Origin of the sequence: Nonomuraea ferruginea (assembly GCF_039540635.1) — a bacterium.
GTDB classification, from domain to species: Bacteria; Actinomycetota; Actinomycetes; order Streptosporangiales; family Streptosporangiaceae; genus Nonomuraea; species Nonomuraea ferruginea.
The window spans coordinates 1-54,599 of sequence record NZ_BAABFD010000028.1 but is presented as its reverse complement, the minus strand read 5'-3'; the positions used below and the strand labels follow the sequence as shown (position 1 = coordinate 54,599).

Below are 54,599 nucleotides of genomic sequence, written 5' to 3'. Positions count from 1 at the left end.
TGAGCACGCGTTCGAGCAGCGGCACCGCCTCGGTGTAGGCGAAGGCCTTGAACGACTTCCTGGCGGCGTTCCAGGCGGCCGTCAGCGCGTGCACGTCGTCGCGCGCCCCGTACCAGTGGTGGGCCAGCTCGACGTGGGCGCGGCCGGGCGGGACCAGCCGGTGGTTCTTGGAGATCTCCTCGGCGTAGCGGGCGTGCAGACGCTGGTGCTCGCCGGGCAGCAGTTCCTCGTGCACGGCCTCGCGGATCAGCGAGTGGCGGAAGACGTAGGCGCGGTTGTCGGAGATCTGCAGCACGTTGCCGGCGATGGCGGGCCGCAGCGCGGCCTCCAGTTCCAGCTCGGACAGGCCGCTCACGGCCGACAGCAGGGCGTGGCCGACGCGCGTACCGCCGGCGGCGGCGACGCGGAGCACCCGCTGGGTCTCCTCGGGCAGCCGCTCGACCGCGTTGAGTATCAGGTCCTGCATCGACTCGGGGAACGCGAGGTCCTCGCCGCTCTCCAGCATGGCCTCGACGAACAGCGGGATGCCCTCGCTGCGCTCGTAGACCTTCTCCACGTCGGTGTAGTCGGGGGCGCTGCCGAGGATGCCGGCCATCTGCTGGGCGACCTCCTCGCGCGACAGCCGGGGCAGGTCGAGCCTGAGCACGCCGTTGACCCGGCCCAGCTCGGCCAGCACGGGCCGGAGCGGATGCTGGCGGTGCAGGTCGTCGGAGCGGTACGTCATGACCAGCAGCACCTGCGGGACCCGCAGGTTGCGGCTGAGGAAGGCGATCAGGTCGCGGCTGGACCGGTCGGCCCAGTGGATGTCCTCGACGATCAGGACGGTGGGGGTGTCGTCGGCGAGTCGTTCCAGCAGCGTGAGGATCTGCTCGAACAGTCTGGCCCGGCCGGTCTCGGTCTCGCCGTCGCCGCTCGGCTCGCCGAACTCGGGGAGCAGCCGCGCCAGGTCGCGTTCGGCGCCGTCGGGAAGCAGGGCGGCGATCCCGCCGGTGCCGTGCTCCCGGACGAGCTGCCTGAGCACGGCGGTGAAGGGCGCGTACGCCAGGCCCTCGGTGGACAGCTCCACGCAGCCGCCGCCCAGCACCCGCGCGCCGTCGCGGGCCACCTGCTCGGCGAAGCACTGGACGAGCCTGGTCTTGCCGACCCCGGCCTCGCCGCCGAGCAGCACCGCTGTGGCGTTGCCCGCTCCGGCCTCGGCGAAGGCGTCGGCCAGGGCGGTCAGCTGCTCCTGCCGCCCGACGAAAACAGGGCTCACCGAGCGTCCAAGCATGTCATCCAGCATGTCACGCCATATCCGATGCAATCGACGCAATTAAGGGGGTTGAGAGGCCCGGCCGCGAGGGAGGGTGCGGCCGGGCTCTCGTGCGATGGTCATGACGAACGGCGCTTGCCGAAGACCGAGCGGCGCTCGGCCTTGTTCCCCTTCGTCGCCTCGCGCACCCGGCGGTGGCGGGCCGCGGCCTCGTGCAGCTCGTTCGCGTGGCTCTTCATCAGCTGGTACTCGATCTCGGGACTCATCACTCGTACTCCTTGAAGGCGCTTCTTCTCGACACCTTCAAGATTCGTCCTAAGGCCCGCCCCCGCACATCGGGTGGATGCCTTATCTCCGGCCGCCCGCGTATACCTAGGGCACGCCTCAACTCCGGTTTGGACGTAGGGACACCGGTCGGCGATGCTGTGAGGGTGTCAATTGTGACGACCTCGCTCGCGGACGTCGCCTCTTCCGGGGCCACCCTGCGAGCATTCCTGCACGGCCTGCCCGGCGTCGACCGGGTCGGCGCTGACCAGCGGGCGGCGATGCTCGGCACCCGTTCCATCAAGACCACGGCCAAGGCCCAGGCCATCGACCTGGCGATCTCCATGGTGGACCTCACCACCCTCGAAGGCGCCGACACCCCGGGCAAGGTGCGCGCGCTCTGCGCCAAGGCTCGACACCCCGGCGAGGGGGCGCCCCGGGTGGCCGCCGTCTGCGTCTACCCCGACCTGGTGCACGTCGCCGCCGGGGCGCTGGCCGGCTCGGGGGTGAAGGTGGCCTCGGTGGCCACCGCGTTCCCCAGCGGCCGCTCCTCGCTGGAGGTGAAGGTGAGCGAGACGAAGCTCGCCGTCGCCGCCGGCGCCGACGAGATCGACATGGTGATCGACCGCGGCGCGTTCCTCGCCGGCGACCACCTGAAGGTGTACGAGGAGATCGCCGCGGTGAAGGCCGCCTGCGGCGACGCCCACCTGAAGGTGATCCTGGAGACGGGCGAGCTGGCGACCTACGACAACGTACGCCGCGCCTCCTGGCTCGCGATGCTGGCCGGGGGCGACTTCATCAAGACGTCCACCGGCAAGGTGTCCCCTGCGGCGACGCTCCCCGTCACGCTGATCATGCTGGAGGCGGTGCGCGACTTCCGCGACGCCACCGGGCGGCAGGTCGGCGTCAAGCCCGCCGGCGGCATCCGCACCACCAAGGACGCGATCAAGAACCTCGTCCTGGTCAACGAGACCGCCGGCGACGACTGGCTGAGCCCCGACTGGTTCCGCCTGGGCGCGTCATCCCTGCTGAACGACCTGCTGATGCAGCGTCAGAAGCTCGCCACCGGCCGCTACGCGGGCCCCGACTACTTCACTCTGGACTGATGGCGATGTCGATGTTCGAGTACGCCCCCGCGCCCGAGTCACGCGACGTCGTCGACATCAAGCCGTCCTACGGCCTGTTCATCGGCGGCGAGTTCACCGACGGCTCCGGGCCGTCGTTCAAGACCGTCAACCCCGCCACCGAGGAGACGCTCGCCGAGGTCGCCACCGCGTCCTCCGACGACGTCGACCGCGCCGTCCAGGCCGCGCGCAAGGCGTTCGACGCCTGGAGCGGGCTGCCCGGCAGCGAGCGGGCCAAGTATCTGTTCAGGATCGCCCGCATCATCCAGGAGCGTGCCAGGGAGCTGGCCGTGCTGGAGTCGCTCGACAACGGCAAGCCGATCCGCGAGTCGCGCGACGTCGACGTTCCGCTGGTCGCCGCCCACTTCTTCTACTACGCGGGGTGGGCCGACAAGCTCTCCCACGCCGGGTTCGGGCCCGACCCGCGGCCGCTGGGCGTGGCCGGCCAGGTCATCCCGTGGAACTTCCCGCTGCTCATGCTCGCCTGGAAGATCGCGCCCGCGCTGGCGTGCGGCAACACGGTGGTGCTCAAGCCCGCCGAGACCACGCCGCTGACCGCGCTGCTGATCGCGGAGATCTGCCAGCAGGCCGAGCTGCCGCCGGGCGTGGTCAACATCGTCACCGGCGCGGGCGAGACCGGCGCGGCCGTGGTCGCGCACCCCGACGTGAACAAGGTGGCCTTCACCGGCTCCACCGACGTCGGCCGCCTCATCGCCCGCACGGTCGCAGGCTCCGGCAAGAAGCTCACGCTGGAGCTGGGCGGCAAGGCCGCCAACATCGTGTTCGAGGACGCCGCGCTCGACCAGGCGGTCGAGGGCATCGTCAACGGCATCTTCTTCAACCAGGGCCACGTGTGCTGCGCGGGCTCGCGGCTGCTGGTGCAGGAGTCGATCCAGGAGGAGCTGCTGGCGGCGCTCAAACGCAGGCTGGCCACGCTGCGGCTGGGCGATCCGCTCGACAAGAACACCGACATCGGCGCGATCAACTCGGCCGAGCAGCTCGCCAAGATCCGGCAGCTCTCGGAGGCCGGCGAGTCGGAGGGCGCCGAGCGCTGGTCGCCCGCCTGCGAGCTGCCCGGGCGCGGCTACTGGTTCCCGCCCACCCTGTTCACCGGGGTGGCGCAGTCCCACCGGATCGCCCGGGAGGAGATCTTCGGCCCGGTGCTGTCGATCCTCACCTTCCGCACCCCCGCCGAGGCCGTCGAGAAGGCCAACAACACCCCGTACGGCCTGTCGGCGGGCATCTGGACGGAGAAGGGCTCGCGCATCCTCTGGATGGCCGACAAGCTCAGGGCCGGCGTGGTGTGGGCCAACACGTTCAACCGGTTCGACCCGGCCTCGCCGTTCGGCGGCTACAAGGAGTCGGGGTACGGACGCGAGGGCGGGCTCCGCGGTCTGGAGGCCTACCTTGACGTGTGACCACCGCCGCGGCCGTCGGCGCCGGACGCGCGCCCAGGCCACCCGCGGCCACGCCTTCGCCCGCTCCGGCCGTCCCGTCCGCACCGGCTGGTACGCCCACCGCTGCGGCGTGAGCCGGTGCGGCCAGGTGTTCGTGCCGGTCGAGACAGCCCAGGAGATCACGTGGAGGGGACGCGGCGATGAGTAGGCTGGCCGTCAGGAAGACCTACAAGCTGTTCATCGGCGGGGCGTTCCCGCGCTCGGAGAGTGGGAGGTCCTATCCCGTGACCTCGCCGAAGGGTGACTTCCTCGCCAACGCGTCCAGGGCCTCGCGCAAGGACGCGCGCGACGCGGTGTCGGCCGCCCGCAAGGCGTTCCCCGGCTGGTCCGGCGCGACCGCCTACAACCGCGGCCAGATCCTCTACCGGATCGCCGAGATGCTGGAGGGCCGTCGCGCCCAGTTCGCCGACGAGCTCGGCCTGGGCAAGAAGGCCGCGCTGGAGTCGGTGGACGCGGCGATCGACCGGCTGGTCTGGTACGCGGGCTGGTCCGACAAGATCACGTCCGTGCACGGCACCGCCAACCCGGTGGCGGGTCCGTACTTCAACCTGTCCACGCCCGAGCCCACCGGGGTGGTCGCCGTGGTGGCGCCCGCCGACCCGCTGCTCGGGCTGGTCTCGGTGGTGGCCCCGGTGATCGTCACCGGCAACACGTGCGTGGTGGTCGCCGCCGAGCGGACCCCGCTCCCGGCGATCACTCTGGCCGAGGTCCTGGCCACGTCCGACCTGCCGGGCGGGGTGGTCAACATCCTCACCGGTCACCAGGCGGAGCTGGCCCCCTGGCTGGCCGCGCACATGGACGTCAACGCCCTCGACCTGACCGGGGTGACCGACGCCGACCTGGCGCTGCGGTGCGAGCAGGACGCGGCCGAGAACCTCAAGCGGGTGCTCGGCCCGGCCGGCGACGACTGGTCCGGCGACCCTGGCCTGGGACGCATGACCGCGTTCCTGGAGACCAAGACGGTCTGGCACCCGATGGGGGTCTGAGAGGACTAGGGTCTGTGCCGTGCCGAGACGGATGACGATCTGGCTGGCGCTGGGCCTCCTGCTCGCGGGATGCGGCGGCGAACCCCGCCCCGTGTCCCGCACGCCGGTCCCGTCGGCCACCGTGCCCTCCACCCCCGCGGCTTCCACCTCCGCGGCCTCGACCCCCACCGCGCTCCCGAGCGTCAAGCCCCGGGCCGGCAAGCGGGGCCGGGACGCCGACGACGTCGACGACGACGGCCGCGCCGACCTGGTCGTCGAGGCCCGCACCCGCGACGGCCTGCCGTTCCGCACGGTCGTCCACGGCTCGCCGCGCGGTCTGGACCCGGGAAGGCAGACCGGCGCCACGTCCAAGACGTCCTGCTTCATGCGGCTCGACCAGGCCAACTGGGCGGCCGACTTCGACGGCGACGGCTTCGGCGACATCCTCGGCACCGCGCGGGAGGGCGAGGACCGGAGCCGCCCGTGCGTCCTGTGGGGGCCGCACGGCCTCGCGCCGGGGAAGGAGCCGGTTCGGTTGCGGGCGGAGACGGACGTCGTGGCCGACGCCGCCGTCGCCGGTGACTTCGACGGCGACGGCGCCGCCGACCTGGCGATGCCGAGCACGCCCGAGGGCAGCTTCTTCCACTCCGACCTGGTCGTCCTGTACGGTCCCTTCCGCCGTGACGGGACACCGGCCCGTCAGACCGTCCAGGCGTCGCCGTCCGGCGAGGAGTTCCGGCGGCTGACCGTCGACAGGATCGAGGGCCGGCGCGCGACAGGGCTGATCGTGCACGAGCCCGACGACGGCGAGCAGACCGCCTCCTGGCTGCTCCGCGCCGGGCCCGGCGGCCTGGACAAGGCGGGACACAAGCTCAACGACGGGTCGTCCGCCGCGTTCGGCGACTTCGACGGCGACGGCACCAGGGACGTCGCCGTGGGCGACAACGGGAGCCGCAACAACGAGCCCGGCTACGAGACCGAGCCGCCCTCCGTCCACCACACGGTGACCGTCTACTACGGGAACGGCCGCACCTGGAACTTCACCGGCACCGCGGGCACGATGGCCGCCGGTGACTTCGACGGCGACGCCCGCGACGACCTCGCCTTCGGCGGCGGCCACGAGTACGGCCCGCGTCAGCCGGTCCTGGTCTTCCGCGGTGCCCCCGACGGCCTGCGCCCCGGCGGCGCACTCGACGGCGTGAGCCCGGCCTGGCCGCGGACCGCGGGCGACTTCGACGGCGACGGGGACGACGAGCTCGTCCTCTCCCACGGTCAGGACAGCGTGAAGATCATCGTGACGGACGGGACGAAGGTCCTGTCCCGCTTCGGCGTGCCGCCCGGTGGCGGCCGCTCAGCTGGAGAAACCCGGCGGCCGGATCGGCGGGTGGGCGGTCTGTAGCTGGGCCGCCAGGCCGAGCAGGTGGGGTTCGCCGCCCGGCGGGGCGATGAGCTGCACGGCGATCGGCAGCCCGCTGGAGTGGGTGGCGACGGGCACCGCCATCGCGGGCCAGCCGCACATGTTCCACGCGCCGGTCGCGGACGCGTACCTGACGTTGACCAGGGCGTTGCGGACGAAGCCGCGCTCGCCCCACCGCTCGGCCTTCGGCGGGATCGCGGCCAGCGCGGGCGTGACGAGCACGTCGGCGTCGCCGAACCACTGGTCGGCGCCGTAGCCGCGCCACCGGTCGCGGCCCCGGTCGCCGTTCGCGCCCAGGCGGTTGAGCACCCGCCCGGCCCTGGCCAGGGCGCGGCTGCGGCGCTCCAGCGCGTGCGGGTCGTGCGGGGCGGCGGACTCGGCGGCCCTGGCCAGCCAGGCGGCCATCGTGGCGGTGGCGAGCCAGGCGGGGAACCGGTTCGTCCGCTCGACCACCGTGTGGCCGGCCTGCCGCAGCGTCTCCGCGGCCCCGCGCACCGCCGACCGGAACTCGCCGTCCATCGGCGCCCCCACCGGTAACGGCTGCGGCGCGTACGCCACCCGCAGGTCGAACGGCTCCGGCCCGTTCTTCGGCGGCGGCGGCTCCCACACCGCCTCGTCGTCCGCCCACACCGAGCGGAGCGGCGGCCGGCTCGGCTCGGTGCGCCGGCCGGACCGCCACGCCTCGGCCAGCGACGGGTCCCCGGCCAGCACGGACAGCATCAGCGCCAGGTCGGGGATGTTCGCGGCGATCGGCCCGTTCTCCGACAGTCCCCGCCAGTCGTCCGTCGGGGCCGGGACCAGGCCGGTGCCCGGCTTGAGCGCCGGCACGCCACAGCACGCCGCCGGGATGCGCAGCGAGCCCATGCCGTCGTTGCCGAGCGCGAGCGGCACCATGCCCGCCGCCACGGCCGCGGCGCTGCCGGACGACGACCCGCCCGCCGTGCGCGCGGTGTCCCACGGGTTGCGTACGGTGCCGTACACGCTGTCGCCGAACCCCACCAGCGTCAGCTCGGGTACGTTCGTCAGCCCGATCACCACCGCGCCCGCCGCCCGCAGCCGCGCGACCGTCTCGTGGTCGGCCGTCTTCGGCTCGGCGGACGTGGCCGCCGAGCCGGCCCGCATCGGCTCGCCGGCGACCTCCAGGTTGTCCTTGACCGCGACGGGGACCCCGGCCAGCGGGAGCTCCGACAGGTCGCGCCGGTCCTGGACGTCCTCCGCCTCCTTGATCGCGCGCTCGCGCACCGCGCGGAACGCGCCCACCCGCGGGTCGCGCTCGGCGATGGCGCGCAGATGATCCTCGGCCACCGCCGCGGCCGCTACCTTGCCCTGACGTACGGCCGCCGCGATCTCCGTGGCGGACCTGCCTGCCCACGACATGCATAGAGTGTGCAGGTTTCTACTCTTCTGCGCGAGGCTCTTTTCGCGGCTTCTGCTCCCTGCCCGCCTGTTTGAGCGCGAGCCGCAACGCGTACTCGATCTGCGCGTTGACGCTGCGGAGGTCGTCGGCCGCCCATTTCGCGATCGCGTCGTAGACGGCCGGGTCGAGGCGCAGCAGGAGCTTCTTCCGCTCAGGCATACAAGCTGCCGGCGTTCACCACCGGCTGGGTCGCCCGGTCGCCGCACAGGACGACCAGGAGGTTGGACACCATCTGCGCCCGCCGCTCCTCGTCGAGGTCGACCACGCCCTCCGAGGAGAGCCGGTCGAGCGCGAGCTGGACCATGCCGACCGCGCCCTCGACGATCCGCGTGCGCGCCGCCACCACCTGGCCGGCCTGCTGGCGGACCAGCATGGCCTGGGCGATCTCGGGGGCGTAGGCGAGGTGGGTGATGCGGGCCTCCAGGATCTCGATCCCCGCAAGGTCGGTGCGGTCGCGCAGCTCGGCGGTCAGCTCGGTGGCCACCTCGGCGCCGTCGCGCAGGCTGGTGCGCGCGGGGTCGTGGGAGTCGTAGGGGTGCGTGGTCGCCAGGTGGCGGACCGCCGCCTCCGACTGGATCGCGACGTACTCCTCGTAGTCGTCGACCGAGAACACGGCCTTTGCGCTGTCGACCACCTTGTAGACCACGACCGCGGCGATCTCGACCGGGCTGCCGTCGGCGTCGTTCACCTTCAGCTTGGCCGTCTCGAAGTTGCGCACCCGCAGGGTGACCTTGCGCTTGGTGGTGAGCGGCAGCACCCACTGGAACCCGGCGTCGGACACCGAGCCGACGTAGCGGCCGAGGAACTGCACGACCTTGGCCTCGTTCGGGTTGACGATCGTGAAGCCGCTGGCGGTCACCAGCACCAGCACGCCCCAGATCGAGCCGAGCACGATCAGCAGCACCGGCGACCCCAGGCCGAACAGCACCGCGCCGCCCAGCACCAGCAGGACGAGCAGCACCACGAACCCGTTGATCCTGAACGCACGTCGTTCCATGGCGTCTCCTTGCTATCGAAGTGATATCACTATGCTATCTCACTAAGCTCATGCGCGTGCATCAGGATCACGTCTCGCTCGCCACCGGCCAGCGCTCGCTCGGAGACCCCGCGATCGCCTATCCGCTCCGGCCGCCGCTCACCCGCGGCTGCCCCCGCACCAGCACCGGCCGGATCGCCTATCCCGTCGAGGTCGACTACGCCTACGACCGGGTGCCCGCCGGCCTGTTCGACCAGCCGCCCGGCCCCGACATCGCGCGGTGGGCGCCGCTGCTGCCGCCGCTGTCCGCGCCCACGCTCGGCGAGGGCGGCACCCCGCTGCTGGAGGCGTGCGGCGTGCTCGTCAAGGACGAGTCACGCAACCCGACCTGGTCGCACAAGGACCGGCTGAACCGCGTCACCGTCAGCGCCGCGCTCGCCGAAGGCGCGCCCGGCGTCGTCGTCGCCTCCTCCGGCAACCACGGCGCCTCGGCCGCCGCCTACGCCGCCCGCGCCGGGCTGCCCGCGATCGTGCTCGCCTCCGCCGGCTCGCCGCCCGCCGTGCAGTCCTTCGTCCGCGCGTACGGGGCGGCGGTGTTCAGCGTGCCGGTCGAGCGGCGCTGGCCGCTGATGACGGAGATCGTGGACCGGCTCGGCTACCATCCGGTCAGCAACCAGACCGTCACCCACACCGGCCACCCGTACGGGCCCGAGGGCTACAAGACGATCGAGTACGAGCTCTTCGTCCAGCTCGGCCGGGCACCCGCGGCGGTCTTCGCGCCGACCGGTTACGCCGAGCTGCTGTACGGGGTGTGGAAGGGCTTCGCCGAGCTGCGACGGCTCGGGGTCGCGGGGACCGCGCCCCGGATGTTCTCCTGCGAGCCCGCCGCCGGAGGCCCGCACGCGCGGGCCGTCGCCACCGGCGCCCCGGCCGCGATCGTCGAGGTCGGTCCGACGGACGCGTACGGGATCGCCTGCCCCGCCGGCGGTCACCGGGGCGTGCGCGCGGTCACCGACAGCGGCGGCGGCACGGTCCTGGTCACCGACGAGGAACTGCGCGCGGCCCAGCGCGACCTCGGGCGGGAAGGGCTCTGGCAGGAGCTGTCCGGCGCGGCCGGACTGGCGGGCTACCGGAAGCTGGGTGCCGCGTTCGACGGGCCGGTGGTGTGCGTGGGCACGTCCAGCGGGTTCAAGGACGTCGGCGTGGGGTCGGCGGAGATCGCCGAGGCGACGACCTTCGACGAGGTGGTGGCGAACCTTCCCGCGGGTTCGTGAACCTGGCTCGGCGGGTTTCCCTACGCCGCAGGCGTGGTGGCGAATCTCCCGAGTTTCGGCGGGATGAACCAGGGTTCCCCACGCCGCGCAGGTGTGGTGGCGAACCTTCCCCCGGTGGCTCGCAGGCGGGGGTTTCCCCTACGCCGTGGGTGCCCCTCTAGTTTTTCAGCCACACCCGCAGTGGGCCGAGCGGGGTGAAGCCGTGCTCGGCGGCCGGTGCCGGGTCGATCTCGTAGCCGACCAGGTCGCGGCCGGGGAAGAGCGCGGCGGCCTGGGTCCTGACGTGCGGCCAGGCGTCGTCGCCGAACACGTTGGACACGCCCACGGTCCTGCCGCCCGGCGTCTCGTTGAGCACGAACCCGGACGCCGTCCCTTCCTCCGCCCACAGGAGCTTGACGGACGGGTCGCCGAGCAGGGCGGCGGTGAACAGGCCGCCTTGGCCGCCCCACGCCTCCTCCCAGGCGCGCAGCGTCTCCGCGTCCCGCACCACGCGCCATCGGTTGTCGTGTGCGGTTCCCTGACGAGCATCCGGCCCAGCGTGGAGCCAGGTGGCTTCGAAGAGCAGCTCGAAGCCGGGCAGGGTGAGGGCGGCGAAGCTGTCCTTGACGGAGGCGCCGGGGGTGTCGTCGATGAAGGGGAGGATGTCGGCGTCCGTCGCCTCCGGGGACAGGGTGACGGCGTCGGGATAGTAGGGCGGGGTGCGGCGCGGATTCGTCCAGGCCCGTGGCGTGAAGGCGCCGGGGAGGCCGTGCGCGCGACACAGGGCGTCGCACCAGGCGGCGTTGTTGAGCGCCGCCTCCTCGATCATCTGGCGCCCTGCGTGGCGGTCATCGGGTCCTCCTTGTGGGGGTGGCCGTCAGGGGGTCCTCCGGCCAGGGATGCTTCGGGTAGCGGCCGCGCATCTCGGCGCGTACGGACCGGTAGGCGTCACGCCAGAACGACGCCAGGTCCGCCGTGACCGCCACCGGGCGGCCCGCGGGCGAGAGCAGGTGGATCAGCAGCGGCACGCCCGCGATCCGGGGCGCCTCCTGCCAGCCGAACAACTCCTGCAGCTTCACCGCCAGCACCGGCTGCTCGCCCGAGTAGTCGATCCTGACCCGCGAACCGGTGGGCACCTCGACCCGCTCCGGCGCCACCGCCTCCAGCCGCTCGCTCCACGGCACCAGGCGGCGCAGCGCCGCGGCCACGTCGATCCGCTCCAGGTCGGCGCGGCGGCGGGCGCGGGACAGCTCAGGCTCCAGCCACCGGTCGGCCAGGGCGACCAAATCGCTCACGTCAAGCCACGGCTCGCCCGCCGCGCGGTGGCAGAACGCCAGCCGGCCCCTGACCGCACGTGCCTCCTTCGTCCAGGTCAGCACCTCTTCGGTACGGAGCCCGTACAGGAGCGCGTCGCGCACGTCGGCATCCGGCAGCGGCGTGGCGGACAGCTCGACGGCGCCCAGCCGCTCGACCAGCCGCGCCGTCACGTCACCCCGTTTCGACCCGGGCGGCGCTTTCCAGGCGACCTCTTCTTCGACCGTCACCGGGTACGCCTGCCTGGCGATCTCCTCGTCGATCACCACTGCCTGGCGGATCCTCGCCGACGCCGACCCGGTCGGGCGGTCGGCCACCGCGACGGCCAGCCACTGCGCCGACGCCAGTTTTGAGCCCTCCGCGAGCTGGGCTTCCGTGCCGGACGCCATGAGGTACCCGCCCCCTCGCCGCCGCGCCACCCTCTCGGGAAACGCCAGCGCCACGGCCAGCCCGGCCACCTCGTCCTGAGTTCTCGGGGCGGGCGCGTCGTTCTTGGTGGGTTCTGTGACCGTCCGTTCCTCCGTGCGGCCCCTTCCCCTGCCGTCCGGAGAGGACCGGTCAGGGGTGGCGTCCCTTTCCCGGGTCCGGTGGCCCGCAGTACGGGAGAGGCGCCGCGTCTCGGCGCGCCAGCGGGCGGTGAAGGCGTCACGCCCACGACGGGCCGCACGCCAGACCTCCACCAGATCGTCGCCCGCGTCGCGCGGAAGCTGCTCCGACAACAGAGCGATCACCTCGGCGGCCTCGGGACCCACGTCGAGCAGAGCCCGTGCCAGCCGGGGATGCACCCCCGCCAACGCCATCCGCCGCCCCCGCTCGGTCACCCGTACGGACATGACCGCCCCACCGGGGGAGGTCCTCTGCGCCACGTCCTTTCCAGGCGCGCCGTCTCCCTGGTGGACGGGGGACGTCGCCTGCGCCGCGTTCCTTCGAGATGTGCTGTCTCTCTGGGCGGTTCCTTGTGCCGGCGTGTCCGTTCGAGGCGCGTTGTCATCCTGGGTGGCGGGGGAGGTCCTCTGCGTCGACGCGTCCGTTGGAGGCGCGTCGTCTCCCTGGGGGACAGAGGGCGTCGCCCGCGTCGCGTCCCTTTGCGGCGCGTTGTCTCTCTGGGTGGCGGTTTTCTGCGCCCACGCGTCCCTTTGAGGTGCGTTGTTTCCCCCGGTTGGGGTGGTTGTACGGGCCGGGGTGGGTTGGACGGCGCCCAGGGTGTGCAGGGTGGTGAGTGCGGCGGCGAGGGCGGCGGGCGGGGGTGGGTCGAGAAGGGCCAGGCCGGAGCCGTCGGGGGAGCCCCAGCAGGCCGCCTGGAGGGCGAACGACGTCAGGTCGGCGAGGGCGATCTCCGGGCTCGGCTGGTCGGGCAGGCGGTCGTGGTCGGCGGCGGACCAGCAGCGGTAGACGGCGCCGGGCGCCTCACGCCCGGCGCGGCCCGCGCGCTGGCCGGCCGAGGACTTGGAGACCCGCACCGTGGTGAGGGAGCCGAGACCGCGGGCGTGGTCGGTGCGCGGCTCGCGGGCCAGACCGGAGTCGACCACGACCCGCACGCCGGGCACGGTCAGGCTGGACTCGGCGACCGAGGTGGCCAGCACCACGCGCCGGGACGCGCCGGGGGAGAGCACCGCGTCCTGGACCCGGGCCGGCGCCTGACCGTGCACCTGGAGCACCTCGACGCCGTCGAGCATCGCCGCCACCCGGGCGATCTCGCCGACGCCGGGCAGGAAGCAGAGCACGTCGCCGTCCCGTTCGGCGAGCGCCCGCCGGACGACCCCGGCGACGTGCGACAGCAGGGCGGGGTCGACGCGCAGTCCGTGCGGCGGGGCGACCGGGCGCGGCGGCGGCGCCCACACGACGTCGACCGGGTGCGTGACGGCGGACGCCGCCACCACCGGCCCGCCGAGCAGCCGGGCCCAGGGGGCGGCGTCGGCGGTGGCGGAGGCGGCGATCAGCCGCAGGCCGGGCCGGAGCGTCTCGCGCACGTCCAGCAGGAAGGCCAGCGCCGTGTCGGCGTCCAGGTGGCGTTCGTGGCATTCGTCCAGCATGACGGCGTCCACCCCCGCCAACTCCTGGTCCCGCTGGAGCCGTTGCAGCAGCACGCCGGTGGTGACGACCTCCACCATCGGGTTGGCGCCGGTGTGGCGCTCGCCCCGGATCGCGTAGCTGACGCCCATCCGCCGGGCCGCCGCGCGCACCGCCAGCCGCCTGGGCTCGGCCACCACCACCCGCATGCCCGCCTCCGCCAGGGCGAGCGGCACGACCGTCGTCTTGCCCGTACCGGGAGGAGCGGTCAGCACGGCACTGCCGTGCGCGTCCAGCGCGGCGAGCAGGTCCGGCAGCACACGCCGAATCGGCAACGTGTCAGACGGTGGCATGGGCGGCGGAGAGCACCGAGTCGAGCAGGCCGGGGAAGCGGGCGTCGAGGTCGTCGCGGCGCAGGCTCATGAGCTTCTGCCTGCCGTCCTGCTTGGTCATGACCACGCCGGCCTCGCGCAGCGCGCGGAAGTGGTGGGAGGCGGTGGACTTGTGCACGCCCAGGTTGCGGCCCACGTCGCCGCAGGTCATCTCGCCCTCCGCGGCCAGGCGGGCGACGGCCTCCAGGCGTACGGGGTCGGACAGCGCTCGCAGCACCTCGGTGAGCTCGATGTCATCGGTGGCCGGATGGGGCAGGGCGCGCATGCTCCCCAAGATACCGGGTTTTATTGTTTGACAACGATCTAACAGTGCGTCAGTTTGATGGGCATCCAATTGATCCATCGGAGGACCAGTGAATCGCCGGCTCTACCCCCTCGCCGCCGGGAACTTCGCCGTCGGCACCGGCATGTTCGTCACCGCGGGCCTGCTCACCCCGATCGCCGCCGACCTGGACGTGTCCGTGGCCGCCGCCGGCCAGCTGATGACCGTGTTCGCGCTGGCGTACGCCGTGTTGTCGCCCTTGCTGGCCGCCGTGACGGCGGCGATGCCGCGGCGGACGCTGCTGCTGCTCGGGCTGGGCGTGTTCGTGCTGGGCAACGTGCTGACCGCCGTGGTGCCCGGTTACCCGCTGGTGGTGGCCACGCGGGTGCTCGCCGCCGCGGGGGCCGCGATGTTCACGCCGACCGCGTCGGGGGTGGCGGCCGCGCTGGCCGGTCCCGAGCATCGGGGGCGGGCGCTGGCGCTGGTGATGGGCGGGCTGAGCGTGGCCACCGCCATCGGCGTGCCGCTCGGCACGTGGATGGGCGCGGCGTACGGGTGGCGGGCCACCATCTGGCTGGTGGCAGGGCTGGCGGTGCTCGGCTTCGCCGGGATCGCGGCGCTGGTGCCCGACGTGCGGATCGCGGTCTCCGGCAGGCTGGGCGAGCGGTTCGCGCCGCTGGTCGACCGGGGTGTGCTCGCGGTGCTGGCGACGCAGCTGCTGATGTTCGCCTCGGCCTTCGCCGCCTACACCTACATCGGCTCGCTCTTCGACCTGCCGCTGCCCGCCGTGCTGTGGGCGTGGGGCGTGGGCGCCATCGTGGGCAACCAGCTCGGCGGCCGGCTCACCGACGCGTACGGGCCGCGCCGCATGGTGCTGGGCGGGCTGGCGGCGTCCACGCTGCTCATGGCCCTGATCCCGGTCGCCAACCTGGCCCTGCCCGTCGCCCTGGTCTGGGCGTTCCTGTGGGGTGCGCTGGGCTGGCTGGTGGCGCCCGCGCAGCAGTATCGCGTGGTCGCGGCGCTGCCGGGCAACGTGCCGGTCGGGCTCGGCCTGCTGTCGTCGGCCCAGTACACGGGGCTCGTGCTGGCGGGCGTCGCCGGCGGGCTGGTGCTCGACGCGTACGGGCGAGCAGGCGTGATCGCCCTGGCCACCGGCCTCGGCCTGGCGACGGTGCTCTTCACCCTCGCGACCTACCGCCCCGCGGTGGGCGGTCAGCCCAGGGCGGGGATCCAGCCGAGTGTGACCGCGAGGATGACGAGGAAGCCCAGGGCGAGCCGGTAGACGACGAAGCCGGTGAAGCTGTGGGTGCTGATGTAGCGCAGGAACCAGGCCACGGCGGCGTAGCCGACGATGAAGGAGATCACCGTGGCCAGGATCGTGGGCCCCCAGGCCGGGGTCTCGGCGCCGCCGATCTCCGACAGCTCGTACAGGCCCGAGGCCAGGACGGCCGGGATGGCCAGCAGGAACGAGTAGCGGGCGGCCTCCTCGCGCCGGTAGTCGAGCAGGAGGCCCGCCGTGATGGTGCCGCCCGAGCGGGAGACGCCGGGGATGAGGGCCGCCGCCTGGGCGAACCCGTACACCACGGAGTGCGGCACGTTGAGGTGCTTGGCGAGCGTGAGCTTGTTGCGCGCGGTGCGGTCGGCGAACCACAGGATGAGACCGAACAGGATGAGCGTGGTGCCGACCAGCCGCAGGTCGCGGAAGACGCCCTCGATCTGGTCCTTGAGCAGCAGGCCGAGCAGGGCGATGGGGATGCTGCCGAGGATCACGTACCAGCCCATGCGGGCGGCGATGTGGGAGCGCAGGGCGGGGGTCCACAGGGAGCGGGTCCAGGTGGAGGTGATCTCCCAGATGTCCTTCCTGAAGTAGATCAGGACCGCCGCTTCCGTGCCGAGCTGGATGACCGCGGTGAACGCGGCACCGGGGTCCTTCCAGCCGAAGAACGCCGAGGCGACGCGGATGTGGGCGCTGGAGGAGATCGGCAGGAACTCCGTCAGCCCCTGCAGCAATCCCAGCACCACGGCTTCCATCCAGCCGATCACGCCTGCACCTTCCCCCGATAGGAGCGCACGATGTAACGAGGTGAGGCTAGCGGAATCGGCGGCCCGCCAAGGCCAGTCGCGGCTGGTCGCCGCGCGGAGTTCACTCGCTGGTCACCCAGGCTCCGGCGTTGTCGCGGGCGAAGTCCGCGAAGTCCCCGGCCGGCCGGCCCAGCGCGGCCCGCATGCCGTCGGTGACGTGGGCGTTGCGGCCGTCGAGTGTCTCCGTGAACAGCATGGTCAGCATCTCGATCTCGTCCTCCGGCACGCCGTGCTCGGCCGCGCCCGCCGCGTACTCCTCGGTGGTGATCGGCACGTACGTGATGTCGCGGCCGGTCGCCTTGGACAGTTCGGCCGCCACGTCGGCGAAGGTGAGCACTCGCGGCCCGGTCAGCTCGTACAGCCTGCCCGCGTGCCCGTCCTCGGTGAGCGCGGCCACCGCGACGTCGGCGATGTCGTCCACGTCCACGAACGGCTCGGCCACGTCTCCGGCGGGCAGCGCGATGACGCCGTCGCGTACCGGCTCCAGCAGGTAGCCCTCCGAGAAGTTCTGCATGAACCAGGCGCACCGCACGATCGTCCAGGCGACGCCCGACTCGCGCACCACCTGCTCGGCGGCCTCGGCGAGCGGCTCGCCCCGGCCCGACAGCAGGACCAGCCGCTCGACGCCGGCCGCCACCGCGTGCTCGGTGAACGCCCGCACGTCGTCCAGCGCGCCCGGGACCGCCACGTCGGGATAGTAGGAGATGTACGCGGCGCGCGCCCCGTGGAGGGCGGCCTTCCAGGTGCCGCGGTCCGCCCAGTCGAAGGGCGGGGTGCCCGTACGGGAGCCCACGCGTACGGGCCGGCCGAGGGCTTCGAGCCTGTCTGCGATCCGGCGGCCGGTCTTGCCGGTGCCGCCCGTTACCAGGATGGTCATGCCCTCTAGTAAGCCGCCTGCCGGTGAGACTCTCCATGGTTGAGAAGCGCAATGGCATATGCGATCGTCTAACCATGGATCACCTGGCGGCGCTGCTCGACGGCCCGCGCGCCCGTGGCGCGTTCCTGCTGAGAGTCCTCCTCGACCCGCCCTGGGCGATGCGCGTGCAGGACGAGGCCCCGCTCACGCTGCTGGCCATGGTGCGCGGCGAGGCGTGGATCGTCCGCGACGGCCTGACGCGGGTGGGGCCGGGCGAGGTGGCCGTGGTGTGCGGGCCGGAGCCCTACGTGGTCGCCGACCGGCCCGGCACCCCGCCGCAGATCGTCATCCACCCCGGCGAGCGGTGCACCACCCTCGACGGCGAGTCGCTCTACCAGGCGATGCACCTGGGCGTGCGCACCTGGGGCAACGACCCCGACGGCGCCAGCTCCATGATCGTCGGCACCTACCTGATGGCCGGGGAGGTCAGCGGGCGGCTGCTGCGGGCGCTGCCGCCGCTGCTCGTCCAGCCAGGCGGGCCGCTCATCGAGATGCTGGGCGAGGAGGTGGTCAAGAACGAGCCCGGGCAGGAGGCGGTGCTCGACAGGATGCTCGACCTGCTGCTCATCGCCACGCTGCGCGGGTGGTTCGCCACCGGGGAGGCGCCGGCGTGGTACCGGGCGCAGAGCGACCCTGTCGTGGGCAAGGCCATGCGGATCATGCAGAACAACCCCGCGCACCCGTGGACGGTCGCCGCGCTGGCCGCCGAGGTGGGGGTCTCGCGTGCCTCGCTGGCCAGGCGGTTCACCGACCTGGCGGGCGAGCCGCCGATGGCGTTCCTGACCGGGTGGCGGCTGGCCCTGGCCGCCGACCTGCTCCGCGAGCCCGAGGCGACCGTGACCTCGGTCGCCAGGAAGGTCGGCTACGGCAGCCCGTTCGCGCTCAGCGCGGCCTTCAAACGGGCCCACGGCGTCAGCCCGCAGGAACACCGGGTGGGGGCCGGCCGGTGAAACCGCTGCTTCTCCTGGACGTGGACGGGGTGCTCAACCCCACCGGCCGCCCGTCCCCCGACTTCCGCCGCTACCGGTGCACGATCGGCAGCACCGTCTACACCGTGCACCTCAACCAGCGCCACGGCACCCGGCTGATGGAGCTCGCGCTGGAGACCGGCTCCGAGCTGGTGTGGGCGACGACCTGGGAGCAGCACGCCAACGAGTGGATCGCGCCCCGGCTCGGCCTGCCGCCGCTGCCCGTCATCGAGATGGCGCCCGGCGAGAACGGGAGCCGGCACGGCGAGATGTTCAAGACCCGCCACGTGGCCGAGTACGTCGGCGACCGGCCGTTCGTCTGGTTCGACGACCAGGTCTACCAGGAGGACGAGGACTACCTCAGGGCTCGTCAGGGTCTCGGCGAATTCCTGCTCGTCCACGTGCCCGGCAGAGTGGGCCTGACCAGCCGACATCTGGCCGCCGCGCGGGAGTGGCTGACCCTTACAGGGTTTTCTCAGGGTCAGTAGTGGGAGAAGAGAGCGAGGCTCGTGCGTTCTTCTCAGTAGAACGTCATCACACGGAGGGACACCATGTACCGCTCACGACAGCACCGGATGCTCGCCGGCGTCTGCGGAGGCCTCGCCGACAGGTTCGGCCTGTCGCCCACCCTCGTCCGGGTCCTCTGGTTGATCCTCTCGCTTTTCCCCGGCCCGATGTGGGTCGTCTACGTCGTCATGTGGATCCTGGTCCCCGAAGAGCCGAAGAAGTACTGAGGATTATCCTCTAAGGCATGAGGGCAAGGCCGCTGACACTGATCCAGGACGAGCTCGTCGACTACGACAAGGCGATGGAGCGCATGGCCGAGCTGGTCGACGAGCGCCAGCGCGACGCACGGCCGGACACGCTCTGGCTGCTCAGCCACCCGCAGGTCTACACGGTCGGCCGGCGCACCCCGTCGGCCCACCTGCCCGACCCGTCGCGCGGCATCCCGGTCGTGGAGACGGGCCGGGGCGGGCAGCTCACCTACCACGGCCCCGGCCAGCTCGTCGGCTACCTGATCGTCAAGCTGGGCGAGGAGGAGGGCATCGTCGACTACGTGCGTGAGGTGGAGCTGCGCCTGGTCGCCGCCCTCGGCGAGCTCGGCCTGCCCGCCGAGCGGCGCGACACCCCGCCGGGCTCGGAGCTGCTCACCGGCGTGTGGACCGCCGAGAGCGGCCGCAAGATCGTCTCCATCGGGATGCGGCAGAGCCGCGGCGTCACCAGCCACGGCTTCGCACTCAACGTCGACGGCGACCTGATGCCGTGGGACTGGGCGGTGGCTTGCGGGATGCCGGACGTCGACATGACCTCGCTCCAGCGGGAGCTCGGCGACGCCTCGATGGACCGGGTCCGCCCGGTGGTCGCGGCCGCCTTCGAGGCGTCCTGACTCACACGCGCGGGAAAACCTGCACCTCGGCATCATGGCCGGAGCCGTTGAGCTTGCCGTCACAGGTGTAAAGGGGCGCTTCCAGTGCTTCGGCGAGGGCCAGGTAACAGGAGTCGTAAGCGGTGTAGTTGTGCCGCAGCTCCCAGATCCGCTCTGCTATCCCCTTCATCTCGTAGCGCGTGATGTTGAGAGCCAGGTAGTCGGCCCGGGCCTGCTCGGCGATCGCGGCGGGCAGCTTGCCGCCGAGCACCAGTCCGCGCAACGTCGATAGGACCTCCACGTCAAGGAGGTGTGGAGCGTGGACGCTGGCTTGCAGCGCGCTGAGAAGTTCCATGTCAGCGTCGCGGCCCACGAGGGCCTCCACCATGGCGGAGGAATCGATGACTATCATCGCCTGCCCTCGGCTACTGCTTGCAGAATCTCCTCACTCGACGGCCCCTGGGAGCGATCGCGGGCCTTCAGGCGCTTGACGATTTCGGCGTTGGTCGGCCGAGCGGCGATATCGGCTAGTTCTCTGGCGACGTACGCGGAAAGAGACAGGCCGGCCTCAGCCGCACGTGCTTTGAGTTGTTCAGCGATCGGTTCGGGCACGTCGCGAATGTAGAGAGTCGCCATGATGGCGATGCTAGCAGGTTGCTAGCAAGATTTCACGGCATGGCCGTGGGTTTTGTTCCCTGAGCGGACATGGCGAAGGGATCCGCCTCTTCTCGCAGTTCCCGGTTCCCGGCCGAGACGGTCCACCTCGGCCGGGGGAGCGGGAGGGGGCGGCGCCCCCTCGCCGGGGGTGCGGGGGCGTGCCCCCGCAGTCACAGCCTGAGCTCTTCGGCGCCGAGCGCCTCCGGGGCGAAGACCTTGCCTTCAGGCGTCCATGGGGACCTCGTCGATGGTGCGGCGGGGGCCGGTGAACCAGTGGCGGGCCGACAGCCACCACCACAGGCCGATGCCGATCAGCACCACGCCCACCGCGATCGGGGCGTAGTTGACCGACGTCCAGGTGAAGTCCTCGTCGCCGGGCACCCCGGCCGGGGAGAACGGCATGATGAAGTACACGCAGACGACCGCGATCTCGATCACCGCGATCCAGCCGAGCACCTTGTACCTGCGCCCGAGCGTCCACGGCCCGGGCTCGAAGCGGTCGCCCATCCGCAGCCGGAGCCAGATGGGGATGAGGAACGCCAGGTAGAGCCCGATGACCGCGATCGACACCACGGCGAAGAAGGCCACCGGGGTCGTCAGGCCGGGAGGGGCGTAGAGGGCGGGCAGGGTGATGAAGGCGGCGGCGCCGCAACCGGCCAGGATGGCGTTGACCGGCGTGCGATTGCGGTCGACCCGCGACCAGAGCCGCCAGCCGGGCACCGCGCCGTCGCGGGCGAACGCGTACGTCATCCGTGACATGGACGTCACGCAGCTCATGCCGCAGAAGAACTGGCCGATGGTGGAGATCGCGAAGATGGCGGTGGCCAGCGGCGAGCTGAGCGCGGTCTCGAAGATCGCGCCGACGAAGCCGCCCTGCTCGTTGATCGCGTCCACGTTCGTGGCCGCGAACAGGAACGCCAGCAGGACGATCCAGCCGCCGATCGCCGAGTAGAAGATCGACTGCCACAGGCCGCGGGCGGCGGCCGTGGAGGCGCCCTGGGTCTCCTCCGAGACGTGCGCGCACGCGTCGAAGCCGGTGATCGTGTACTGGGTGAGCAGGAAGCCGAGCGGCAGCACGTACAGCCAGAACGTCAGCCCGTTGGAGCCGTCGCCGAAGCCGGAGTTGTTGATCGTCTCGGTGAACACGAAGCCCACCGACTGGTGCTCGGACGGGCCGAAGACCAGGATCCCGACCACGATGGCGGCGCCGAAGACGTGCCACCAGACGGAGACGTTCTGCAGCAGTGAGATGAGCCGGTGGCTGAAGATGTTGATCAGCGCGTGCAACCCGAGCACGATCACGAACAGCAGGAACGCCTGCGAGAGCGTGCCTTCCCAGGCGCCGCCGGTGAGCCGGGTGAGGGTGATGTTGAGGAAGGTCGCGCAGCCGTAGTCGACGGACGCGGTGACCGCGATGAGGCCGATCAGGTTGAGCCAGCCGGTGAACCAGCCGTGGATCGGCTTGCCCATCTTGGCGGCCCACCAGTAGATGCCGCCCGCGGTCGGGAACGCGGAGACCAGCTCCGACATGCAGAAGCCGATGATCAGGATGAAGAGGGAGATCAGCGGCCAGCCCCAGGAGATGGCGATGGGGCCGCCGTTGTTCCACGCCTGGCCGAAGGTGGTGAAGCAGCCGGCGAGGATCGAGATGATGGAGAACGAGATGGCGAAGTTGGAGAATCCGCTCCAGGTCCGGGCCAGCTCCTGCTTGTAGCCGAGCTCGGCGAGTCGCTTGGAATCCTCTTCTGTGCTCACTGAGGTCTCCCTGGGGGGCGCGGAGGACGCTCTCTTTGGTCTAGGTTTAGACCATTCTTTGGTATACGTCCAGACCATTTCCGCGGCCCGCGCAAGGAGTTTCGGGCGAGCGGGGCGGGCCGCGGCCCGCCCCTGTCACGTCAGTCCCCGAGCACCTCGACCGTGGCCTGGCAGAACGCCTTGAGGTCGTCCGGCTTGCGGCTGGTGACCAGCTTGTTCGGCCCGGCGTCGCAGACCACGACCTCCTCGTCGACCCAGTTCGCGCCGGCGTTGCGCAGGTCGGTCTGGAGGCTCGGCCAGGACGTCATCTGCCGGTCCCGGACGGCGTCGGCCTCGATCAGCGTCCACGGCGCGTGGCAGATCGCCGCGACCGGCTTGCCGCCCTGGAAGAAGTCCTGGACGAACCGTACGGCCTTCGGGTCGGTACGCAGGAAGTCGGGGTTGGCGACGCCGCCGGGCAGCACGAGCCCGTCGAAGTCGGCCGCCGACACCTCCTCGACCGTGCCGTCCACGGCGAACGTGTCGGCCTTGTCCAGGTGGTTGAACGCCTTGATCTGCCCCGGCTCGGTGGAGATCAGCTTCGGCGTGCCACCGGCCTGCTTGACGGCCTTCCACGGCTCGGTGAGCTCGACCTGCTCGACGCCTTCGGGCGCGACCAGGAAAGCGATGGTCTTGTCCTGGAGCATGATGAAACCCCCTATTTCGTGGTTTCTCACCCCCTATCCGTGAGTTCCCGATCTATACGCGATGTGCGCGGCCCACGCCGTCGCGGCGCCGGCCGCGTACCAGAAGAGGTCGGGCGGGTTGAACGTGCTGCCGAGCAGCGGGCGCAGCACCTCGGGGATGCCGAGGAGCTGGGCGAACTCGATCGCCCAGCTCAGCCCGGCCGCGGTGAGCGCGGCGACCCAGGGGCGCACGCGCGGCCACACGAGCAGGACGAGCAGATAGATCAGCACCGTGTAGAGCGCGTCGCCGGCGTACTTGGGGACCGGGCCGTCCCAGAGCAGCCGGACGCCGAGTCCGAGGACGACCGTGACGAGGGCGGCCACCATAACCGGCAAACGGGACATTCAGCGGAGCCTAGTAGCATCGCCGTACATGAGCGCGACCATGGTGGTACGGGGGCTGGCTGCCGGTCACGGGGAGCGGGTGCTGTTCACGGGGCTGGACCTGGTCGTGAGCCCCGGCGACGTGATCGGCCTGGTGGGGGCCAACGGCGCGGGCAAGTCGACCCTGCTGCGCATGATGGCCGGCCTCGACCGGCCCGAGGAGGGCGAGATCCGGCTCAGCCCGGCCGCCGCCACCGTCGGCTACCTGCCGCAGGAGCCCGATCGCAGGCCGGGTGAGACCGTGATGGAGTTCCTGGCCCGCCGCACCGGCGTGGCACGGGCGCAGCGCGACCTGGACACCACCGCGCAGGCCCTGGCCGATCAGGCGCCCGGCGCCGACGACGCCTACAGCGTGGCGCTGGAGCGCTGGCTGGCGCTGGGCGGCGCCGACCTGGACGAGCGCGCCGAGGCGATCGGCCTGCCGGTGGCGCTGGAGCAGCCGATGACCTCGCTGTCGGGCGGCCAGGCGGCCCGCGCCGGGCTGGCCTCGCTGCTGCTCAGCCGCTACGACCTGTTCCTGCTCGACGAGCCCACCAACGACCTGGACCTCGACGGGCTCGACCGGCTGGAGGGCTTCGTCAAGGGCCTGCGGGCCGGCACGGTCGTGGTCAGCCACGACCGTGAGTTCCTGGCCAGGACCGTCACCGACGTGCTGGAGCTCGACCTGGCCCAGCAGCGGATCCACCTGTTCGGCGGCGGCTACCAGGCCTACCTGGACGAGCGCGAGGTCGCCAGGCGGCACGCCAGGGAGCGTTACGAGGAGTACGCCGAGACCCGCGCCGACCTGGAGGGCCGCGCCCGGAGGCAGCGGGCGTGGATGGAGAAGGGCGTCAAGAACGCCCGCCGCAAGATGCCCGACAACGACAAGATCGGGCGCAACGCCCGCGTCGAGACCACCGAGAAGCAGGCCGCCAAGGCCCGGCAGACGGAGAAGCTGCTGGAGCGGCTGGAGGAGGTCGAGGAGCCGCGCAAGGAGTGGGAGCTGCGCATGGAGATCGCCGTCGCGCCCCGCTCCGGCGCGGTGGTGGCCACGCTGCGCGGCGCGGTCGTCAGGCGGGGCGGCTTCACGCTGGGGCCGGTCGACCTGGAGATCGGCTGGGCCGAGCGGGTGGCGATCACCGGGGCCAACGGCTCGGGCAAGACCACGTTGCTCGGCGCCCTGCTCGGGCGCGTCCCGCCGGACGAGGGGCACGCCTCGCTCGGCTCCGGCGTGGTGGTGGGCGAGGTCGACCAGGCGCGCGGGCTGTTCGAGGGGGAGGAGGCGCTGCTCGACGCGTTCACCGCGCACGCCGACCTGGTGCCGGGTGAGGCGCGCACGCTGCTGGCCAAGTTCGGGCTGAAGGCGCACCACGTGCTGCGGCCCGCCTCGACGCTCTCACCGGGCGAGCGCACCCGCGCCGCGCTGGCCCTGCTGCAGGCCAGGGGCGTCAACCTGCTGGTGCTCGACGAGCCGACGAACCACCTCGACCTGCCCGCGATCGAGCAGCTGGAGTCGGCGCTGGCCGGCTATCCCGGCACGCTCCTGCTCGTCACCCATGACCGCCGCATGCTGGAGGCGGTCAGCGTCGGCAGGAGGCTCGTGGTGGACCAGGGACGCGTGTCCGAGTCCCACTGAAAATTTACACCGCACAAAGATACGAAGATGAAACAATTCTCCGTATCTCGTTGACATGCGTAGTTCCTATGGTGTGCCGTGCTCTACACAGATAACCCCCCGCCTGAAGGTGAGGCACACATGAGGAAATGGCTCGCACGCCTGGCAGTGCTGGGCTTCGCGCTATTGGTGGCCGGTCAGGGTCAGGTGGCTCTGGCCCAGGACCCCGCGGCGGGAAAGAAGATCATCCGCGTGGGCGCTACCCAGGCCGTTGACTCCATGAACCCGTTCCTCGCCGTCCGCTTGGTGTCGACCTCAATCCACCGCTGGATGTACGGCTTCCTGACGGTTCCGGACCACAAGACGCTGCAGCCGAGCCCGGACCTGGCCGAGTCGTGGAGCAGCTCCGAGGACGGTCTGACCTGGACCTTCAAGATCCGCGAGACCAAGTGGTCCGACGGCCAGCCGGTCACCGCCGAGGACGCCGCCTGGACGTTCAACAAGATCATGACGGATGACGCGGCCAAGACCGCCAACGGTCCGGCCGCGGAGAACTTCGAGAGCGTCACGGCCAACGGCCAGGACCTGGTCATCAAGCTGAAGAACCCCCAGGCCTCGATCCTGGAGAACCCGATCCCGATCATGCCCAAGCATGTCTGGGAGAAGGTCGGCAACCTGGCGGACTTCTCCGGCGACCAGTATCCGGCCGTGACCAGCGGCCCGTACATCGCCGTCGAGCACAAGAAGGACCAGTACGTCAAGCTGCAGGCCAACCCGAACTACTGGCGCGGCGCCCCGAAGATCGACGAGCTCCAGGTCGTCTTCTACGAGAACCCGGCGGCGTCCATCATCGGCCTGAAGAACGGCGAGATCGACCTGATCGGCCGGCTCAACCCGCCGGAGTTCGAGTCACTCAAGGGCGACCCGAACATCGTGCAGTGGAACCAGCAGGGCCGCCGCGCCGTCTACCTGCAGATCAACCACGGCGCCACGACCACCGACGACAAGGAAGTGGGCGACGGCCACCCGGCGCTGAAGGACCAGAAGGTCCGCCAGGCGCTGCACCAGGCCATCGACAAGGACAAGCTCGTCGCCGAGGTGCAGAACGGCCTGGCCAAGCCGGCGCACGGCTCGATCGTGCCGCCCATGTACACGGACTTCTTCTGGGAGGCCGCCGGCGACACCAAGGTCTCCTACGACCCGGCCAAGGCCAACCAGATCCTCGACGACGCCGGCTACAAGAAGGGCGCCGACGGCGTCCGCACCATGCCCGACGGTGACCGCAAGCTGGAGTTCCGCTTCAGCATCCACACCGACACCCCGATCGAGGACAAGCTCGCCGAGTACCTCACCGGCTTCTTCAAGGAGATCGGCGTCACGCTGACCACCAAGAAGCTCGACTCCAGCAAGTTCACCGAGGAGACCGGCGTCACCGGCCTGTTCGACATCGCGATCTCCGGCTGGTCGGTCAACCCCGACCCGGAGGAGGTCCTGGCGACGCACCTGTGCAGCCGGCGGCCGACCCCGTCGGGTGAGGGCGGCGGCACCGAGTCGTTCTACTGCGACGACACCTTCGAGAAGCTCTACCAGGAGCAGCTCAAGGAGCTCGACCGGCCCAAGCGGGCCGACCTCATCAAGCAGATGCAGGAGCGCCTCTACACCGACGCCCCGGTCATCGCGATCTACTACACCAACGACCTCGAGGGCTACCGCAAGGACCGGATCAAGAGCATCACGTCCGTGCCCGAGCAGGACGGCATCCTGTACGGCGCGAGCAGCTTCTGGCCGTTCTACTCGCTGGAGGCCGTCGAGTCCTCGGCCACGGCCGAGGAGGGCGGCTCCAACACCGCTCTGATCGCCGGCGTGGTCGGCGCCGTGGTCGTGATCGGCGTCGGCGCGTTCTTCCTCACCAGGCGGCGCAAGTCCGCCGCGGACGACCGCGAATGACAGCACCGCTCGAAGCAGCAGAGCCCGCCGCCGCCCAGGCGGCGGGCCCCGCTGGGGACGACCGCCCCGCCCGCCGCGGCGTGCTGCGCTACGCGCTCACCAAGGCCGGCGGGGCGTTGCTGAGCATCGCCATGGTGATCGTCGCGACGTTCTTCCTCTTCCGGCTCCTCCCCGGAGATCCGGTACGGAACCTCGCGCAGGGCCGCAACATGACCCCGGCGCAGCTCGACCTGGAACGGAGCCGGCTCGGCCTGGACAAGCCGGTGCCCGAGCAGTTCCTCGACTTCGTCGGCAAGACGCTCCGCCTGGACCTCGGCACCTCCTACGAGTACAAGCGGCCGGTCCTCGACCTCATCGGCGAGCGCCTCGGGCCGACGCTGCTGCTCACCGGGGTCGGTCTGGTCATCGCCGTCAGCCTCGGCCTCTGGCAGGGCACCAGGGCCGGGTGGCGGCCGGGCGGCCGGTTCGACCGGTTCTCCACGGCCACCTCGCTGGTGCTGTGGTCGGTGCCGACGTTCTGGCTCGGCCTGCTGCTGATGATGGTGTTCGCCGCCTGGCTCCAGATCTTCCCGACCCGGGGCATCGAGAGCGTCGACGCGCCCGACGGCTTCGGTTACGTCCTGGACGTGGCCTGGCACATGGTGCTGCCCTGCCTGACCATGGTCGGGGTGGTGTACGCGCAGTACCTGCTGGTCATGCGTTCGTCCCTGCTCGACGAGCTGGGCCAGGACTACATCAACACCGCGCGGGCCAAGGGGCTGCGCGACGACGACCTGCGGCGCAGGCACGCCGTCCCGAACGCGCTGCTGCCCACGGTGACGCTGGTGTTCATGAACATCGGCTTCGTCGTCGGCGGCGCGGTCACCACGGAGACGGTCTTCAGCTGGCCGGGGCTCGGCAAGCTGTTCTACGACGCGATCTCGGTGCCCGACTTCACGCTCATGCAGGGCACGTTCATGCTCATCACGGTCGCGGTGATCCTGATGAACACGCTGGCCGACATCGTCTACCACCTCCTCGACCCGAGGGTGAGGTCCGCATGAGCACCTTCACGTGGACCCGCAGGAAGCGGGCGCTCGGCCGGTTCTGGGAGGACTTCCGCAAACAGCGCGGCGGCCTCGCCGGCCTGGTCATCCTGGTCGTGGCCGTGACGCTGGCCGTCGTCGCGCCGCTCTTCATCGACCAGGGCGTCACCAGCGTGGTCGAGAACACCGGGCCCCGATGGTCCCCGCCGAGCCTGGACTACCCGTTCGGCACCGACGAGTCCGGGCGCTCGATCCTGCTCATGGTCTGGTGGGGCTCGCGCACGTCGCTGCTCATCGGCTTCCTGGCCGCGCTGCTCACCGTGGGCATCGGCACCGTGCTCGGCATCGCCGCCGGCCACTTCCGCGGCTGGATCGGCGCCGTCATCATGCGCGTGACCGACTGGTTCCTGGTGCTGCCCTCGCTGGTCACCGCTCTCGTCCTGGCGGCCATCCTGGGCGGCAGCACGTTCACCATCATCATGGCGATCGGCGTCACCTCCTGGCCGTCGACCGCCCGCCTCATCAGGGCGCAGACGCTGGCGGTGGAGGCGCGGCCGTACATCGAGCGCTCCAAGGCGCTCGGCGGCGGCCACTGGCACATCACCACCCGCCACGTGCTGCCGAACGTCGCCCCGCTGCTGCTGGCCAGCACCACGCTCCAGGTCGCCAGCGCCATCGTCACCGAGTCGACGCTGGCCTTCCTCGGCGTGACCGCGAACAAGACCTCCTGGGGCACCATGCTCCGCGGCTCCTACGACTGGAACGCGGCCAGCTACGGAGCCTGGTGGTACATCCTCATCCCCGGCCTGTGCATCCTCGCGGTCGTCATGGCGTTCACGCTCTGCGGCCGGGCGCTGGAGACCGTGCTCAACCCGCGACTCCGGAAGGCAGGGGCATGAGTCTGCTAGAACTGGACGACGTCTCGGTCACGTACCGCATCGCCGAGGGCGAGGTGCCCGCGGTGAGAGGCGTGTCGCTCACGCTCGGCAGCGGGGCGGCCCTCGGGGTCGCCGGCGAGTCGGGGTCCGGCAAGTCGACGCTGGCCATGGCGCTGCTGCGGCTGCTGCCGCGCGACGCCCGCGTCACCGGCCGGATCCTGCTCGACGGCGAGGACGTGCTCACCATGAAGTGGGGCCGCCTGCGCGCGGTCCGCTGGGCCCAGGCGTCGATCGTTTTCCAGGGCGCCCAGCACGGACTCAACCCGGTGCACAGGATCGGCGAACAGATCGCCGAGCCGCTGCTCGTGCACAACCTGGCCAAGCCCGGCGAGGCCGGCAAGCGGGTGGCCGAGCTGCTGGAACAGGTCGGCCTGCCCGCCTGGCGGGCCCGCAGCTACCCGCACGAGCTGTCCGGCGGCCAGCGCCAGCGCGTCATGATCGCGATGGCGCTCGCCTGCTCGCCCCGGCTCATCATCGCCGACGAGCCCACGACGGCTCTCGACGTGATGGTGCAGGCGCAGGTGCTGACGCTGATCAAGGAACTGGTCGCCGAGCACGACATCTCCCTGGTCATGATCTCGCACGACCTCTCGGTGCTCGCCGACGTGTGCGACCGGCTCGCGGTCATGTACGCGGGCCGCGTGGTCGAGCAGGGCCCGTCGCGCGAGGTGTTCCACGACCCCCGGCATCCCTACAGCCAGGCGCTGGCGGCGGCGTTCCCGACGGTCGGCGACCCGGCGTCGCGGCTGGCGCCCAAGGGACTCGGCGGCGACCCGCCCGACCCGATGGACCTGCCGACGGGATGCTCGTTCCACCCGCGCTGCCCGGTCGCGCTGGAGGAGTGCCCGACGCTGGACGTCGAGCTGTGGCCCGCCGGCGACCGCCGCGCCGCCGCCTGCGTCCACGTACGGGACCGCGTACAGGAGAAGGCATGACAGAGACGCAAGCCCCGGCCGAGGAGGTCACCACGGCCCGCCGTACCCTCCTGGAGGCCCGCGACCTGCACGTGGAGTTCGCCTCGCGCGGGCGCCGCGCCCGCGCGGTCGACGGCGTGAACCTCGCGGTCGGCGAGGGCGAGATCGTGGCGCTGGTCGGCGAGTCCGGCTGCGGCAAGACCACGCTCGCGCGCACGCTGCTCGGCCTGGAGAAGCCCACGTCCGGCACGGTCCGGTACGGGGGAGAGCCGCTGCGGTACGCCAGCCGGGCGCTCAAGGAGTACCGCAGGCAGGTGCAGCTCGTCCTCCAGGACCCGATGGGCTCGCTGAACCCCCGGCAGACCGTCTACGAGGCGGTGGCGGAGGGCCCGCGCATCCACGGCCTGCCGGACGAGGCGGACGTGGTGAACAACGCGCTGGCCAGGGCCGGGCTGCGGCCGCCTGAGCGGTTCCTGCTGCGTTACCCGCACGAGCTGTCCGGCGGGCAGCGGCAGCGCGTGGTCATCGCCGGGGCGCTGGCGCTGGACCCGAAGGTGCTGATCGCCGACGAGCCGGTGGCCTCGCTCGACGCGTCGGTGCGCGGCGAGATCCTCGCGCTCATGCTCAGGCTCCGCGACGAGCTTGGCCTGTCGGCGCTGGTCGTCACGCACGACCTGGGGCTGGCGTGGAACATCGCCGACCGGGTGGCGGTCATGTATCTCGGCCGGATCGTCGAGTCGGGGCCGGTCGAGCAGGTGCTGACCGCGCCGCGTCACCCGTACACGCAGGCCCTGCTGTCGGTGCTGCCCGAGTCTCCCGAACGGGTGGTGCTGACCGGCGAGCCGCCGGACCCGACCAGGATTCCGGGCGGCTGCCGCTTCCACGCCCGGTGCCAGGTGCTCGCCTCCGGCAAGGCCGCGGAGGCGGGCGTGGACGCACGGTGCAGGGGTGAGCTGCTGGAGATCCTGCCCGCCTCGGCCGGGGCGCAGGCGGCCTGCTACTACGCGGACGCCACCGGCTGAAAGGCGCGCGGTCCCGGCCCGGTATCGGCGGCCGGGACCGCGTCGTTCCGGGGTCAGCTGCCCGCGGGAGGCTGTCCCTCCGGGCCGCCCAGGTCGTCCCAGTCCGGGTCGTCGACGACGACGCAGGGGCCGGGCTCGCCGGGGATCATCATGGTCGCGAGCGTCCACACCACTCCGGGGTCCTCCCCGCCCCTCTCGGCGAACTCCAGCACCAGCGTGTGGTTCTCGTCGATGAGCCGCGGGTCGATGTCCAGCCCGCCCTTCCGCATGTGGACGGCCCCGTCCGGCAGGAGCTTGCTCACTCCCCGGTCGCGCTCGCACCGCTTGCCGGGGCCGAGGTAGGTGACGTCGGCCTTGACGCCCGCCGCCCGCAGATCCCTCTCCAGCCGGTCGGCCTCCTCGAACTCGCGGATCTCCACCCCGACGGTGCCGTCGGACTTCTCGGTGACCGCGTACGCCGCGCTCTGCGCGCCCGTCAGCAGCGGCACCGCGAGCGCCGTGACCGCCGCCGCCCCCGTCACCGCCAGCCCCAGGAACAGGCGGCGCCCCCCGCGACGGCGCCTGTCCTCGCGCGCCGTGAACTCGGCTTTCAGATCCATCAGCAACTGCTCCTCGAAGCTCATACGATGATCCCTTCCGTGACGAAAGGCAGGTCCTTGAGAGTCCGGCGCGCGCGGTGCAGCCGCACCATGGCGGTCCCCGACCGGATGCCCAGGGCGGCCGCGGCCTCCGTGACCGTCAGCTGGTCCATGACGACCAGCTCCAGCACGGCGCGCTCACCCTCCGGTAACTCGGCCATCGCCTGGAAGGCCCGCCTGGCGGGCCGCTCCGCGTCGATCCGCTTCTCCACCCGGCTGATGTCGTCGCTGTCCAGCGGTCTTCGCCTGCTCACCCGGTCGGTCAGCTGGGACTCACGCAACGCCCGGCGCCGTTCGGCGGAGAGCGTGTTGCGGGCCACGCCGTACAGCCACGCGACCTCGCTGCCCCGCTCAGGCCGATAGGTGTGGGCGGACTCCATCACCGCCAGGAACACGTCCGCCACCAGATCGGCGACCTGGTGAGGGTCGTCGACCCGGCGGGCCAGGAATCGCGTGACCCCGTCGACGTGCCGCCGGTAGAAGGCCTCGAACGCCCCGATGTCGGTGGCGAACTCCGCCTGTTTGCGACGCACCGGCCACGCTCCTCTCGTCGATCCACACCTGTAATTGGCGGGAGACGGCCGGTGCCTTACAAAGGAGCCGGCTCTGCGAGACTGCTCGTACGGAAGGGGGACGGGGTGGAGCATCGCCCCGACTGCTGATGGAGAGAGCCGACGCCGCGCGCAACCGGGCCCGCGTCCTCGACGCGGCCGCGAAGCTGTTCGCGAGCAGGCCGCCGCACGAGGTGACGATGGAGGACATCGCCAAGGCGGCCGGCGTGGGCCGCGGCACCCTCTACCGCCGCTACCCCGACCGCGCCGCCATCGCGGTCGCCCTGCTCGACGAGCACGAGCGCGCCCTGCAGGAGAAACTGCTGCGCGGCGACCCGCCGCTGGGTCCCGGCGCGCCGCCGGCCGAGCGGCTGGCCGCCTTCTACGCCGCCATGGTCGGCCTGCTGGAGGACCACGCCCACCTGGTGCTGGGCAGCGAGGTGGGTCGCTCGCGGTTCGAGACCGGCGCGTACGGCTTCTGGCGCGCGCACGTGCGCTCCCTGCTCGCCGCCGCCGGCACCCCCGGGCCCGACGCGCTGGCCGACGTCCTGCTCGCCCCGCTGGCCCCCGACGTCTACGTCCAGCAGCGCCGGACGCTCAGCCCGGAACAGATCACCGGCGCGCTGCGCCGCCTCACCCGAGCACTCTGACGATCGCCTGCCTGATGAACCGGCGGGCCAGCTTCGCCCTGCGGAACCGGCTCAGCACCGGCCCGTCCGTCCCGTACCTGCGGGCCCTGATCCCGTCCACCACGACCGGCGGCGCGCCCATCTCGCCGAGCACGTCGAGCGCCTCCCGCTTGCTGATCAACCGCCCGTCCCGCAGCGTCACGGCCGCCCGCGCCACCGTGACCATGCCCAGGTCCACCCACTCGTCCAGCAGCCACCGCCGCCGGCCCCGCGTCTTCACCAGCCAGAAGTCCCGCAGATCGGCCTGGACGAACGCGGCCAGCTCCGCGTCGGACACCGGCGGGATCAACGCGTCCGGCCCCGGTCCGTACAGCTCCAGCGCCCCCGTGAGCAGCTCCCGCCGGGTCACGGCGGTGACGGGCCGCTCGAACAGCTCGCCCATCGCCCACGTCACGTGCTCCCGTCCGTGTTCGGCCAGCTGCCCGTCGGTCATGTACGAGCAGTGCAGCCGTTCGGCCAGCGCCCCGTCCAGCCCTCGGTGCAGCCGCTCCACAGCGTCGCGCCGCCGCTCGTCCAGCGGCTCCCGGACCACGGCGATCAGGTCCAGATCGCTCCGCCCCGGCTGGTAGTCGCCCTTGGCCAGTGACCCGTGCGCCCACACCGCCATCAGCGGCACGGCGGCCCCGGCCTCCGACAGGAACCGGGTGAGCAGGATCTCGGTAGAGGTGTGCATGATCTCTACTCTCCCTCTCCATGGTTCGATGACAAGCGGTTAAAGGCATTGCCCCGGACGCGCCCGCTCGGGGACCATCTCCGGATGAGCTTCGAGCAGAGTGCGCGGCCCGTGGCGCTGATCACCGGGGTGGGCAGGACTGTGGGGATCGGGGCCGGGATCGCGACCCGGCTGGCCGCCTCCGGGTGGGACGTCGGCTTCACCTACTGGACTCCGTACGACGAGCGGATGGCGTGGGGCGCCGAGGCCGGGGCCCCCGAGACGATCCGCAAGGCGCTGGTGGGCGAGGGCGCGGCCGTCGCGGCCGTGGAGGCCGACCTGGTCGAGACGGAGACGCCGGCGCGGGTGTTCGACGAGGTGGAGAGCCGGCTGGGCAACGTCACCGCGCTGGTGATGTGCCACTGCGAGTCCGTCGACTCCGGGCTGCTCGACACGACCGTGGCCAGCTTCGACCGCCACTTCGCCGTCAACGCCCGCGCCTCCTGGCTGCTGATCCGCGAGTACGGCCGCCGGTTCCGCGGCGCCCACGGCACCGGCCGGATCATCGCGCTCACCAGCGACCACGTCGTCGGCAACCTCCCGTACGGGGCGAGCAAGGGCGCGCTGGACCGCATCACGCTCGCCGCCGCCCGCGAGCTGGCCCACCTCGGCGTCACCGCGAACGTGATCAACCCCGGCCCGATCGACACCGGGTGGATGCCCGACGACCTGAAGGCCACCTGCGCCGAGCACACCCCGCTGGGCCGGCTCGGCACCCCGCGCGACACCGCCGACCTGGTGCAGTTCCTCTGCTCGCCCCAGGGCGGCTGGATCAACGGCCAGCTGCTGAAGAGCGACGGCGGCATCTCCGCCTGACCGCCGTCAGAGCGCGTGCCCTCCGGCGACCTGGATGACCTGCCCGGTGATCCACCGCGCCTGCCGTGAGGCCAGGAACACGACGGCGCCGGCGTTGTTCACCAGCACGTCCACCGGCCCGAGCCGCCGCTCGACCGCGCCGAGCAGCCGCGCCGCCGCGTCCGGCGCGGCCAGGTCGGCCTCGACGGCGATCGCGTCACCGAGCTCGGCGGCCAGCTCCTCCGCGGCGGAGCCGGAGGGGGTCGTGTGCGGCCAGTCCGGTGTCGATCACGGGGTGCCGAACAGGGCGCTGACGGACTCGCCGAAGTGGATGCGGCGCATGGCCTCGGCCAGCGCCGGGGCGATGGACAGGACCGTGAGTTTGTCGCCGGGCTTGGGCGGGGGGACGGTGTTGGTGCAGACGATCTCCTTGACCTCCGGCAGCGCGCTGAGCCGCTCGATCGCGCCGTCGGAGAACAGGCCGTGGGTGCAGGCGACGCGGACGGAGCGGACGCCGCGCTCGCGGAGGCGGTCGAGGAGCTCGATGACGGTGCTTCCCTTGGCGATCTCGTCGTCCAGGATGATCACGTCCTTGCCCTCGACGTCGCCGATCACCGAGCTGATCACCACGCGGTCGTCGCTGAAGCGCTGCTTGGCGCCCATCGCCACATCGGCCCCGATCAGGCGGGCGAAGTGGGCGGCCTCCTTGGCGTTGCCCAGGTCGGGGGAGACCACGACGGTGTCGGACAGGTCGTGGCGGGAGAAGTGGGCCGCCAGCTCGCGCAGCGCGTGCAGGTGGTCGACGGGGACGCTGAAGAAGCCGTGGACCTGCGGCGAGTGGAGGGTCATCGTCAGCACCCGGCCGGCCCCGGCCGCCACCATCAGGTCGGCCACCAGGCGGGCGCCGAGCGAGATGCGCGGCGCGTCCTTCTTGTCGGAGCGGGCGTAGGCGTAGTGGGGCAGCACGACGGTGATGCGCGCCGCCGAGGCGCCCCGGGCGGCGTCGAGCATGAGCAGCAGCTCCACCAGGTGTTCCTGGGTGGGCGGCACCAGCGGCTGGATCAGGAAGACGTCGCGCTCGCGGCAGTTGGCCTGGAGCTGGACCGCGATGACGTCGTTGGCGAAGCGCGAGACGCGCACAGGATGGAGGGGGACGCCGAGGTGGGAGCAGATCTCCTCGGCCAGCTCGGGATGGGCGCTGCCACTGAAAACCGTGATGTCTCGCACGATTTCCCAAGAGTAGCGGATCACCCGTCGAGCAGCTCGGGGGTGAGCGCGTCCAGACGCTCGACGATGCGCCAGGCCAGGACCAGCGCGTCCGGCGCGGGCGGGTAGCGCGGGTGCAGGACGGCGACGACCCGCATGCCGGCCGCGTCCGCCGAGCGCAGCCCGTTGCTGGAGTCCTCGACCGCCACGCACTCGTCGGGATCGACGCCGAGGAGCCGGGCCACCTTCAGGTAGCCGTCGGGGGCGGGCTTGCCGCGGTCCACCTCCTCGGTGGAGACGGTGGCGTCGAAGCAGTCGTGCAGGTCGCTCGACTCGAGCACCACGTCGATGAGCCGCCGGGGCGAGGAGCTGGCCAGCCCGAGCGTGAAGTGGTCGCCGAGCCGCCGCACCGCCTCGGGCGCGCCCTTCATCAGCGGCAGGTGGGCGCGGTAGCGCTCGGCCATCCGGTCGACGACCTGCCGGGCGATCTCGTCCGGCGGCAGCCGCACGCCGAGCTCGTGCAGGTACGAGGCCCACTCGGCGGTGCTCATGCCCATGAGCCGCGACTGGGTGTCGTCCTGCCAGGTGCCGCCGTGCTCGGCGACGAAGGCGCGGCGCACCTCCTCCCACACCGGCTCGGAGTCGACCAGCACGCCGTCGAGATCGAATACGCAGGCTTCCACGGACAAGACCCTACCCATGCCCTCGGCCGTCCACTATTTCCGATAAGTCAAGCCAAGGGAGGTTCACGGTGTTTCGTACGTACGTTGACCGTGCCCATCCTGCTTTCCGGGCATTTCTCAGGCATGGCCGAGCTTCCGTACGAGGCTGACGACGATAGGGGCGCGGGTTTCGTCGCCCCGCTCGCCTCCGCCGTCGTCAGGGACGCCGACGGCAAGGTGGTGTGGGACGCGGACGCGTACGGACGGGTGGACGGCGGCTGCCCGGCCACGGCGCACCCGAGCCTCTGGGCGCAGGCGGGGCTGCTCGCCCGGCGCGGCCTGTACGAGGTGGCCGAGGGCGTCTATCAGGTACGCGGGCTCGACCGGGCGGCGATGACCCTCGTGGAGGGCGACACCGGCGTGGTCGTCGTGGACCCGCTCCGCTCCGCCGAGTGCGCCGTCGCCGCGCTGCGGCTGTACCGCGGGCACCGCGGGGACCGGCCGGTCTCCGCGGTGATCTACTCGCACTCCCGCGCCGACCGCTTCGGCGGCTCCCGCGGCGTCACCCTCGGCGGCGTGCCCGTGCTCGCCCCCGCCGGCTTCCTGGACCGCGCCGCCGAGGAGTTCCTGTACGCGGCCCCCGCCGCGAACCGCCGGGCCGCCTACACCTACGGGCCGGCGCTGCCGGGAGGGCCCGAGGGGCGGCTCGGCCCGGCGCGGTCGGCGGGCACGGTCTCCCTGGTCCCGCCCACGGCGCTGATCGAGCGGACCGGCCAGGAGGAGACGCTCGACGGGGTGCGGTTCCTGTTCCAGCTCGTGCCCGGCGCGGCGCTGGCGTTCCTGCTGCCCGAGCGGCGCGCGCTCGGCCTGGCGGTGAACGCCGGCGACCCGCCGGGCGGGTGCGACCCCCGGCTGTGGACGCGCGGTCTGTCGGAGGCGGTCACGCTCTTCGCCGGCCGCGCCGACGTGGCCTTCGCCGCGCACCACGAGCCCGTACGGGGCGGCGAGGAGGTCACGCGCCTGCTGGAGCGGCACCGTGACCTGCACTCCTACCTGCACGACCAGACCGTGCGCCTGATGAACAAGGGCCTGACCCCCCAGGAGATCGCCGAGTGCCTGCAACTGCCCCCCGCCCTGGCCGCCCTGCCCGGCTCGGCCGGCGTCATCAGGGCCGTCTACCAGCACTACCTGGGCTGGTTCGACGGCAACCCGGCCCACCTGTGGGAGCACCCGCCCCGGCAGAGCGCGATCCGCTACGTGGAGTGTCTCGGCGGCGGCGCGGCCGTGGTGGCGCTGGCCGAGAGGTATGCCGCCGGGGGCGACCTGCGCTTCGCCGCCCAGCTCCTCAACCACGCGGTCTTCGCGGACGAGGGCAACAAGCGGGCCCGCGACCTGCTGGCCGAGGTCTACACCCGGCTCGGCCACGGGGCCCGCGACCCCGCCTGGCGCAACGCGTACCTGATGGGGGCGCTGGAGCTCACGGACGGGATCGCGGCCGCGGACGGCGGGACCGTCGCGCCGGGCACGCTCGCCGCGCTCGGCGCCGAGCAGGTCCTGGACGCGCTGGCCGTCCGGGTGGACGGCCCGAAGGCCTGGAGCGAGAACCTGGCCATCGACTGGCACCTGACCGACCTGGGCCGCCGTTACCGCACGGTGCTGTCCAACGGCGTGCTCATCCGGCAGGCGGACCCGCCGGAAGGGCCGGTCGACCTGACGCTGCGGCTCACCCAGGCACAGCTCGTCGCCCTGCTCGCGGGGCGGGGCGTCGGCGAGGTGTCGAGGGAGGGCGACATGCGGGCGCTCAAGCGCCTGTTCGCCGCGCTGGACGCCCCTGTGCCCGGCTTCGCGATCGTGACCCCCTGAACCGGCGCGTCCACAGCAGCGTGGCCGCGGCCGCCAGCAGCACCGGCCCGAGCACCAGCGGCGCCGAAGGACCACCGGCGTGCCAGCTCGCCGCCGCGGCGCTCACGCAGGTCAGCACGGTCACACCCAGCGTCGCCGCCCACAGCGGCAGCACGTGCAGGAAGCCGAAGAACAGCGGGAACACCAGCCAGACCAGCGGCGGCGACAGCATCGCGAGCACCGCCCACGCCAGCGTGGCCGCCACCAGCCAGAGCTGCCCCCGAGCGTCACGAGTCACCTACTCACGGTAACCCGCCGGGTCCCGGCCGAGCGCCCCGCCCCCCTCGAGCAGGGCGTCCGACACCGTGACTAGAGTCCGCTCTAGCGAATCGAGGCACCAGAGTACGCTCAGGCTCGTGGACCGCGTCAAGAGCCGGCGGGCGGAGCAGCGCAGAACCACCCGGCGCCGGATCGTCGAGGAGGCGTTGCGGCTCTTCGTCGGCCAGGGCTACGCCGCGACGACGCTGGAGCAGATCGCCGACCGCGCCGGGGTGGCCGTCCAGACGGTCTACTTCCACTTCGGCAACAAGCGCGGCGTCCTCGCCGAGGGCCTCGACGTGCTGACGGCCGGCGACGACGAGCCGGTGCCGCTGATCGAGCGGCCGTGGGCCCTCCAGGCCACGGGGGAGCCCGACCCCGCCGGGTCGCTGAGGATCTGGGTGGGCAACGCCCGGGTGATCTTCGAACGCGTGGCGCCACTGATGCGCGTCCTGCGCGACGCCGCCGGCGCCGACCCCGAGATGGCCGTCACCTGGGAGACCAACCAGCGCCAGCGCCACGCCGACCACCTGGCGCTCGCCCGCCACCTGGCGGAGATCGGCGGCCTGAGGGATGGCATGTCGTCGGAAAGGGCAGGAGATCTGGTCTACGCGCTGGTGAGCCCGGAGACGTACCAGCTGCTGACCGAACAGCGGCGCTGGTCGCCGGCCGAGTGGGAGTCGTGGGTGTACGAGACGCTCTCCCGCTCGCTGCTCCGGGGCTGCTGACCGAACCGGGGGAGCACGTGGCGGACACCCGCAAGCACGCGCTGGCCGTCTGCCTGACGGCCGCGTTCATGGCCGGGCTCGACGTGAGCATCGTCAACGTCGCCCTGCCCTCGATCCGGGAGGGCCTGCACGCGTCGGAGGCGGGCCTGCAGTGGATCCTGTCCGGTTACGCCCTTACTTTCGGCCTGCTCCTGGTGCCGGCGGGCCGGCTGGGTGACGCGCGCAGCCGGCGGACGGTCTTCATGTGGGGGGTGGCGCTGTTCACGCTCGCCAGCGCGGCGTGCGGGTTCGCCCCCACCATGCCGGTGCTGATCGTGTCCCGGCTGCTGCAGGGCCTGGCCGCCGGGATGATCAACCCGCAGGTGTCGGGGCTCATCCAGCAGATGTTCCGGGGCGCGGAGCGGGGCCGGGCGTTCGGCGCGCTCGGCGCCACCATCGGCGTCTCGACCGCGGCGGGGCCGCTCATCGGCGGCGCGCTGGTCTCCGCCTTCGGCGCCGACCAGGGCTGGCGGCTGGTGTTCCTGGTGAACGTGCCGATCGGGCTGGTCCTGGTGCCGCTGGCGCGCCGGCTGCTGCCGCCGCCGGAGCGGACCGGCCGCAGGGAGAGCATGGATCCCGTCGGGGTGCTGCTGCTCGGGGTGGCCGTGACCGTGCTGCTGCTGCCGTTCATCCAGCAGCACCAGTGGCCGGGCGCGGGCAAGTGGCTGCTGGTCCCGGCGTCGCTGGCCCTGCTGGCGGCCTTCGTCGCCTGGGAACGGCGCTACCGCGGGGAGCCGCTGGTGGACCTGTCGCTGTTCAGGCTGCGCTCCTACGGTCTCGGTACGGCGATCGCGCTGCTGTACTTCGCCGGGTTCACCGGCATCTTCTTCATCTTCACCCTCTACCTGCAGGCGGGCCTGCACTACAGCCCGCTGCTCGCCGGTCTGGCGATCACCCCGTTCGCGGTCGGCTCGGCCGGGGCGGCGGTGGTCGGCGGCCGGCTGGTGAACCGCGCGGGCCGCCGCGTGGTCGTCGCCGGGCTGGTCACGGTGGTCGCCGGACTGCTGGCGACCATGGCCGCCACCCTGCTCGTGCCCGGCCCGCACGTGGCGCTGGCGACCGCGCTGCCGCTGCTCGTGGCGGGCGTCGGCAGCGGCCTGACCATCGCGCCCAACCAGGCGGTCACGCTGTCGCAGGTGCCGCCGGCGGGCGGCGGCAGCGCGGCGGGCGTGCTGCAGACCGGTCAGCGGCTCGGCTCGGCCATCGGCATCGCGGCCGCCGGCTCGGTCTTCTTCGGCCTGCTCGGCCAGGGCTGGCCGGTCGCCTTCAGGCACGGCCTCATGGTCGTCGTGCTGTTCGTCTGCGCGGGGCTCGCCGCGGCGCTCTACGACCTGCTGCGCCGGTCATGAGAGCAGTGTGGCCTCCACGTCCGGGTCGAGGCCGACGGCGGGCCGGTCGGGCCGTACGGGCGCCCGCCCGCCGATGCTCCTGAGCCAGGCCCAGGTGTCGGCCACGGTCTCCTCGACCGGCCGGCACCGCAGGCCCGCCGCCACCGCCCTGGACACGTCGCCGCCGTGAACGAACGCGTGGCCCTCGCCGGGCAGCCAGATGGGCAGGTCGGTCCACGGCTGCACCCCGGCCGCCAGGATCGCCTCCTCGCTCGTCCAGCGCAGCTCCGCGTCCGACCCGGTGACCCGCACGCAGGTCTCCAGCAGCTCCCGCATGGTGACGAACCCCGGCGGGCTCACCACGTTGAAGGCGCCGCCGACCCCGTCGAGCGCGGCTTCGAGGCACCACCTGGCCAGGTCGCGGGCGTCCACGTACTGCAGGCCGAGGTCGGCGGGCTCCGGAGCGAGCACCGGTCCGCCCCGCGCGATCCTGGACAACCACCACGGCAGCCGCCCGATGTTCTCGTGCGGGCCGATGATCAGCCCGGCGCGGGCGAGCAGCGCCCGCCCGCCGAACGCCGCGGTCGCGGCGAGTTCGCCGCCCGCCTTCATCTCCGCGTATCCGCCCTCGCCGCCGTCGGGCGACCCCTCGACGACCGGCATGCTCTCGTCGGCTCCGTACGGGACGGGCGGGGCGTAGACGGACCGGCTGGACACGTACACGTAGTGACCGGCCCGGCCGGCGAGCAGCGAGGCGGCGTCGCGCACCGCGGACGGCGCCCACGACCAGGTGTCGGCGACCACGTCCCACTCGCCGCCGGCCAGCGCGTCGAGCCCGTCGGGCCGCGTGCGGTCGCCGCGCAGCGCGGTCACCCCGGCGGGTGGTTCGTGCGTGCCCCGGTTGAGCACGGTCACGTCGTGGCCGAGGGCCAGCGCCTCCGTCACGAAGGCCCGGCCGACGAACTCGGTCCCGCCCAGCACCAGAAGTCTCATCCGCTCACTGTGCCGCCGGAGCCCGGCCGCACGTAACCCCGCCAAGCCGACAGCGGAATCGCTCAGAGCGGAACTCGATGATTAGACCCGTTGCCGCCGGGCAGAGGCGGCTCGGAGGTTGTCGCATCAAGGGACGAGGGCCTGCTTCCCGTGGGTTTCAGGGGCGTCAGTGACGGGAAGCGGGCTCTTTCACGTCCGGGTGTCAGCCGGTCACGGTGATCCGGTTCGTGGCCGGAGGCGCGATCGGGTTGTTCTGGCCCAGGTAGTCGACGAAGGCGTCGATGTCGAGCGGGCCGCTCCACAGGTCGGTGCCCTCGGTGAACACCGGGAAGGCGTCACCGCCGCCCACCAGGAAGTTGTTCGCCGCCACCCGGATGGTCTGAGTGTCGGTCACCGGCTGGCCGTCGATCATGATGTTCGAGACCTTGCTCCCCCACGGCGCGCTCTGGCTGTAGGTGTAGGTCAGGTTCGCCGACGGCTGCAGGATCCGGTTGAACGGCTGGTTGTTCGGGCCGCCGGTGAACTGCTGCTCCAGCAGCGTCTTCAGCTGCGCCCCGGTCAGCGTCACCACCTGCATCAGGTTGTTGAAGGGCTGGACCGTGAACGCCTCGCCGTACGTGACGACCCCGTCGCCCTCACCGGCCGGCGAGCCCGCGTAGCTCAGCGACGCGCGCACGCCGCCCGGGTTCATGAACGCGATCTGCGCGTTGCCGCCGGTCCTGGTGGCCGCCAGCTGGGCGTCGGCGATCAGGTTGCCGAGCGGCGACTCTCCGGACGCGACCGCGACGTTCGGGATGTCCGCGGTGATCGTGCCGACGGGCCGGTTGGCCACCCCGGACACGCGGTCCTTCCACGTCTGCACGAACGCGGTGATCTCCGGGTCGGGGGCGACCGTGCGGGTCACGACGTGGTTGTCGGCCACGGTGGAGGCCCGGTCGATGTCGCGGGTGCGGGTGTCGACCCGGAGGTCCACCTGGGTGATGACGCGGCCGAACGAGCCGCCCTGCGAGAACAGCCGGTCACGGCCCCGCGGGTCCTTGACCGTGCACAGGTACGCCTGGTGCGAGTGGCCGCTGAGCACGAGGTCGATCTCGGCGTCGACCTGGGTGGCGATCCGGTTGCCCGCGCCGGGGACCGCGCTGCACGCGTCGGGCGACTGGCTCGGCGTCACCTGGTCGCCCTCGTGCACGAGCACGACCTGGGCCTTCACGCCCACCAGCGTGAGCAGCTTGGACGCCACGTTCGCGGCCTTGACCTCGTCCACGAACTTGATGTTCTTGATGCCCTCGGAGGTGACGATCGTCGGCGTGGTCTGCGTGACCAGGCCGATGAAGCCGATCGGCACCCCGTTCATCCACTTGACGCTGACCGGGGGCAGCGCGGGCACGCCCCAGTCGGCCATCAGCTTCTTGATCTGCGGGCTGTTGCCGAGCGCCGAGAGCGCGTCGGTGCGCTCGTGCCGGTTCTTGAAGAGCACGTTCGCGCCCACGTAGTCGAAGGCGGCGCCCTTCCATTTGCCGGCGGGGGAGCAGCCGTCCACCGGGTGGCAGCCGCCCTTCATGATCCGCCGCAGCTCGTCGTAGCCCTCGTCGAACTCGTGGTTGCCGACCGCGGCCACCTTGAGCCCGAGCTTGCCCATCAGCTCGACCGTCGGCTCGTCGTGGTAGGCGGCCGAGATGAGCGGGGTGGCGCCGATGAGGTCGCCCTGCGCCACCGCGATCGTGTTCCTGTCGGCCAGCGCCTTCATGTGCGTGGCGACGTACGCGGCGCCGCCCGCGTCGACGGTGTTGCCGTGCTCGTCGACCATCCGGCCGGAGGACCCGGTCGGAGGTTCCAGGTGGCCGTGGAAGTCGTTCAGTGCGAGCAGCCGGACGGGGACCGTACGCGGCTTGTGAGTTTTACTCGCGTCTGCCGGGAGACCGGCGAGCAGGAGTCCGCCTGAGGCGACCGCTCCGGCCAGCGCCAGCCGGAGGAAGGAACGGGACGTCATGGCCCATGACGTTACGGCGACAATCCGTGCAGCCAATGTCGCAAAGGTAACGATTCATCGGGGCCCCGGCTGGCGGTATTTGCCAGTTGTACGCCTAGAGTTCGAGCTGTGAGTACGCACGTGAGGATCAGAGAACGGCTGGACGACCAAGAAATCGCCGATGTCTTGAGTGTCGTGGAAGCGGCCACGGAAGCCGACCGCGTCCGCCCGCTCAACGAGCACGTGATGCTGCATCTGCGCTACGGCGGCGACCCCCGCGCCCGCTCGCTGCTGCTCTACGCGGACGAGCTCGTCGGATACGCCCACGTCGACCCCACCGACGAGGTGGAGGGCCCCAGCGGCGAGCTGGTCGTCCACCCCGCGCACCGGGGCCGCGGCCACGGCAAGGAGCTGCTGCGCGCCGTGCTCGACCTGACCGGCGGCAGGCTGCGGCTGTGGGCGCACGGCGGCCACCCCGGCGCGGAGGCGCTGGGCGCGTCGCTGGGCTTCGTGCGCGCCCGGTCGCTGTGGCAGATGCGCCGCTCCCTGTACGCCCCGATCGCCGACCCCACCGTGCCCGAGGGCGTCACGGTCCGCACGTTCCTGCTCGGCAGGGACGAGGAGGCGTGGCTCAAGGTGAACGCCGCCTCCTTCGCCCAGCACCCCGAGCAGGGCGCCTGGGAGCTCGACGACCTGCTGCGACGCGAGCGCGAGCCGTGGTTCGACCCCGAGGGATTCTTCCTCGCCTTCCGCGGCGACCGGCTCGTCGGCTTCCACTGGACGAAGATCCACGGCTCCGACGAGCACGGCCACGAGCCGCTCGGCGAGGTCTACGTGGTCGGCGTGGACCCGTCCCAGCAGGGCACCGGCCTGGGCAGGTCACTCACCCTGACCGGCCTGGCCCACCTGCGCTCGCGCGGCCTCGCCCAGGCCATGCTCTACGTGGACGAGACCAACACGGCGGCCATCCGCCTGTACGAGTCGCTCGGGTTCGCCCGCTGGGACGTCGACGTCATGTACGCCGCTACTCCACCGCCCAGTGAAGCGCGTAGTACGACAGCGCCGCGACCAGAGCCGCAGCCGGGATCGTAAGGACCCAGGCGGTCACGATGTTGCCCGCCACTCCCCACCGCACGGCCGACAGCCGCTTGGTCGAGCCCACGCCCATGATCGCCGAGGTGATCGTGTGCGTGGTCGAGATCGGCGCCCCGAACCCGATCGCGGCACCGTACAGGACCGTGGACGCCGCCGCCTCGGCGGCGAAACCCTGCGGCGGGTCGAGCGCGATGATGCGACGGCCCAGCGTGCGCATGATGCGCCAGCCGCCCGCGTACGTGCCCAGCGAGATCGCCGCGGCGGCGGCCAGGATGACCCACTGGGGGATGTCGTCGGTCGGCGCCACGTAGCCGCCGACCACCAGCGACAGGAAGATGACGCCCATGGTCTTCTGCGCGTCCTGCAATCCGTGGCCGAGCGCCATCGCCGCGGCCGAGACCGTCTGCGCGTAGCGGAACCCGCGGTTCGCCTTGCCGGGTTGCGCGTTGCGGAAGATCCAGTAGATTGCGATCATGATCGACGCCGCGAGCGTGAAACCCACGAGCGGCGACAGGATCATGGGGATGACGACCTTCTCCACCACGCCGTCCCAGTGGACCACGCTGGCGGACGCGAGCGCCGAGCCGATCAGGCCGCCGATGAGCGCGTGACTGGAGGAGGAAGGAAGACCGAAATACCAGGTGATCATGTTCCAGGTGATGGCGCCGATCAGGCCCGCCGCCACGATCACCAGGCCGTGAGAGCCCTGAGGTGCGTCAATGATCCCTTTGCCGACCGTCTGGGCGACCTGCGTTCCCAGGTGGGCGCCGATGAAGTTCATCGCCGCGGCCATGAACAGCGCCGCCCTGGGGGTCAGCGCGCGGGTGGAGACGGACGTGGCGATGGCGTTCGCCGCGTCGTGGAAGCCATTGGTGTAGTCGAAGATCAGCGCGATCACGACCACGCCGATGACTAGGGCGAGCGTGAGGTCCACCGGCCCTAGCTTTCCTTGACCGCGATGGATTCGACGGTGTTGGCGACGTGCTCGAAGGCATCGGCCGCCTCTTCGAGGGCGTCGATGACCTCCTTCATCTTCATGACCGTGAGCGCGTCGTACTCACCGCCGAACAGCTTGGCCAGCAGCCGGCGGTAGATCTGGTCGCCCTGGTTCTCCAGGCGGTTGACCTCGATCCAGTACTCGTTGAGGTTCTTCATCGACCGCAGTCGGGGCATCGCCTCCGCCGTGAGCTCCGCCGCCCGCTCCAGCACCTCGACCTGACGGACCACGTCTTTGGGGAGATGGTCGATCTGGTAGAGCACGATGAGGTCGGACGCCGCTTCCATGGCGTCCATCACATCGTCGAGGTTGGAAGCGAGACGGTAGATGTCCTCGCGGTCGAACGGAGTGATGAAACTCTCGTTGAGCCGGTTCATGATCGCATGGGTGCGTTCGTCGCCGGCGTGCTCGCAGGCCCGCATCTTCTCGGCCAGGGACTCCCGATCCGATCCGTCGCTGATGATCTCTACGAGCAAGCGTGATGCGGTGACCAGGTTGTTCGCCGAGTCGGCGAACAGGTCATAGTAGCTGTCCTCACGTGGCGTGAGCCGCAGGCGCACGTCGTTCTCCAGATGTGCGGGGATGGTCCGTGGAAAGGGTAAGGCTTACCAGGTGAAATGCGAACTTCATGTCCCCTTCTCCTAGGCGCTACCCTCCGTATGCTGTACGACACCGGGGCAAGAGTACTTCCAACGCCCCATAGCCGCGCAGCCGGGTACTACACCTCTGTGCGGTGAAAGCTCTGGAACGACCGCGACGGCGTCGGCCCGCGCTGCCCTTGGTAGCGCGACCCGTACCTCTCCGACCCGTACGGGAACTCCGCCGGCGAACTCAACCGGAACACACACAACTGCCCGATCTTCATCCCCGGCCACAACTTGATCGGCAACGTGGCCACGTTGGACAGCTCAAGCGTGACGTGACCGGTGAACCCCGGATCGATGAACCCGGCCGTCGAGTGCGTCAGCAACCCGAGCCGCCCCAGCGAACTCTTGCCCTCCAGCCTGGAAGCCAGATCGTCGGGCAACGTGATCACTTCGTATGTCGAGGCGAGCACGAACTCGCCCGGATGCAGGATGAACGGCTCGTCCCCGTCAGGCTCGACCAGCCGCGTCAGATCCGGCTGCTCCATCGAGGGATCGATGTGCGGATACCTGTGGTTCTCAAACACCCGGAAAAAGCGGTCAAGCCGGACGTCGATGCTGGACGGCTGGACCATGTCCCGGTGGAACGGGCTCAGCGCCAGGCGGCCGGCGTCGATCTCGGCAAGGATGTCGCGATCAGATAGCAGCACGATGAGCAACCTACCCGGTGTGTCCTGGCGAAGTCAGACGGCTCTGCTTGGTCAAGTGGGTCGGCTTTCCGCTAGAGTGTTGGTCGCGGCTTCGGGCCGCGACGCGGGTGTAGTTCAATGGCAGAACATCAGCTTCCCAAGCTGACAGCGCGGGTTCGATTCCCGTCACCCGCTCTCGAAGTGAAAAGCCAGGTCAGGGATGGGTTCCCGACCTGGCTTTGATCGTTTACGGACCTGTTGTCGATCTTCCGTGCAATTAGCGTGCAATTAGCCCACGGGAGCGAGCGCGCCGTCGTCGCCCTCGTCGCGCTGCTTGAGCTGTTGGTCGATGGCGTCCGTGATCACTTTGTCGGCGCCTCTCACCGCGTGCTGGTAGATCATGGCCGCTCTGACGTTGTCGTGACCCATGCGCGCCATCAGGTCCTTGAGGCCGGCCCCCGACGCCGCCGCCAGCATGTTTCCCGTGTGACGGAGATCATGGAAATGCAGTCCGGACAGTCCCATGTCCTTGACCACGTCGACCCAGCGCGTACGGGTGTTGAAGCCGCTTCGGCGGATAGGGCCGCCCTTCGCGCCGGGGAACACGAGCGCGCCCGGCTCGTCCTGGACGTAGGTGGCCATGTGCTCTTTGAGGATCGGGATGATGCTCTCGGGAAGGCCAACGGTTCGCCTGCCCGCCTTGGACTTGGGCGGCCCGAGGAGCAGCCCGCCCGATGAGCGCTCCGCGAACGCGACGCGTACGCGAACGGTCCTGGCCGCGAGATCCACATCCATCCGGCGTAGCGCGCTCACTTCTCCCCAGCGGAGACTCGCGAACGTAGCCAGCAGGACCATGGCGCGGAACCGGCGGTCTTGATCGGAGTCCGCCTTGCCATCGCGAGCCATGTTCCAGAGCGCCCGCTCTGCTTCGGCCCGCCACCAGGTCGAGTTCGTCGGCGGTGCCGTGGAAGCAGACCCTCATGCCGCCCTCCCGAAGGCATCGGCCATGGCGCGGATTTCGGAGTCGGAGACGTACGCAGCACGGACGCGGATCGGCTCAGGCGAGGTTTCCAGCCGCACGTATCCGACTCCCGCCCCCAGCTCCGGGACGGGGGAGATGTGATCGGCCAGCGCGCCCCGGTCGCGTGCGCCGTCGCCGAGGACCATGTCCACGTTGAGCGCCGTTACATCGAGAAGCAGGAACTTCCGGCGAAGGTAGTCCGAACCGCCTGCGGCTCAGATAATGGGATCATGGAATCGGCTGAGGAGTGGGATCGGTGCTTGGGGTGGACGTTCGAGTTGATCTCGGAGGATCCTGTTCGGCGCGAGCGGGCGCGTGGCCGACTGAGGGTTACTCAAGATCGCCGTAGTAAGGCGTTGTATGCCTTCAATGAGGTCTGGCGAGATGAGGGGTTGTCGGCCGCTGATCAGGCAGGAGGCCGATACGTCGCAGAGCGACGGAGAACGCTGCCAGATGCTTTGTGGGAGTTCATTCCCGCTGAGTCCTACGCCGATTGGGGCGGACTGAAATATGTCCTGCTCCATCTGGAGTGGGAGGCCCGATACCCGGACGAGTGGATGGCCTCTGCCAAGAGCTGGGGGACAAAACACGGTCAATTACACGATCTGGCCAGGGCCGTGCCATATCTGGCGACTGAGCTGATCGATCAGCTGGTTGACTTGATTTGCCTTGCCGTACGGCGTGAGCACCGTTGTGAAGATGAGGGATATGCCGTACTGGCCAGGGCGGTTGGCGGATTGCGGTTACGTCGTCTCCTGCTTGAGATCGCCGATGATCCTGATGAGGGTTTCCGCTTACGAGCCCGGTACCTCCTGTGGTTGTTAGACCACCCTGAGGCGCCCAAGCCCAAAGTAAGCCAATGGAAGGCGTGGTTGAGAAGTCGGGAAGCCGATCCGGTGTCTGAAAGAGCCGAACCTGTCGCCTGAGCACGACGAGGAAGGAGAGGCTCCCCGTCCCCCCACGTGCCCGTTGCGTGCCCCTCAGGAGGGTGACTAAGGGAGACTCGCGGGGAATCACGGTCACTCGACCGGCATCTGTCCAGGTCAGCGTTTCCCCTGCTCAGAGCACATTATCTTGAGAGAGTTCCCAAGCTGACAGCGCGGGTTCGATTCCCGTCACCCGCTCTCTCGGAGAGCCCTGCTCGCCGCCCCTTCGCGTCGGCTTCGGCGGGGCTCTTGTGCTGGTCGGGGGGACGACCCCCGAGCCCCCCGCGTGCCACCCTCTTCTCTCGGCTTCTCGTCTGAGGGCGCGGTTGCTGTTGCCTGGTAGATCGTTCTCGCGTACGCACGCGCCTCTGCAGGATTTCAGGGCTCTTTCACGGCTAACCTCGCAGGGCGGATCACGATGAGCCTGTGATCGAGTTGTGGAGTGACGCCGAGCTTGCCGTCGGGGCTGGCTTGGCCGTTCTGTTGATCCTCCTGCCCACTGTCGTCCGGCTTGCCAGGGTGATGCTGTCCCGCCACAGATAGTGCCTCCGGCGGCAATGAACCCGCCGACCTCACAGCGCGCCGCTGGCCCACGACGCTAATGATCAAAGTTGCATGAGCCCGGCAGCAGTTGGCCGGAACCCGCATCGCGCATAGAACTCTTCGAGGTGTGGCTCATAGTCGACGTGCAACCAGCTGGCGCCACGTGAGCGTGCCTCCTGAGCGGCACGCTGCACTAATAGCACGCCCACCCCCTGTCGACGAACTCGGGGGTGCACCGTGGTGTCGAGGATGAAGGCATGGATACCACCATCGGTGGCCACGTTGACGAAGCCCACCAGCGCCCCCTCACGGTATGCGGCCACCCAGCAGAGACTGTGGGCCAGCATCCCCGAGAACGAAGCAGGACGATGATCAGGCCACGACGCGTCGAACAACTCGTTCAGCTCCACGTCCCCAAGCGCCGGCCGCACCTCCAACCTGATCTGGTTCTCCGGGGCCTGCTCCCTCATCACCATGCTGAGCAGGGTGCCATAGATGCCCTCGGCAGGGGCACTCCGGCACCGGGATGATCAGAAGGCAGAGTGCGCGTGCGGCGGCGAAAACCCCAGTCCAGGGACTGATCGCCGTGCAATTAGCGTGCAATTAGACAGGGCAACGAGGAGTCAACCACGGTCACTCGCGACCCGGTTTCCGCCCAGCTCAGGGCCCTCACGTGCGGTGGTCCGTGCAGTTCCCAAGCTGACAGGGCGGGTTCGATTCCCGTCACCCGCTCTCATCGTGAAAGCCCAGGTCGACCGAGGGATTCGGGACCTGGGCTTTGATCTTGCCTCGGTCTGGTCGATCTTTGTGGGCTATGAACAGCCATTAGCTCTTGATCACCCCTCTCGGGAGTAGCGGCCCGCCTCGCCCTCGTCGCCGTCTTCGTCTCGGGTGCCGAGTTGCCGATCGATGGAAGACACGCGCATTACGCCAGAACACCAGGTCACGGGCTGATCGTCGTGCATTACCCTGCCATTTGGGCAGTTTCGCAGCCTGAGCGCGGTGCTGAAACTAGCCCTTGTCCTGCGTCTCAGCGGTGAACGGGAACGCATCGTTGATCAGCAGTTCCGTTACCTTGAGCAGGCGGCGATGGTAGTCGAAGGCATCGTGGAATGGAGAGGGATGGCCCAGGTGACGCAGATGCCAGCAGATTTTACGCCGGCACCTGAGGAGAGTAGCCCTGTGTGCTGAGTCGGCCATGCCCTTGTTGCGGAGGTAGGTCGATACGCAGTTGGCAAGGGTAGCGTTCAACTCGACGAGGTTGTCCCTCTCTGAGATCGCTACGTCAGGGAATGGGACGAGTCCATGCTGGGCCCATAGGACGCCGACCTCTCGGAACATCACCCGATGCCCTTCTGGTCCGGGCCATCTCCATCCATGCAGGTATCGCACCTCCGGTGCCAAGGGACTACGGCGATGCTTTCGCTTTTCGAGGCGGCGGCGGTCGGCGAAGGCGTCGATCTCCGCGAGCCAGGCGTTCCGGCTGAGTTCCAGCATGTCCAGCGCCCGGATCAGGGCCAACTCATCGCGTCGAAGGTTGCCTGCCGTGGTCAGGTAGGACCAGGTCGCGTTGAAGCCGATTGGGTGGTAGCAGCCGGCTGCGGCCCTCAGCGCGCGGAAGCGCCTCCCGAATGGAAGGTCGCGGTCGCGAACGCGCCTGGCGTATGTCCCGAAGCCCACAGCGAGATCATCCCTTACCCGGGGCCTTGGCATGCTTCCACTTCGGGTGGGATCGAGGGCAGGCGGGATGATCTCAGATGGGCGGGATGCGCGCGTCACGTGAGCAACATCAGGTCGCGGGTTGATCGCCGGGCCATTAGCGGGCCATCAAGAGGGGTGAGGAGGGGGCAACCCCGGTCGCTCAGGACCGACTCGTCGCCCAGCTCGGTGCCTCATCGGGCCATGATCGATGCGGTTCCCAAGCTGACAGCGCGGGTTCGATTCCCGTCACCCGCTCTCATCGTGGCAGCCCAGGTCGACCGAGGAATTCGGGAGCTGGGCTTCGATTCTTCCAGGGCTGTTGATCTTTGTGTGCCACTGCGTGCCATTGGGCCCATCGACAAAACGATCAACTGTGCGGTTCGCTCAGGAGGAGGGGCCCGGGTCGGCAGGAACCGGGGCGATAACATCACGATCATGGTGGGCTGGGAGATTCGGTCGGCTTCGGTGGCGGACGTCGAGATGGTGGCCGAGTTGCGGGCCGTGGTGCTGAGGCCGGATCTCGAGCGGCTCGGGCGGTACGACGAACAACGTGTACGACAGCGGTTGCGGGATGGGTTCACCCCAGCGCACACCTGGATGATCGAGGTGGATGGCGCGTCGGCCGGCTGTGTGGCGCTGCGGCCGGCCAAGGACACTTACTGGCTGGAGCACTTCTACCTGGACCCGGATTCGCAGGGCAGGGGCATCGGCACTGCCGTTCTGAGCAGGCTGTTGGAGTGGTGCGACCGCGAAGGCGCCGTGGTTCGGTTGAACGTGCTGCAGGGCAGTTCGGCCCGCCAGTTGTACGAGCGACACGGGTTCACGGCCGAGACCGAGGACGAGGTGGACGTCTTCATGGTGCGCCACCCTTCTTCGCCTGGCGATCACCCGGCGGAAACCAGGCCGGGCGGATCAGACTCACGCCCTCGGCTCTGTTTCACACCGTGACAGGTACGGCTTCTCGCGTGCACATGAAGGAGCTCTTCTTCGGCAGCGTTGCGCTCCCAGTCGACACAGCGCGGGTTCGATTCCCGTCGCCCGCTCTCAACGCGAAAAGCCAGATGGGTTCCCGACCTGGCTTTCGATCAAGCCCCTCAACAGTTGCTACCGCCCGCTCGGATCAATCGGATCTACATCAGCACCACCCGGTCAGCGTCGACATCGAACCCGAGATCCGGATGGTCGGGAGGTCCCTCCGCACTCATCCACACGGACTTCCCGAGACGCCGTCCGAGCAGGCAGAAGAAATCCACGAGGACGTCCAGCCGCTCCTGCCCTTGCAACTCTCTGAGATCGACGTCGAAGTCGATCGACTCGGTTCGGTACATGCGGAAGATGACCAGCATGTCGAGGGCCAGACAGACTCTCAGCTCAGGCACTCCGTCGGCATAGGCAGCCACGGCCATGTCAGCAGCCGAAGTGAGCTCCATCGGCTCGCCACCCACCGAATCCCACGGCAGGTCAGGCACAGCACTCATCATCCCTCCAGAACGCGCCTTCGGTGAGGGACCCCGGGTCCGGGATGATCGCTGCATGGCCCTGCCCCGCTTCTCCTTCGGGCAGGTCGACGGCAGACGGGGTGATCAGGCGGGCGGTGAGCGCGCGTCGCGCGGCAGGATGGGCCCATGCCGCCCCCCAACGAGGACGAGGCGATGCTCAGGGGAGCCTGGAGACTCCTGCGGGACGCTCTGGGACATCTGGCCTGGTCTGCCCCCGATCAGATCGCCTGGCTCGGATCCGTGATGCACCCTGATGAACTGGCCCTGGATTACGATCACGCGTACCGGGTGTCGTGGATGCCCAGGGAAGCCGGGTGGATCAGAGACGAACTGTCACGACTTCTCGCCGAGATCGATCGGCTCACCGCCGAGCTGACAGAGGAAGGCCCGGCGCCATGGAGCGCCGAGGGGCTGCAAAGCCATCCCACATGGCAGCGCCTGAGAGTTCTGGCCTGCCAGGCTCTGGCACTTATGCCCCCGACCCCCTGGGATGGCGATCCGGACTCCTGATCGCTGGGCCATGAGCGAGCCATTAAGGGGTACCCGCGGCCACTCAGGACCGGCTTTCCGCCCAGTTCAGCGCCTTGGGGCGTCCTGTCAGGCCCTTCGTTCTTTCAGTAGACGCGCCGTCCTCCGCCAGCCGGCACGGCTGCGAACCTGATCGGCTCGTTCAAGATGGGGAAGGTCCTGTTGGTCACCGACCGGCCGTCGATGACCAATACGCTTCCGAGGGCCGGATCCTCAGGCTTCCACGTCCACTGTGCGCCCGATCTCGGTTTCGGCGCCGCACCGAGTCCCTCGCCGTTCTGGGACCACGCCGCCTGCCTACTCTCCCTCTTCATCAGAGGACCGCGCGATCATTCCGTAAGGCGCCAGCAGAAAGACCTTGGGGGAAAGACGTTCCATGTCCCCGCGCCTGCCGAACACCAGGCCGGCGGCGAAGTCCACGAACTGCTTGGCCTCGCTGTCGGGCAGCTTGGTGAGGTCCATCACGACAGGAGTGCCGGTGCGGAAGAAGTGGCCCACCTGGATTGCCTCGTTGTAGTCCCGAGGACACAGCGTCTTGATCACGGAACATGCCTCCACCCCACGACAACATCAAGCCACCTATACAGCTACAGCACCGGACCGCACCACCCTCACCATCGCCTGATCACCGCACAGGGTCGAGGGCGATCGACGGCCTGGGCCTCGTGCCACAGCCCACCGGGCACCGTCGTGACGCGGGAGCGGCCTCCCGCGGCCGCTACGTGCCCGTCAGGAGAGCGACCAAGCGCCCGCGCGAGCCACGTACTCATACCTTCCGCACGATGACGCCCGCTGTACGGACGAAGCTCTCCACCGCCGCACGGACTTCCGGAGTCAAGGCCTTCACCGCATCCGTAGATTCGGCCTTGTTCATGCTCCCGGCCAACTCCATGGCACGGTTCGCGAGTCGTCTGATCTCGGCATCCTCTGTGATCAGCTCTACCTGATACAGAGCCGTCCACCCCGCCGCGCGTGCGCGCAAGACCTCGTCCTCCGCCGTACGAAAGGCTTCGCTGTTCTTGTCCTTGGCTCGCTCGGCCCAGGCCCGCCGCTGAGCTCTCCGGAAGTCCAGAACCATACGCGCGAAGTCGCTGTAGATCTTGATCTGCTCACCCCGAAGCCGCTCGGTTCGAGCGAACCGCTCCGATCTTTCGATGGAACGCCGCTGGAGCAGGTAAGTCATCAAAGAACCCAAGAGGGTCCCAGTGACCGCGATGATAGATGTGACGATCGCCGACATCTCCCGAGTGGACCATGAAGTGCTTTCGCGTGCGAAGTGCGGTCGGTCACTCTTGCCTCCGGCAGGGGCGCTCCGGCTCCGGGATGATCGCCGCGCCGGGCATGAGCTACGGCCGAGGGCTGAGATCATCTCGCCCGCCATCGACCGGGACAAGCCGAGCAAGCCAGGGTCACGGGTTACGCGTCGCCGGAGTGCCGGCCGGATACCGACTTGCCTCACAGCGATACTTCATGATCGGTATATGGCCGCGACTAAGAGGACATCTGATATGACCGCGAACGCCTGTGTCTTCTGCAGAATCATCGCAGGAGACGAACTCTCACAGACAATCCACGAAGACGATAACGCCATTGCGTTTCTCGACATCGCCCAGGTCACCAAAGGCCATAGCCTGGTCGTACCGAGAAAACATCACACGGACCTTTCAGAGATATCACCCGATGAGGCAGCGCAGGTCATGCGAACCGCCGTTCATGTCTCTCGCCGGCTAACTCAGGCTCTTGGCGCACCTGGCATCAACCTCTGGCACGCCAGCGGCGAAACCGCCTGGCAGAGCGTCTTCCATTTCCACATCCACGTGGTTCCCCGCTACACGCTCACCGACCTCGCTCCCCCTTGGACGGAGACCGAATCGCCGCTCGAGTCGCTTGCAGGCTTGGCAGAGGAGATTCGCAGCTGGTGCGATCTTCCATAGGAGTTCGCACAGCGGGTCCACGCACTCCGCCACCAGCGTGCATGTACGACATGACTTTCGTCAGGGTTGTTGATCGACGATCGACAGAGGTTAGCGTCCACGGGAGTGGTGTACGGGTTTGACCTTGATCGTCACCTTGATGCCCGTGAGGGAAGATCGATGTGACATGAGGGCGGCCACTCCGCGATCCTTCACAGCTGTCGAAGGCATAAGAAG

General features: G+C 70.4%; 59 protein-coding genes, 1 tRNA gene and 2 pseudogenes (1 of these 62 running past the window's edge). 28 read left to right on the top strand and 34 right to left on the bottom strand.

Annotated features, from left to right (window positions below; genetic code table 11):
- A protein-coding gene (locus ABD999_RS38910) for an ATP-binding protein (protein WP_271275142.1) crosses the window boundary here: on the bottom strand, positions 1-1,270 show its 5' end (the start). Its footprint begins 1,586 nt before the window's first position; the window shows 1,270 of its 2,856 coding nt (coding positions 1-1,270); its start codon is at positions 1,268-1,270; its stop codon lies off the left edge, out of view.
- 101 nt (positions 1,271-1,371) lie between these two features.
- Positions 1,372-1,518, bottom strand: coding sequence for a hypothetical protein (locus tag ABD999_RS38905; protein ID WP_219546921.1), 147 nt, complete (start codon positions 1,516-1,518; stop codon positions 1,372-1,374).
- Positions 1,519-1,692: 174 nt separating this feature from the next.
- Between ABD999_RS38905 and deoC the strand changes: the two genes are divergently transcribed.
- The 5 genes from deoC to ABD999_RS38880 are packed head-to-tail and all read left to right on the top strand — an operon-like array spanning position 1,693 to position 6,461.
- On the top strand, positions 1,693-2,622 hold the full coding sequence (deoC, locus tag ABD999_RS38900; RefSeq protein WP_148036554.1) for a deoxyribose-phosphate aldolase: 930 nt from the start codon (positions 1,693-1,695) through the stop codon (positions 2,620-2,622).
- The gene (locus ABD999_RS38895; protein WP_246640500.1) at positions 2,622-4,058 is read left to right on the top strand and encodes an aldehyde dehydrogenase family protein; all 1,437 of its coding nucleotides are present in this window, start codon (positions 2,622-2,624) and stop codon (positions 4,056-4,058) included. Before deoC ends, ABD999_RS38895 begins: the two co-directional genes overlap by 1 nt.
- Positions 4,048-4,245, top strand: a complete 198-nt coding sequence (locus ABD999_RS38890; protein ID WP_148036555.1) for a hypothetical protein — start codon at positions 4,048-4,050, stop codon at positions 4,243-4,245. Before ABD999_RS38895 ends, ABD999_RS38890 begins: the two co-directional genes overlap by 11 nt.
- Positions 4,238-5,083: an aldehyde dehydrogenase family protein gene (locus tag ABD999_RS38885; RefSeq protein ID WP_148036556.1), complete on the top strand. Its 846-nt coding sequence runs from the start codon at positions 4,238-4,240 to the stop codon at positions 5,081-5,083. The genes ABD999_RS38890 and ABD999_RS38885 overlap by 8 nt, the downstream gene beginning before the upstream one ends.
- A 19-nt stretch (positions 5,084-5,102) precedes the next feature.
- Positions 5,103-6,461, top strand: coding sequence for an FG-GAP repeat domain-containing protein (locus tag ABD999_RS38880; RefSeq protein ID WP_271275143.1), 1,359 nt, complete (start codon positions 5,103-5,105; stop codon positions 6,459-6,461).
- Here the strand turns inward: ABD999_RS38880 and ABD999_RS38875 are convergent.
- The 3 genes from ABD999_RS38875 to ABD999_RS38865 are packed head-to-tail and all read right to left on the bottom strand — an operon-like array spanning position 6,414 to position 8,893.
- Positions 6,414-7,856: an amidase gene (locus ABD999_RS38875; RefSeq protein WP_271275144.1), complete on the bottom strand. Its 1,443-nt coding sequence runs from the start codon at positions 7,854-7,856 to the stop codon at positions 6,414-6,416. The two genes, ABD999_RS38880 and ABD999_RS38875, sit on opposite strands and share 48 nt — an antisense overlap.
- Positions 7,857-7,875: 19 nt before the next feature.
- Positions 7,876-8,055, bottom strand: coding sequence for a type II toxin-antitoxin system antitoxin (locus ABD999_RS38870; RefSeq protein ID WP_148036559.1), 180 nt, complete (start codon positions 8,053-8,055; stop codon positions 7,876-7,878).
- Positions 8,048-8,893 carry an SPFH domain-containing protein gene (locus tag ABD999_RS38865; RefSeq protein WP_219546930.1) on the bottom strand — a complete coding sequence of 282 codons (846 nt, stop codon included), beginning with the start codon at positions 8,891-8,893 and terminating at the stop codon, positions 8,048-8,050. Before ABD999_RS38865 ends, ABD999_RS38870 begins: the two co-directional genes overlap by 8 nt.
- 56 nt (positions 8,894-8,949) lie before the next feature.
- Between ABD999_RS38865 and ABD999_RS38860 the strand changes: the two genes are divergently transcribed.
- A complete protein-coding gene (locus ABD999_RS38860) occupies positions 8,950-10,146 on the top strand; it encodes a threonine synthase (RefSeq protein ID WP_271275145.1) in 1,197 nt (398 codons plus the stop codon).
- A gap of 157 nt (positions 10,147-10,303) precedes the next feature.
- On the opposite strand, the gene ABD999_RS38855 is transcribed toward ABD999_RS38860, so the two are convergent.
- From ABD999_RS38855 to ABD999_RS38845, 3 genes are read right to left on the bottom strand one after another with little or no spacing between them, the layout of a single operon-like run.
- Entirely contained in the window at positions 10,304-10,954 is a 651-nt protein-coding gene (locus tag ABD999_RS38855; protein ID WP_271275146.1) for a hypothetical protein, read from the bottom strand.
- 19 nt (positions 10,955-10,973) lie between these two features.
- Positions 10,974-13,802, bottom strand: a complete 2,829-nt coding sequence (locus tag ABD999_RS38850) for an ATP-dependent RNA helicase (RefSeq protein WP_271275147.1) — start codon at positions 13,800-13,802, stop codon at positions 10,974-10,976.
- The gene (locus tag ABD999_RS38845; RefSeq protein ID WP_148036564.1) at positions 13,789-14,106 is read right to left on the bottom strand and encodes an ArsR/SmtB family transcription factor; all 318 of its coding nucleotides are present in this window, start codon (positions 14,104-14,106) and stop codon (positions 13,789-13,791) included. Before ABD999_RS38845 ends, ABD999_RS38850 begins: the two co-directional genes overlap by 14 nt.
- 88 nt (positions 14,107-14,194) lie before the next feature.
- Here ABD999_RS38845 and ABD999_RS38840 point away from each other — a divergent pair, with 88 nt between their 5' ends.
- The gene (locus ABD999_RS38840) at positions 14,195-15,385 is read left to right on the top strand and encodes an MFS transporter (protein WP_271275148.1); all 1,191 of its coding nucleotides are present in this window, start codon (positions 14,195-14,197) and stop codon (positions 15,383-15,385) included.
- Here ABD999_RS38840 and ABD999_RS38835 read toward each other — a convergent pair.
- Positions 15,316-16,146 (bottom strand): undecaprenyl-diphosphate phosphatase, encoded by an 831-nt coding sequence (locus tag ABD999_RS38835; protein ID WP_261809054.1) that lies wholly within the window; start codon positions 16,144-16,146, stop codon positions 15,316-15,318. The genes ABD999_RS38840 and ABD999_RS38835 overlap by 70 nt on opposite strands.
- A 100-nt stretch (positions 16,147-16,246) precedes the next feature.
- A complete protein-coding gene (locus ABD999_RS38830; RefSeq protein WP_271275149.1) occupies positions 16,247-17,062 on the bottom strand; it encodes an NmrA family NAD(P)-binding protein in 816 nt (271 codons plus the stop codon).
- Between the two features lie 74 nt (positions 17,063-17,136).
- Between ABD999_RS38830 and ABD999_RS38825 the strand changes: the two genes are divergently transcribed.
- From ABD999_RS38825 to lipB, 4 genes are all read left to right on the top strand, one after another.
- Entirely contained in the window at positions 17,137-18,051 is a 915-nt protein-coding gene (locus ABD999_RS38825) for an AraC family transcriptional regulator (RefSeq protein ID WP_148036567.1), read from the top strand.
- Positions 18,048-18,557, top strand: coding sequence for an HAD domain-containing protein (locus ABD999_RS38820; RefSeq protein WP_271275150.1), 510 nt, complete (start codon positions 18,048-18,050; stop codon positions 18,555-18,557). The genes ABD999_RS38825 and ABD999_RS38820 overlap by 4 nt, the downstream gene beginning before the upstream one ends.
- Positions 18,558-18,620: 63 nt before the next feature.
- On the top strand, positions 18,621-18,803 hold the full coding sequence (locus ABD999_RS38815) for a PspC domain-containing protein (RefSeq protein ID WP_148036569.1): 183 nt from the start codon (positions 18,621-18,623) through the stop codon (positions 18,801-18,803).
- A gap of 17 nt (positions 18,804-18,820) precedes the next feature.
- A complete protein-coding gene (lipB, locus tag ABD999_RS38810) occupies positions 18,821-19,456 on the top strand; it encodes a lipoyl(octanoyl) transferase LipB (protein WP_148036570.1) in 636 nt (211 codons plus the stop codon).
- Position 19,457: 1 nt separating this feature from the next.
- Here the strand turns inward: lipB and ABD999_RS38805 are convergent, their stop codons facing one another.
- From ABD999_RS38805 to ABD999_RS38785, 5 genes are all read right to left on the bottom strand, one after another.
- On the bottom strand, positions 19,458-19,847 hold the full coding sequence (locus tag ABD999_RS38805; RefSeq protein ID WP_271275151.1) for a type II toxin-antitoxin system VapC family toxin: 390 nt from the start codon (positions 19,845-19,847) through the stop codon (positions 19,458-19,460).
- Complete coding sequence (locus ABD999_RS38800; RefSeq protein ID WP_219546945.1) at positions 19,844-20,071, bottom strand: FitA-like ribbon-helix-helix domain-containing protein; 228 nt, start codon at positions 20,069-20,071, stop codon at positions 19,844-19,846. Before ABD999_RS38800 ends, ABD999_RS38805 begins: the two co-directional genes overlap by 4 nt.
- Before the next feature lie 243 nt (positions 20,072-20,314).
- Positions 20,315-21,847, bottom strand: coding sequence for an amino acid permease (locus ABD999_RS38795; protein ID WP_219546946.1), 1,533 nt, complete (start codon positions 21,845-21,847; stop codon positions 20,315-20,317).
- A 140-nt stretch (positions 21,848-21,987) separates the two neighbouring features.
- A complete protein-coding gene (locus tag ABD999_RS38790; RefSeq protein WP_271275152.1) occupies positions 21,988-22,533 on the bottom strand; it encodes a type 1 glutamine amidotransferase domain-containing protein in 546 nt (181 codons plus the stop codon).
- A 33-nt stretch (positions 22,534-22,566) separates the two neighbouring features.
- Positions 22,567-22,917 (bottom strand): DUF2809 domain-containing protein, encoded by a 351-nt coding sequence (locus tag ABD999_RS38785; RefSeq protein WP_271275153.1) that lies wholly within the window; start codon positions 22,915-22,917, stop codon positions 22,567-22,569.
- A 28-nt stretch (positions 22,918-22,945) separates the two neighbouring features.
- On the opposite strand from ABD999_RS38785, the gene ABD999_RS38780 reads away from it, so the two are divergent.
- From ABD999_RS38780 to ABD999_RS38755, 6 genes are all read left to right on the top strand, one after another.
- Positions 22,946-24,571 (top strand): ABC-F family ATP-binding cassette domain-containing protein, encoded by a 1,626-nt coding sequence (locus ABD999_RS38780; protein WP_219546950.1) that lies wholly within the window; start codon positions 22,946-22,948, stop codon positions 24,569-24,571.
- A gap of 120 nt (positions 24,572-24,691) precedes the next feature.
- Positions 24,692-26,497: an ABC transporter substrate-binding protein gene (locus ABD999_RS38775; protein WP_271275154.1), complete on the top strand. Its 1,806-nt coding sequence runs from the start codon at positions 24,692-24,694 to the stop codon at positions 26,495-26,497.
- Positions 26,494-27,540, top strand: coding sequence for an ABC transporter permease (locus ABD999_RS38770; RefSeq protein WP_148036578.1), 1,047 nt, complete (start codon positions 26,494-26,496; stop codon positions 27,538-27,540). The genes ABD999_RS38775 and ABD999_RS38770 overlap by 4 nt, the downstream gene beginning before the upstream one ends.
- Positions 27,537-28,421, top strand: a complete 885-nt coding sequence (locus ABD999_RS38765) for an ABC transporter permease (protein WP_148036579.1) — start codon at positions 27,537-27,539, stop codon at positions 28,419-28,421. The genes ABD999_RS38770 and ABD999_RS38765 overlap by 4 nt, the downstream gene beginning before the upstream one ends.
- Positions 28,418-29,395: an ABC transporter ATP-binding protein gene (locus ABD999_RS38760; protein WP_148036580.1), complete on the top strand. Its 978-nt coding sequence runs from the start codon at positions 28,418-28,420 to the stop codon at positions 29,393-29,395. Before ABD999_RS38765 ends, ABD999_RS38760 begins: the two co-directional genes overlap by 4 nt.
- Positions 29,392-30,396 (top strand): ABC transporter ATP-binding protein, encoded by a 1,005-nt coding sequence (locus ABD999_RS38755; RefSeq protein ID WP_271275156.1) that lies wholly within the window; start codon positions 29,392-29,394, stop codon positions 30,394-30,396. Before ABD999_RS38760 ends, ABD999_RS38755 begins: the two co-directional genes overlap by 4 nt.
- 53 nt (positions 30,397-30,449) lie before the next feature.
- Here ABD999_RS38755 and ABD999_RS38750 read toward each other — a convergent pair whose 3' ends face one another.
- Both ABD999_RS38750 and ABD999_RS38745 read right to left on the bottom strand, forming a co-directional pair.
- Positions 30,450-31,019: a hypothetical protein gene (locus ABD999_RS38750; RefSeq protein WP_271275157.1), complete on the bottom strand. Its 570-nt coding sequence runs from the start codon at positions 31,017-31,019 to the stop codon at positions 30,450-30,452.
- The gene (locus ABD999_RS38745) at positions 31,016-31,567 is read right to left on the bottom strand and encodes an RNA polymerase sigma factor (protein ID WP_271275158.1); all 552 of its coding nucleotides are present in this window, start codon (positions 31,565-31,567) and stop codon (positions 31,016-31,018) included. Before ABD999_RS38745 ends, ABD999_RS38750 begins: the two co-directional genes overlap by 4 nt.
- Positions 31,568-31,695: 128 nt before the next feature.
- Between ABD999_RS38745 and ABD999_RS38740 the strand changes: the two genes are divergently transcribed.
- A complete protein-coding gene (locus ABD999_RS38740) occupies positions 31,696-32,235 on the top strand; it encodes a TetR/AcrR family transcriptional regulator (RefSeq protein ID WP_219551550.1) in 540 nt (179 codons plus the stop codon).
- Here the strand turns inward: ABD999_RS38740 and ABD999_RS38735 are convergent.
- Positions 32,219-32,947, bottom strand: a complete 729-nt coding sequence (locus ABD999_RS38735; RefSeq protein ID WP_219551548.1) for a nucleotidyltransferase domain-containing protein — start codon at positions 32,945-32,947, stop codon at positions 32,219-32,221. The genes ABD999_RS38740 and ABD999_RS38735 overlap by 17 nt on opposite strands.
- Positions 32,948-33,031: 84 nt before the next feature.
- Here ABD999_RS38735 and ABD999_RS38730 point away from each other — a divergent pair, with 84 nt between their 5' ends.
- Entirely contained in the window at positions 33,032-33,802 is a 771-nt protein-coding gene (locus tag ABD999_RS38730; RefSeq protein WP_271275159.1) for an SDR family oxidoreductase, read from the top strand.
- 6 nt (positions 33,803-33,808) lie between these two features.
- Here ABD999_RS38730 and ABD999_RS38725 read toward each other — a convergent pair.
- From ABD999_RS38725 to ABD999_RS38715, 3 genes and pseudogenes are all read right to left on the bottom strand, one after another.
- Positions 33,809-34,021, bottom strand: a pseudogene (locus tag ABD999_RS38725) (SDR family NAD(P)-dependent oxidoreductase); the annotation flags it as partial.
- 48 nt (positions 34,022-34,069) lie between these two features.
- On the bottom strand, positions 34,070-35,008 hold the full coding sequence (locus ABD999_RS38720) for a ribose-phosphate diphosphokinase (RefSeq protein ID WP_148036586.1): 939 nt from the start codon (positions 35,006-35,008) through the stop codon (positions 34,070-34,072).
- A 20-nt stretch (positions 35,009-35,028) separates the two neighbouring features.
- On the bottom strand, positions 35,029-35,670 hold the full coding sequence (locus tag ABD999_RS38715; RefSeq protein ID WP_261809056.1) for an HAD family hydrolase: 642 nt from the start codon (positions 35,668-35,670) through the stop codon (positions 35,029-35,031).
- Positions 35,671-35,793: 123 nt separating this feature from the next.
- On the opposite strand from ABD999_RS38715, the gene ABD999_RS38710 reads away from it, so the two are divergent.
- Positions 35,794-37,512: an alkyl/aryl-sulfatase gene (locus ABD999_RS38710; RefSeq protein WP_271275160.1), complete on the top strand. Its 1,719-nt coding sequence runs from the start codon at positions 35,794-35,796 to the stop codon at positions 37,510-37,512.
- On the opposite strand, the gene ABD999_RS38705 is transcribed toward ABD999_RS38710, so the two are convergent.
- Positions 37,451-37,789 (bottom strand): hypothetical protein, encoded by a 339-nt coding sequence (locus tag ABD999_RS38705; protein WP_148036589.1) that lies wholly within the window; start codon positions 37,787-37,789, stop codon positions 37,451-37,453. The genes ABD999_RS38710 and ABD999_RS38705 overlap by 62 nt on opposite strands.
- Before the next feature lie 118 nt (positions 37,790-37,907).
- Here ABD999_RS38705 and ABD999_RS38700 point away from each other — a divergent pair, with 118 nt between their 5' ends.
- Both ABD999_RS38700 and ABD999_RS38695 read left to right on the top strand, forming a co-directional pair.
- Positions 37,908-38,537 carry a TetR/AcrR family transcriptional regulator gene (locus ABD999_RS38700; protein WP_271275161.1) on the top strand — a complete coding sequence of 210 codons (630 nt, stop codon included), beginning with the start codon at positions 37,908-37,910 and terminating at the stop codon, positions 38,535-38,537.
- The gene (locus ABD999_RS38695; protein ID WP_271275162.1) at positions 38,492-39,925 is read left to right on the top strand and encodes an MFS transporter; all 1,434 of its coding nucleotides are present in this window, start codon (positions 38,492-38,494) and stop codon (positions 39,923-39,925) included. Before ABD999_RS38700 ends, ABD999_RS38695 begins: the two co-directional genes overlap by 46 nt.
- Here the strand turns inward: ABD999_RS38695 and ABD999_RS38690 are convergent.
- Both ABD999_RS38690 and ABD999_RS38685 read right to left on the bottom strand, forming a co-directional pair.
- Positions 39,920-40,897: an NAD-dependent epimerase/dehydratase family protein gene (locus tag ABD999_RS38690; RefSeq protein ID WP_271275163.1), complete on the bottom strand. Its 978-nt coding sequence runs from the start codon at positions 40,895-40,897 to the stop codon at positions 39,920-39,922. The two genes, ABD999_RS38695 and ABD999_RS38690, sit on opposite strands and share 6 nt — an antisense overlap.
- A 202-nt stretch (positions 40,898-41,099) precedes the next feature.
- Positions 41,100-42,887, bottom strand: a complete 1,788-nt coding sequence (locus ABD999_RS38685) for a bifunctional metallophosphatase/5'-nucleotidase (protein ID WP_271275164.1) — start codon at positions 42,885-42,887, stop codon at positions 41,100-41,102.
- A 120-nt stretch (positions 42,888-43,007) separates the two neighbouring features.
- Between ABD999_RS38685 and mshD the strand changes: the two genes are divergently transcribed.
- On the top strand, positions 43,008-43,958 hold the full coding sequence (mshD, locus tag ABD999_RS38680; RefSeq protein WP_271275218.1) for a mycothiol synthase: 951 nt from the start codon (positions 43,008-43,010) through the stop codon (positions 43,956-43,958).
- Here the strand turns inward: mshD and ABD999_RS38675 are convergent.
- From ABD999_RS38675 to dcd, 3 genes are all read right to left on the bottom strand, one after another.
- A complete protein-coding gene (locus ABD999_RS38675; RefSeq protein WP_271275165.1) occupies positions 43,891-44,895 on the bottom strand; it encodes an inorganic phosphate transporter in 1,005 nt (334 codons plus the stop codon). The two genes, mshD and ABD999_RS38675, sit on opposite strands and share 68 nt — an antisense overlap.
- Before the next feature lie 5 nt (positions 44,896-44,900).
- Positions 44,901-45,518 (bottom strand): DUF47 domain-containing protein, encoded by a 618-nt coding sequence (locus ABD999_RS38670; protein ID WP_148036594.1) that lies wholly within the window; start codon positions 45,516-45,518, stop codon positions 44,901-44,903.
- A gap of 158 nt (positions 45,519-45,676) precedes the next feature.
- Complete coding sequence (gene dcd / locus ABD999_RS38665) at positions 45,677-46,252, bottom strand: dCTP deaminase (RefSeq protein ID WP_148037269.1); 576 nt, start codon at positions 46,250-46,252, stop codon at positions 45,677-45,679.
- A gap of 103 nt (positions 46,253-46,355) precedes the next feature.
- On the opposite strand from dcd, the gene ABD999_RS38660 reads away from it, so the two are divergent.
- Positions 46,356-46,426 (top strand) — tRNA-Gly (locus tag ABD999_RS38660).
- A gap of 93 nt (positions 46,427-46,519) precedes the next feature.
- Here the strand turns inward: ABD999_RS38660 and ABD999_RS38655 are convergent.
- Together ABD999_RS38655 and ABD999_RS38650 are read right to left on the bottom strand one after the other, a co-directional pair.
- Positions 46,520-47,137 carry a site-specific integrase gene (locus ABD999_RS38655; protein ID WP_271275166.1) on the bottom strand — a complete coding sequence of 206 codons (618 nt, stop codon included), beginning with the start codon at positions 47,135-47,137 and terminating at the stop codon, positions 46,520-46,522.
- A 72-nt stretch (positions 47,138-47,209) separates the two neighbouring features.
- Positions 47,210-47,404: pseudogene (locus ABD999_RS38650) on the bottom strand (cell division protein FtsK); the annotation flags it as partial.
- 78 nt (positions 47,405-47,482) lie between these two features.
- On the opposite strand from ABD999_RS38650, the gene ABD999_RS38645 reads away from it, so the two are divergent.
- Entirely contained in the window at positions 47,483-48,178 is a 696-nt protein-coding gene (locus tag ABD999_RS38645) for a hypothetical protein (protein ID WP_271275167.1), read from the top strand.
- A 605-nt stretch (positions 48,179-48,783) separates the two neighbouring features.
- On the opposite strand, the gene ABD999_RS38640 is transcribed toward ABD999_RS38645, so the two are convergent.
- Positions 48,784-49,197 (bottom strand): GNAT family N-acetyltransferase, encoded by a 414-nt coding sequence (locus ABD999_RS38640; protein WP_271275168.1) that lies wholly within the window; start codon positions 49,195-49,197, stop codon positions 48,784-48,786.
- A 535-nt stretch (positions 49,198-49,732) separates the two neighbouring features.
- Positions 49,733-50,401 carry a hypothetical protein gene (locus ABD999_RS38635; RefSeq protein WP_271275169.1) on the bottom strand — a complete coding sequence of 223 codons (669 nt, stop codon included), beginning with the start codon at positions 50,399-50,401 and terminating at the stop codon, positions 49,733-49,735.
- A 222-nt stretch (positions 50,402-50,623) separates the two neighbouring features.
- On the opposite strand from ABD999_RS38635, the gene ABD999_RS38630 reads away from it, so the two are divergent.
- On the top strand, positions 50,624-51,370 hold the full coding sequence (locus tag ABD999_RS38630; protein WP_271275170.1) for a GNAT family N-acetyltransferase: 747 nt from the start codon (positions 50,624-50,626) through the stop codon (positions 51,368-51,370).
- Between the two features lie 182 nt (positions 51,371-51,552).
- Here ABD999_RS38630 and ABD999_RS38625 read toward each other — a convergent pair whose 3' ends face one another.
- Positions 51,553-51,891, bottom strand: coding sequence for a hypothetical protein (locus tag ABD999_RS38625; RefSeq protein ID WP_271275171.1), 339 nt, complete (start codon positions 51,889-51,891; stop codon positions 51,553-51,555).
- Positions 51,892-52,047: 156 nt separating this feature from the next.
- Here ABD999_RS38625 and ABD999_RS38620 point away from each other — a divergent pair, with 156 nt between their 5' ends.
- Positions 52,048-52,431, top strand: coding sequence for a nucleoside/nucleotide kinase family protein (locus ABD999_RS38620; protein WP_271275172.1), 384 nt, complete (start codon positions 52,048-52,050; stop codon positions 52,429-52,431).
- Positions 52,432-52,746: 315 nt separating this feature from the next.
- Here the strand turns inward: ABD999_RS38620 and ABD999_RS38615 are convergent, their stop codons facing one another.
- Both ABD999_RS38615 and ABD999_RS38610 read right to left on the bottom strand, forming a co-directional pair.
- Positions 52,747-52,992 carry a cell division protein SepF gene (locus ABD999_RS38615; RefSeq protein WP_271275173.1) on the bottom strand — a complete coding sequence of 82 codons (246 nt, stop codon included), beginning with the start codon at positions 52,990-52,992 and terminating at the stop codon, positions 52,747-52,749.
- A gap of 223 nt (positions 52,993-53,215) precedes the next feature.
- Entirely contained in the window at positions 53,216-53,689 is a 474-nt protein-coding gene (locus ABD999_RS38610; protein ID WP_271275174.1) for a hypothetical protein, read from the bottom strand.
- 268 nt (positions 53,690-53,957) lie between these two features.
- On the opposite strand from ABD999_RS38610, the gene ABD999_RS38605 reads away from it, so the two are divergent.
- On the top strand, positions 53,958-54,383 hold the full coding sequence (locus ABD999_RS38605; protein WP_271275175.1) for an HIT family protein: 426 nt from the start codon (positions 53,958-53,960) through the stop codon (positions 54,381-54,383).
- Positions 54,384-54,599: the final 216 nt, after the last annotated feature.

Coding starts and splice junctions, on each gene's coding strand:
- lipB (WP_148036570.1), top strand. CDS start 18,821: ATGAGGGCAAGGCCGCTGACACTGATCCAGGACGAGCTCGTCGACTAC.
- ABD999_RS38790 (WP_271275152.1), bottom strand. CDS start 22,533: ATGCTCCAGGACAAGACCATCGCTTTCCTGGTCGCGCCCGAAGGCGTC.
- ABD999_RS38710 (WP_271275160.1), top strand. CDS start 35,794: ATGGCCGAGCTTCCGTACGAGGCTGACGACGATAGGGGCGCGGGTTTC.
- ABD999_RS38750 (WP_271275157.1), bottom strand. CDS start 31,019: ATGAGCTTCGAGGAGCAGTTGCTGATGGATCTGAAAGCCGAGTTCACG.
- ABD999_RS38755 (WP_271275156.1), top strand. CDS start 29,392: ATGACAGAGACGCAAGCCCCGGCCGAGGAGGTCACCACGGCCCGCCGT.
- ABD999_RS38610 (WP_271275174.1), bottom strand. CDS start 53,689: ATGTCGGCGATCGTCACATCTATCATCGCGGTCACTGGGACCCTCTTG.
- ABD999_RS38775 (WP_271275154.1), top strand. CDS start 24,692: ATGAGGAAATGGCTCGCACGCCTGGCAGTGCTGGGCTTCGCGCTATTG.
- ABD999_RS38830 (WP_271275149.1), bottom strand. CDS start 17,062: ATGACCATCCTGGTAACGGGCGGCACCGGCAAGACCGGCCGCCGGATC.
- ABD999_RS38815 (WP_148036569.1), top strand. CDS start 18,621: ATGTACCGCTCACGACAGCACCGGATGCTCGCCGGCGTCTGCGGAGGC.
- ABD999_RS38730 (WP_271275159.1), top strand. CDS start 33,032: ATGAGCTTCGAGCAGAGTGCGCGGCCCGTGGCGCTGATCACCGGGGTG.
- ABD999_RS38655 (WP_271275166.1), bottom strand. CDS start 47,137: ATGGCTCGCGATGGCAAGGCGGACTCCGATCAAGACCGCCGGTTCCGC.
- ABD999_RS38605 (WP_271275175.1), top strand. CDS start 53,958: ATGACCGCGAACGCCTGTGTCTTCTGCAGAATCATCGCAGGAGACGAA.
- ABD999_RS38825 (WP_148036567.1), top strand. CDS start 17,137: ATGGATCACCTGGCGGCGCTGCTCGACGGCCCGCGCGCCCGTGGCGCG.
- ABD999_RS38620 (WP_271275172.1), top strand. CDS start 52,048: ATGCCGCCCCCCAACGAGGACGAGGCGATGCTCAGGGGAGCCTGGAGA.
- ABD999_RS38685 (WP_271275164.1), bottom strand. CDS start 42,887: ATGACGTCCCGTTCCTTCCTCCGGCTGGCGCTGGCCGGAGCGGTCGCC.
- ABD999_RS38765 (WP_148036579.1), top strand. CDS start 27,537: ATGAGCACCTTCACGTGGACCCGCAGGAAGCGGGCGCTCGGCCGGTTC.
- ABD999_RS38770 (WP_148036578.1), top strand. CDS start 26,494: ATGACAGCACCGCTCGAAGCAGCAGAGCCCGCCGCCGCCCAGGCGGCG.
- ABD999_RS38735 (WP_219551548.1), bottom strand. CDS start 32,947: ATGCACACCTCTACCGAGATCCTGCTCACCCGGTTCCTGTCGGAGGCC.
- ABD999_RS38740 (WP_219551550.1), top strand. CDS start 31,696: ATGGAGAGAGCCGACGCCGCGCGCAACCGGGCCCGCGTCCTCGACGCG.
- ABD999_RS38630 (WP_271275170.1), top strand. CDS start 50,624: ATGATCGATGCGGTTCCCAAGCTGACAGCGCGGGTTCGATTCCCGTCA.
- ABD999_RS38895 (WP_246640500.1), top strand. CDS start 2,622: ATGGCGATGTCGATGTTCGAGTACGCCCCCGCGCCCGAGTCACGCGAC.
- ABD999_RS38645 (WP_271275167.1), top strand. CDS start 47,483: ATGGAATCGGCTGAGGAGTGGGATCGGTGCTTGGGGTGGACGTTCGAG.
- ABD999_RS38845 (WP_148036564.1), bottom strand. CDS start 14,106: ATGCGCGCCCTGCCCCATCCGGCCACCGATGACATCGAGCTCACCGAG.
- ABD999_RS38805 (WP_271275151.1), bottom strand. CDS start 19,847: ATGATAGTCATCGATTCCTCCGCCATGGTGGAGGCCCTCGTGGGCCGC.
- ABD999_RS38850 (WP_271275147.1), bottom strand. CDS start 13,802: ATGCCACCGTCTGACACGTTGCCGATTCGGCGTGTGCTGCCGGACCTG.
- ABD999_RS38905 (WP_219546921.1), bottom strand. CDS start 1,518: ATGAGTCCCGAGATCGAGTACCAGCTGATGAAGAGCCACGCGAACGAG.
- ABD999_RS38800 (WP_219546945.1), bottom strand. CDS start 20,071: ATGGCGACTCTCTACATTCGCGACGTGCCCGAACCGATCGCTGAACAA.
- ABD999_RS38690 (WP_271275163.1), bottom strand. CDS start 40,897: ATGAGACTTCTGGTGCTGGGCGGGACCGAGTTCGTCGGCCGGGCCTTC.
- ABD999_RS38760 (WP_148036580.1), top strand. CDS start 28,418: ATGAGTCTGCTAGAACTGGACGACGTCTCGGTCACGTACCGCATCGCC.
- ABD999_RS38640 (WP_271275168.1), bottom strand. CDS start 49,197: ATGGTGATGAGGGAGCAGGCCCCGGAGAACCAGATCAGGTTGGAGGTG.
- ABD999_RS38865 (WP_219546930.1), bottom strand. CDS start 8,893: ATGGAACGACGTGCGTTCAGGATCAACGGGTTCGTGGTGCTGCTCGTC.
- ABD999_RS38785 (WP_271275153.1), bottom strand. CDS start 22,917: ATGTCCCGTTTGCCGGTTATGGTGGCCGCCCTCGTCACGGTCGTCCTC.
- ABD999_RS38780 (WP_219546950.1), top strand. CDS start 22,946: ATGAGCGCGACCATGGTGGTACGGGGGCTGGCTGCCGGTCACGGGGAG.
- ABD999_RS38885 (WP_148036556.1), top strand. CDS start 4,238: ATGAGTAGGCTGGCCGTCAGGAAGACCTACAAGCTGTTCATCGGCGGG.
- ABD999_RS38875 (WP_271275144.1), bottom strand. CDS start 7,856: ATGTCGTGGGCAGGCAGGTCCGCCACGGAGATCGCGGCGGCCGTACGT.
- ABD999_RS38870 (WP_148036559.1), bottom strand. CDS start 8,055: ATGCCTGAGCGGAAGAAGCTCCTGCTGCGCCTCGACCCGGCCGTCTAC.
- ABD999_RS38855 (WP_271275146.1), bottom strand. CDS start 10,954: ATGATCGAGGAGGCGGCGCTCAACAACGCCGCCTGGTGCGACGCCCTG.